The 57,671-nt window shown below is 72.4% G+C and carries 45 protein-coding genes, 2 tRNA genes, 1 pseudogene and 1 riboswitch (2 of these 49 cut by a window edge); of the genes and pseudogenes, 30 read left to right on the plus strand and 18 right to left on the minus strand.

What is annotated here, in order from left to right; translation table 11 throughout:
• Together glmU and I3F54_RS14080 are read right to left on the minus strand one after the other, a co-directional pair.
• On the minus strand, positions 1-1,229 hold the 5' portion of the coding sequence (gene glmU, locus I3F54_RS14075; RefSeq protein WP_240119072.1) for a bifunctional UDP-N-acetylglucosamine diphosphorylase/glucosamine-1-phosphate N-acetyltransferase GlmU. Its footprint begins 217 nt before the window's first position; only the first 1,229 of its 1,446 coding nucleotides appear in the window; it begins with the start codon at positions 1,227-1,229; the stop codon falls past the left edge of the window.
• A gap of 130 nt (positions 1,230-1,359) precedes the next feature.
• Positions 1,360-1,435, minus strand: a tRNA-Gln gene (locus I3F54_RS14080).
• A 248-nt stretch (positions 1,436-1,683) separates the two neighbouring features.
• Here I3F54_RS14080 and I3F54_RS14085 point away from each other — a divergent pair.
• Complete coding sequence (locus I3F54_RS14085; RefSeq protein ID WP_240119073.1) at positions 1,684-3,021, plus strand: sensor histidine kinase; 1,338 nt, start codon at positions 1,684-1,686, stop codon at positions 3,019-3,021.
• A gap of 218 nt (positions 3,022-3,239) precedes the next feature.
• On the opposite strand, the gene I3F54_RS14090 is transcribed toward I3F54_RS14085, so the two are convergent.
• Positions 3,240-3,734 carry an SUKH-3 domain-containing protein gene (locus I3F54_RS14090; RefSeq protein WP_240119074.1) on the minus strand — a complete coding sequence of 165 codons (495 nt, stop codon included), beginning with the start codon at positions 3,732-3,734 and terminating at the stop codon, positions 3,240-3,242.
• 413 nt (positions 3,735-4,147) lie between these two features.
• Positions 4,148-4,747, minus strand: a complete 600-nt coding sequence (locus tag I3F54_RS14095) for a YwqJ-related putative deaminase (RefSeq protein ID WP_374205924.1) — start codon at positions 4,745-4,747, stop codon at positions 4,148-4,150.
• A gap of 295 nt (positions 4,748-5,042) precedes the next feature.
• Between I3F54_RS14095 and I3F54_RS14100 the strand changes: the two genes are divergently transcribed.
• The 3 genes from I3F54_RS14100 (at position 5,043) to I3F54_RS14110 (ending at position 9,832) form a co-directional block, all read left to right on the plus strand.
• A complete protein-coding gene (locus tag I3F54_RS14100; RefSeq protein WP_240119076.1) occupies positions 5,043-6,071 on the plus strand; it encodes an SMI1/KNR4 family protein in 1,029 nt (342 codons plus the stop codon).
• A 7-nt stretch (positions 6,072-6,078) separates the two neighbouring features.
• The gene (locus I3F54_RS14105) at positions 6,079-8,757 is read left to right on the plus strand and encodes an SUKH-4 family immunity protein (RefSeq protein ID WP_240119077.1); all 2,679 of its coding nucleotides are present in this window, start codon (positions 6,079-6,081) and stop codon (positions 8,755-8,757) included.
• Positions 8,758-8,947: 190 nt separating this feature from the next.
• Positions 8,948-9,832 carry a cellulose-binding protein gene (locus I3F54_RS14110; RefSeq protein ID WP_240119078.1) on the plus strand — a complete coding sequence of 295 codons (885 nt, stop codon included), beginning with the start codon at positions 8,948-8,950 and terminating at the stop codon, positions 9,830-9,832.
• 131 nt (positions 9,833-9,963) lie between these two features.
• Here the strand turns inward: I3F54_RS14110 and I3F54_RS14115 are convergent, their stop codons facing one another.
• A complete protein-coding gene (locus tag I3F54_RS14115; RefSeq protein WP_240119079.1) occupies positions 9,964-11,460 on the minus strand; it encodes an MFS transporter in 1,497 nt (498 codons plus the stop codon).
• Positions 11,461-11,953: 493 nt separating this feature from the next.
• Between I3F54_RS14115 and I3F54_RS14120 the strand changes: the two genes are divergently transcribed.
• The 3 genes from I3F54_RS14120 (at position 11,954) to mfd (ending at position 19,182) form a co-directional block, all read left to right on the plus strand.
• A complete protein-coding gene (locus I3F54_RS14120; RefSeq protein WP_240119080.1) occupies positions 11,954-12,742 on the plus strand; it encodes an ABC transporter ATP-binding protein in 789 nt (262 codons plus the stop codon).
• Positions 12,739-15,318 (plus strand): ABC transporter permease, encoded by a 2,580-nt coding sequence (locus tag I3F54_RS14125; protein ID WP_240119081.1) that lies wholly within the window; start codon positions 12,739-12,741, stop codon positions 15,316-15,318. The genes I3F54_RS14120 and I3F54_RS14125 overlap by 4 nt, the downstream gene beginning before the upstream one ends.
• A 321-nt stretch (positions 15,319-15,639) precedes the next feature.
• On the plus strand, positions 15,640-19,182 hold the full coding sequence (gene mfd / locus I3F54_RS14130) for a transcription-repair coupling factor (RefSeq protein WP_240119082.1): 3,543 nt from the start codon (positions 15,640-15,642) through the stop codon (positions 19,180-19,182).
• Positions 19,183-19,410: 228 nt separating this feature from the next.
• Here the strand turns inward: mfd and I3F54_RS14135 are convergent, their stop codons facing one another.
• The gene (locus tag I3F54_RS14135; protein ID WP_240119083.1) at positions 19,411-19,590 is read right to left on the minus strand and encodes an antitoxin; all 180 of its coding nucleotides are present in this window, start codon (positions 19,588-19,590) and stop codon (positions 19,411-19,413) included.
• A gap of 176 nt (positions 19,591-19,766) precedes the next feature.
• On the opposite strand from I3F54_RS14135, the gene I3F54_RS14140 reads away from it, so the two are divergent.
• Positions 19,767-20,480 carry an HNH endonuclease family protein gene (locus tag I3F54_RS14140; protein ID WP_240119084.1) on the plus strand — a complete coding sequence of 238 codons (714 nt, stop codon included), beginning with the start codon at positions 19,767-19,769 and terminating at the stop codon, positions 20,478-20,480.
• 129 nt (positions 20,481-20,609) lie between these two features.
• On the opposite strand, the gene I3F54_RS14145 is transcribed toward I3F54_RS14140, so the two are convergent.
• Positions 20,610-21,290 carry a hypothetical protein gene (locus tag I3F54_RS14145; RefSeq protein WP_240119085.1) on the minus strand — a complete coding sequence of 227 codons (681 nt, stop codon included), beginning with the start codon at positions 21,288-21,290 and terminating at the stop codon, positions 20,610-20,612.
• A gap of 217 nt (positions 21,291-21,507) precedes the next feature.
• Between I3F54_RS14145 and I3F54_RS14150 the strand changes: the two genes are divergently transcribed.
• The 3 genes from I3F54_RS14150 (at position 21,508) to I3F54_RS14160 (ending at position 26,558) form a co-directional block, all read left to right on the plus strand.
• On the plus strand, positions 21,508-23,670 hold the full coding sequence (locus tag I3F54_RS14150) for an N-6 DNA methylase (RefSeq protein WP_240119086.1): 2,163 nt from the start codon (positions 21,508-21,510) through the stop codon (positions 23,668-23,670).
• 696 nt (positions 23,671-24,366) lie between these two features.
• Entirely contained in the window at positions 24,367-25,026 is a 660-nt protein-coding gene (locus I3F54_RS14155; RefSeq protein ID WP_240119087.1) for a hypothetical protein, read from the plus strand.
• The gene (locus I3F54_RS14160; RefSeq protein WP_275676139.1) at positions 25,023-26,558 is read left to right on the plus strand and encodes a serine/threonine-protein kinase; all 1,536 of its coding nucleotides are present in this window, start codon (positions 25,023-25,025) and stop codon (positions 26,556-26,558) included. The genes I3F54_RS14155 and I3F54_RS14160 overlap by 4 nt, the downstream gene beginning before the upstream one ends.
• Positions 26,559-26,569: 11 nt before the next feature.
• On the opposite strand, the gene I3F54_RS14165 is transcribed toward I3F54_RS14160, so the two are convergent.
• On the minus strand, positions 26,570-26,788 hold the full coding sequence (locus I3F54_RS14165; protein ID WP_240119088.1) for a hypothetical protein: 219 nt from the start codon (positions 26,786-26,788) through the stop codon (positions 26,570-26,572).
• 69 nt (positions 26,789-26,857) lie between these two features.
• On the opposite strand from I3F54_RS14165, the pseudogene I3F54_RS14170 reads away from it, so the two are divergent.
• The 13 genes and pseudogenes from I3F54_RS14170 (at position 26,858) to I3F54_RS14230 (ending at position 41,339) form a co-directional block, all read left to right on the plus strand.
• Positions 26,858-27,648, plus strand: a pseudogene (locus tag I3F54_RS14170) (helix-turn-helix domain-containing protein).
• Positions 27,649-27,656: 8 nt separating this feature from the next.
• Positions 27,657-27,860: a DUF397 domain-containing protein gene (locus I3F54_RS14175; protein WP_240119089.1), complete on the plus strand. Its 204-nt coding sequence runs from the start codon at positions 27,657-27,659 to the stop codon at positions 27,858-27,860.
• 293 nt (positions 27,861-28,153) lie between these two features.
• Positions 28,154-28,801: a SurA N-terminal domain-containing protein gene (locus tag I3F54_RS14180; RefSeq protein WP_240119090.1), complete on the plus strand. Its 648-nt coding sequence runs from the start codon at positions 28,154-28,156 to the stop codon at positions 28,799-28,801.
• A gap of 322 nt (positions 28,802-29,123) precedes the next feature.
• The gene (locus I3F54_RS14185) at positions 29,124-30,200 is read left to right on the plus strand and encodes a nucleoside triphosphate pyrophosphohydrolase (protein ID WP_240119091.1); all 1,077 of its coding nucleotides are present in this window, start codon (positions 29,124-29,126) and stop codon (positions 30,198-30,200) included.
• On the plus strand, positions 30,197-31,693 hold the full coding sequence (locus I3F54_RS14190) for a cytochrome P450 (protein ID WP_240119092.1): 1,497 nt from the start codon (positions 30,197-30,199) through the stop codon (positions 31,691-31,693). Before I3F54_RS14185 ends, I3F54_RS14190 begins: the two co-directional genes overlap by 4 nt.
• Positions 31,694-31,909: 216 nt before the next feature.
• Positions 31,910-33,061 (plus strand): transglycosylase family protein, encoded by a 1,152-nt coding sequence (locus tag I3F54_RS14195; RefSeq protein WP_240119093.1) that lies wholly within the window; start codon positions 31,910-31,912, stop codon positions 33,059-33,061.
• Positions 33,062-33,258: 197 nt separating this feature from the next.
• Positions 33,259-33,428: riboswitch (cyclic di-AMP (ydaO/yuaA leader) on the plus strand.
• Between the two features lie 4 nt (positions 33,429-33,432).
• Positions 33,433-34,140: a transglycosylase family protein gene (locus I3F54_RS14200; RefSeq protein ID WP_240119094.1), complete on the plus strand. Its 708-nt coding sequence runs from the start codon at positions 33,433-33,435 to the stop codon at positions 34,138-34,140.
• A gap of 371 nt (positions 34,141-34,511) precedes the next feature.
• Positions 34,512-35,798 (plus strand): phosphopyruvate hydratase, encoded by a 1,287-nt coding sequence (gene eno, locus I3F54_RS14205; protein WP_240119095.1) that lies wholly within the window; start codon positions 34,512-34,514, stop codon positions 35,796-35,798.
• Positions 35,799-35,896: 98 nt separating this feature from the next.
• Positions 35,897-36,373 (plus strand): septum formation initiator family protein, encoded by a 477-nt coding sequence (locus tag I3F54_RS14210; protein ID WP_240119096.1) that lies wholly within the window; start codon positions 35,897-35,899, stop codon positions 36,371-36,373.
• A 23-nt stretch (positions 36,374-36,396) separates the two neighbouring features.
• Positions 36,397-36,927 carry a DUF501 domain-containing protein gene (locus I3F54_RS14215; protein WP_240119097.1) on the plus strand — a complete coding sequence of 177 codons (531 nt, stop codon included), beginning with the start codon at positions 36,397-36,399 and terminating at the stop codon, positions 36,925-36,927.
• Positions 36,924-37,865 carry a Ppx/GppA phosphatase family protein gene (locus I3F54_RS14220; protein ID WP_240119098.1) on the plus strand — a complete coding sequence of 314 codons (942 nt, stop codon included), beginning with the start codon at positions 36,924-36,926 and terminating at the stop codon, positions 37,863-37,865. The genes I3F54_RS14215 and I3F54_RS14220 overlap by 4 nt, the downstream gene beginning before the upstream one ends.
• A 444-nt stretch (positions 37,866-38,309) precedes the next feature.
• Entirely contained in the window at positions 38,310-39,692 is a 1,383-nt protein-coding gene (locus tag I3F54_RS14225) for an NAD(P)/FAD-dependent oxidoreductase (RefSeq protein WP_240119099.1), read from the plus strand.
• Between the two features lie 354 nt (positions 39,693-40,046).
• Positions 40,047-41,339 (plus strand): cyclopropane-fatty-acyl-phospholipid synthase family protein, encoded by a 1,293-nt coding sequence (locus tag I3F54_RS14230; protein WP_240119100.1) that lies wholly within the window; start codon positions 40,047-40,049, stop codon positions 41,337-41,339.
• Positions 41,340-41,392: 53 nt separating this feature from the next.
• On the opposite strand, the gene I3F54_RS14235 is transcribed toward I3F54_RS14230, so the two are convergent.
• Together I3F54_RS14235 and I3F54_RS14240 are read right to left on the minus strand one after the other, a co-directional pair.
• Positions 41,393-43,924: an ABC transporter permease gene (locus I3F54_RS14235; protein ID WP_240119101.1), complete on the minus strand. Its 2,532-nt coding sequence runs from the start codon at positions 43,922-43,924 to the stop codon at positions 41,393-41,395.
• On the minus strand, positions 43,924-44,697 hold the full coding sequence (locus I3F54_RS14240; protein ID WP_240119102.1) for an ABC transporter ATP-binding protein: 774 nt from the start codon (positions 44,695-44,697) through the stop codon (positions 43,924-43,926). The genes I3F54_RS14235 and I3F54_RS14240 overlap by 1 nt, the downstream gene beginning before the upstream one ends.
• A 416-nt stretch (positions 44,698-45,113) precedes the next feature.
• Between I3F54_RS14240 and I3F54_RS14245 the strand changes: the two genes are divergently transcribed.
• Positions 45,114-45,197 (plus strand) — tRNA-Leu (locus I3F54_RS14245).
• A 476-nt stretch (positions 45,198-45,673) separates the two neighbouring features.
• Positions 45,674-46,585, plus strand: coding sequence for a Bax inhibitor-1/YccA family protein (locus I3F54_RS14250; protein WP_240119103.1), 912 nt, complete (start codon positions 45,674-45,676; stop codon positions 46,583-46,585).
• A gap of 251 nt (positions 46,586-46,836) precedes the next feature.
• Here the strand turns inward: I3F54_RS14250 and I3F54_RS14255 are convergent, their stop codons facing one another.
• Positions 46,837-47,061, minus strand: a complete 225-nt coding sequence (locus tag I3F54_RS14255; RefSeq protein WP_240119104.1) for a DUF4287 domain-containing protein — start codon at positions 47,059-47,061, stop codon at positions 46,837-46,839.
• Positions 47,062-47,172: 111 nt separating this feature from the next.
• On the opposite strand from I3F54_RS14255, the gene I3F54_RS14260 reads away from it, so the two are divergent.
• Entirely contained in the window at positions 47,173-47,484 is a 312-nt protein-coding gene (locus tag I3F54_RS14260; RefSeq protein WP_240119143.1) for a hypothetical protein, read from the plus strand.
• Positions 47,485-47,651: 167 nt separating this feature from the next.
• Here I3F54_RS14260 and I3F54_RS14265 read toward each other — a convergent pair whose 3' ends face one another.
• The 3 genes from I3F54_RS14265 to I3F54_RS14275 all read right to left on the minus strand — a co-directional run bounded on the left by I3F54_RS14265 (position 47,652) and on the right by I3F54_RS14275 (position 51,443).
• Positions 47,652-48,491, minus strand: a complete 840-nt coding sequence (locus tag I3F54_RS14265) for a hypothetical protein (protein WP_240119105.1) — start codon at positions 48,489-48,491, stop codon at positions 47,652-47,654.
• A 327-nt stretch (positions 48,492-48,818) separates the two neighbouring features.
• On the minus strand, positions 48,819-50,039 hold the full coding sequence (locus tag I3F54_RS14270; RefSeq protein ID WP_240119106.1) for an acetyl-CoA C-acetyltransferase: 1,221 nt from the start codon (positions 50,037-50,039) through the stop codon (positions 48,819-48,821).
• 378 nt (positions 50,040-50,417) lie between these two features.
• Positions 50,418-51,443: an SGNH/GDSL hydrolase family protein gene (locus I3F54_RS14275; RefSeq protein ID WP_240119107.1), complete on the minus strand. Its 1,026-nt coding sequence runs from the start codon at positions 51,441-51,443 to the stop codon at positions 50,418-50,420.
• A gap of 161 nt (positions 51,444-51,604) precedes the next feature.
• Between I3F54_RS14275 and I3F54_RS14280 the strand changes: the two genes are divergently transcribed.
• Positions 51,605-52,987 carry a cystathionine beta-synthase gene (locus tag I3F54_RS14280; RefSeq protein ID WP_240119108.1) on the plus strand — a complete coding sequence of 461 codons (1,383 nt, stop codon included), beginning with the start codon at positions 51,605-51,607 and terminating at the stop codon, positions 52,985-52,987.
• A gap of 599 nt (positions 52,988-53,586) precedes the next feature.
• On the opposite strand, the gene I3F54_RS14285 is transcribed toward I3F54_RS14280, so the two are convergent.
• Positions 53,587-54,027 (minus strand): hypothetical protein, encoded by a 441-nt coding sequence (locus I3F54_RS14285; RefSeq protein ID WP_240119144.1) that lies wholly within the window; start codon positions 54,025-54,027, stop codon positions 53,587-53,589.
• Between the two features lie 517 nt (positions 54,028-54,544).
• On the opposite strand from I3F54_RS14285, the gene I3F54_RS14290 reads away from it, so the two are divergent.
• Positions 54,545-55,387 (plus strand): MurR/RpiR family transcriptional regulator, encoded by an 843-nt coding sequence (locus I3F54_RS14290; RefSeq protein ID WP_240119109.1) that lies wholly within the window; start codon positions 54,545-54,547, stop codon positions 55,385-55,387.
• An 81-nt stretch (positions 55,388-55,468) separates the two neighbouring features.
• The gene (locus tag I3F54_RS14295) at positions 55,469-56,053 is read left to right on the plus strand and encodes a hypothetical protein (protein ID WP_240119110.1); all 585 of its coding nucleotides are present in this window, start codon (positions 55,469-55,471) and stop codon (positions 56,051-56,053) included.
• Positions 56,054-56,314: 261 nt separating this feature from the next.
• Here I3F54_RS14295 and I3F54_RS14300 read toward each other — a convergent pair whose 3' ends face one another.
• The 3 genes in view from I3F54_RS14300 to I3F54_RS14310 are tightly spaced (at most 46 nt apart) and all read right to left on the minus strand, a layout consistent with a single transcriptional unit that may run on beyond the window.
• Positions 56,315-56,689: a hypothetical protein gene (locus I3F54_RS14300; RefSeq protein WP_240119111.1), complete on the minus strand. Its 375-nt coding sequence runs from the start codon at positions 56,687-56,689 to the stop codon at positions 56,315-56,317.
• Positions 56,690-56,704: 15 nt separating this feature from the next.
• Positions 56,705-57,178: a roadblock/LC7 domain-containing protein gene (locus tag I3F54_RS14305; RefSeq protein WP_240119112.1), complete on the minus strand. Its 474-nt coding sequence runs from the start codon at positions 57,176-57,178 to the stop codon at positions 56,705-56,707.
• 46 nt (positions 57,179-57,224) lie between these two features.
• Positions 57,225-57,671, minus strand: the 3' portion of a protein-coding gene (locus tag I3F54_RS14310) for a transcriptional regulator (RefSeq protein WP_240119113.1). 414 nt of this gene lie beyond the right edge of the window; 447 of the gene's 861 nt are visible here — the last part of the coding sequence; its start codon lies beyond the right edge, outside the window; it ends in the stop codon at positions 57,225-57,227.

Below are 57,671 nucleotides of genomic sequence, written 5' to 3' on the forward strand. Positions count from 1 at the left end.
GTCTTGCAGTGCGACCCGACGGTCGTGTGGTGCTTCTTCTCACCGTCGTAGTTCACGAACACGCTCGCGGCCCCGATGTTCGAGTGGTCACCGATGGTCGCATCGCCCACGTAGGACAGGTGCGGCACCTTCGTCCCCTCACCGATCCGGGCGTTCTTGGTCTCGACGTAGGTACCGATCTTCGACTTCGTCGCCAGCCGCGTACCGGGCCGCAGGTACGCGTACGGCCCCACCGCGGCCCGCGGACCCACCTCGGCACCGTCCGCGACCGTGTTGTCGACCCGCGCCCCGGCCCCGACCCGCGTGTCCTTCAGGCGGGTGTTCGGACCCACTTCGGCGCCCTCCGCCAGATGCGTGGCACCGGCCAGCTGCGTACCCGGATGGATGACGGCGTCCTGCTCGAAGGTGACGGTCACATCGACCCACGTGGACGCCGGGTCCACCACCGTCACACCGGACAGCATGGCGGCCGCCAGCAGCCGCTCGTTGAGAACGCGGCGCGCGTCCGCGAGCTGCACCCGGTTGTTGATCCCGGCGATCTCCCGGTGGTCGCCGGCGACCGAGGCACCGACGCGGTGACCGGCCTCACGCAGGATCCCGAGGACGTCCGTGAGGTACTCCTCGCCCTGGCTGTTGTCCGTGCGCACCTGCTTCAGCGCGTCCGCCAGCAGCTGCCCGTCGAACGCGAACACCCCGGAGTTGATCTCCCGGATCTCCCGCTGGACCCCGGTCGCGTCCTTGTGCTCCACGATCCCGGTCACGGCGCCCGTGTCGTCGCGCACGATACGGCCGTAGCCGGTCGCGTCCGGCACCTCCGCCGTGAGTACGGTCACGGCGTTGCCGTCGCCGTGATGGGCGGCAGCGAGCCGGGCGAGGGTCGCACCGGTGAGCAGGGGCGTGTCACCGCAGACGACCACGACCGTCCCGTCGACACCCCCGCCGAGCTCCTCCAGCCCCATGCGGACGGCGTGCCCGGTGCCGTTCTGCTCCGCCTGCACGGCCGTCCTGACGCCGGGGGCGGTCTCCGCCAGATGGGCGGTGACCTTCTCGCGTGCGTGCCCGACCACGACGACCAGGTTCTCGGGGTCCAACTCACGGGCTGCGGCCAGCACGTGACCGACGAGACTGCGACCGCAGATCTCGTGCAGGACCTTCGGTGTGGCCGACTTCATACGGGTGCCCTCACCCGCTGCGAGTACGACGACGGCTGCCGGGCGAATGGCGCTCACAGGGTTGCCCTTCGGCTGTTGGTGGGGTGGGGAGGTGGACACCCGCAGGATACCGGGGCGTTTCTTGGGGGACATGGGAGCGGGCCCTGATCCGTCTGGGTCAGGGCCCGAACCGCGGTCTCGTGCGCTGTGGCTCCCCCGCAAGGATTCGAACCTTGTCCTGCTGGTACCAAAAACCAGTGTGCTGCCAGTTACACCACGGGGGACGGCGCCTCAGACCATACCGGAGACGCCCCCGCGCCCGGGCCACGATCGCGGTCCGTCAGCCTGCCCGACGGATGTGCCGGACACATGCGTCCGGGCGGACTGATCGATTCCGGGGGATGAACGGGCGGGGGGTCGGCAGTGCGAGGGATACCGGTGGGTTCCGGTCCCGTCCGGTCGCCGGGTGCGGTGTGCGCCGGTACCGGAAACTCGCCGGAAAAGCCGTGGCCGCCGCCCGTAGGCTGGAGGCATGACCACGACGGGGGAAGACCACGCGGCGGGCCGGACCGGGCCCGCCGGGCCGTGGTGGTGGCCGCGGCGGCGCAGTGCGGTGCTGGATGCCGGCCTGGCGCTGGTGTCGGCGGCGGAGTGCGCGGTGGAGGGGGTTCCGTTCGCACGGGACGCGGGGATTCCGGCCGCGGCGGGTGTCGTGTTCGGCGTGCTGGCCGGATCGGTGCTGCTGGTGCGCCGGCAGTGGCCGATCGCTGTGGTGCTGGTCTCGATCGCGATCACGCCGGCCCAGATGGGCTTCCTGATGGGCATCGTGGGCCTGTACACGCTGGCGGCGTCGGAGCTGCCGCGGCGGATCATCGGGGCACTCGCGGGGATGTCCCTGGTGGGGACGTTGATCGTGACGCTGGTGCGGGTGCGGCAGGACATGGCGCACGGGGACGTGGCGATCGGCGAGTGGTTCGTGCCGTTCGCCTCCATCACGAGGTCCCTGGGGGTGACGGCGCCTCCGGTGCTGCTGGGTCTGTACGTGGGGGCGCGGCGGCGGTTGATGGAGAGTCTGCGGGAGCGGGCGGACAGCCTGGAACGGGAGCTTCAGCTGCTCGCCGAGCGGGCGGAGGAGCGGGCCGAGTGGGCCCGCAACGAGGAGCGGACGAGGATCGCGCGGGAGATGCACGACGTCGTTGCGCATCGGGTGAGCCTGATGGTGGTGCATGCGGCGGCGTTGCAGGCGGTGGCGCGGAAGGACCCGGAGAAGGCCGTCAGGAACGCGGCGTTGGTCGGGGACATGGGGCGGCAGGCGCTGACCGAGCTGCGGGAGATGCTCGGCGTGCTGCGCAGCGGGGAGGCCGTGACCGGCCGGCGCACGGCGGTGCCGGTGCCGCTCGCCGCGGTGGGCGCGGCCGCGGCTGCGGCGGCCTCGCGGATGGCGGAGGAGTCCGCGGAGGGGCTCGCGGAGGGTCCTCGGCTGACGGAGCTGGAGGAACTGGTGGGGCAGTCGGCGGCCGCCGGGATGGTCGTGGACCTGTCCGTGGAGGGGGAGGCGCGGTCTTACGCGCCGGAGCTGGAGCAGACGGCGTACCGGGTCGTGCAGGAGGCGCTGACCAACGTCCACAAGCATGCGGCGGGGGCGAAGACGTACGTGCGGCTCGCGCATCGGGTGTCGGAGATCGCGATGCAGGTGGAGAACGAGCCGCCGCCGGAGGTGGGGTCGGCGTCGTCGGCTCGCCTGCCGTCGGGGGGCAACGGCCTGGTGGGGATGAAGGAGCGGGTGGTCGCTCTGGGCGGGGTGTTCCTGTCGGGGCCGACGGATGCCGGGGGGTTCCGGGTGTCGGCGGTGATTCCGGCGTCGGTCTAGCCGGACCCGTTGCGCATGGGGCGCCCGCCGGGCGAGGCAGGCACGCTCCCCCACCGCCCCAAGGGCGTGGGAGGTGCCCCTGCCGGACGGGCCGACGGGCGTATGGGCGCCGGGTGCCGCGCGCCTGCCGGTGTCCGGGGTGCGGGGGTGCCGGTGTCCGGGGGCGGGCCGGCCCGAGATGAGGTCGGCGGGTCGGTCTGCGGTGAGGCCCGGGCGGGTCAGTCCGTGGTGAGGCGTACCGGTTCCCGGCCTGAGACGAGGGCGGCGAGGGCCTGGTCGATGCCGGGGCCGAGGTACCAGTCGCCGGTGTGGTCGAGGACGTAGACGCGGCCTTCGCTGTCGATGGCGAGGAGGGCTTCGGTGCCGGTCTCGGTGCCGAGGGGGCAGACCTCGGTGCCGAGGGCGCGGCCGAGGTCTCCGAGGGTGCGGGCCATGTGGAGGCCGCGCAGCGGGTCGAGGTGGAGGGCGGCGGGGGCGATCTGGCGCCCGGGGCCGACGGGGGAGATGCTCAGGCCGCCGAATTCGGCCCAGGCCTCGACGGCGGCGGGGAAGACGGCGTGGCGGTGGCCCGCGGGCGAGGTGTGGTCGCGGAGGGTGTCGGCCCAGATCTCGGCCTGTTTGATGTCCCAGCGTCCGGGTTGCCAGCCGGCGGCGCGCAGGGCGGCGTCGACGGGGACGGAGAAGCGGGTGGTGGAGGTGCGGTCGGTGTGCATCTGCCCTGACTCGTCGGTTCTCTTGTTGTGGCGCGCCGCTGATGGCGCCTCGCCGATGGTGAGTTGATGTTCGTCCGTCGGTGGGGTCCCGGTGTTCGTGCGCCCGGTTCTCCGTGTCGCCGTTCGTGGCGGCGGTGCTCTGCCGCTGTCGATGTGTCGGTCGGTGCGTGCGTGGCCGCGCGTCGGTGAGTCCGTGCCGGTCGGTGTCGGTGAGTCGGTGTCAGCGGGTCTGCGTCGGTGAGTGCGTCTCGATGGCCGTGTGTCCGGGGTGGGTCGGTGTGTCGGCGGTCGGGTCGGATGGCGGGACCCGGTCGAGCGGCGGGCCGGATCGGTGGCGCGGGCCGCATCGGGTGAGAGCGGTCGGAGGGGGCGGGCCGCACCGGGTGGCGGCGGTCGGGTGAGGGGCTCTGCGGTCAGCCGCCGGGTGTCGCCGGGTCGACGATGCGGACGCCGAAGTGGGCGCTGAGGGCGGTGCAGGCACGGCAGGGGTGGGCGAAGCCGCCATGGAGGGGGTCGCCGTCCTCGCGGATGTGGCGGGCGGTGAGTTTGGCCTGTTTGAGGGCTCTGCGGGCCTCGCCGTTGGTCATGGGCTTGCGGGCGGCGCGTTTGCTGCGGGCCGTGTCGGCGGTGGCGATCTGCCGGGAGATGAGGACGGTCTCGGCGCAACGGCCGGTGAAACGGTCCCGTTGGCCGCTGGTGAGGGTGTCGAGGAAGTCCTGGACGAGGGGGTGCAGGGCGGGAGGTGTCTCGCCTCGGGCGGCGGTGGCGGTGAGGGTGGCGCCGCGCACCGAGAGCGCGGCGGCCACGGTGGGCAGGATTCCGTCGCGGCGGTGACGGAGCGTGGGGGCGTGGGGAGTCTCGGTGGAGCTCCAGCCGACACGGGGGTCACCGGAGGGGCCGGCGGTGCCGCCCGGCGCGGTGCGGGGGTCGCCGGAGGCGGCGCGGGGGCCGGCAGGCGTCCTGGAGTGCGGCGCTTCGTGTGTACTTGTTCGTGTGGCGTTCATGGTCGTCATCCCCTCCCGAGCATCCCCCCGGTCGACCCAGACTGCCAAATGGCGTGGTGTGTGCGGAAGCTGGGGCCGCGCGACACGCCCGTGGCAGGCCGGATTGTCACGGTGGGTGATGGCCGGTGACGAAACCGGAGGCCCGGTGACCGGGGTCGGCGCACCGCATAGGCTGTCGGCACCGCGATGGGCGCGGCCAACGCGTGGAGACCGTTGGAGACAGTCGGACACGGGGCGTGGCGAGCCGGAGCCGGAAGGTCAGGTCGCTGTCGGCTCGTACAGAGTGCCGCAGGGGGCAACCGCCATGACGACAGGTCGGCTCGGGCAGCGAGCCGCGCCGCCGAACGCGGCCTACGCCGGGCAGGTCGTGCACTTCCCGGATCCGGTCCGGGCCGCCCGGCACCCCAGAGGGGTGCGGGTGGACGGGAGTGGCTACCCCGACTTCTCGCCCTACGCGCGCGCGGCGGTGGAGATCGCGGAGCCTCCGGAGGGTTTCGGCGTCGACGAGTTGAGGCTGACGGACTACGTGTCGGCCAACGCGGCGCTGGCGGCGAGCGGCCACGCGTTGTGGGACACGGTGCCGAACGTGGCGACGCCGCACGGCTGGACGTGGCACCACGCGGTGCACTCGCGGCGGCTTGAGCTGGTTCCGGTCGAGGTGAAGGCCCTGCTGCGGCATCACGGTGGTGTGGCGACGGCGTCGGTGGACCAGGCCAAGCGGGGTACGCGGCACCTGCAGGAGGCGCGCCCGGCGCATGTCCGGCTGCCGAAGTCGGGTGTGGCGGTGACGGAGCAACAGGTGCTGGGGGTCGAGGAGGACCTGGGCTACCGGTTGCCGGGGGCGTACCGGTCGTTCCTGAAGGCGGCGGGTGGGTGCGCGCCGGTGGGGGCGGCGCTGGACGCCGAGTTGGGGCTGCTGGTCGACCAGCCGTTCTTCACGGTGCGGGACGAGGCCGCGGTCAACGACCTGGTGTACGTCAACAAGTGCCTGCGGGACCACCTGACCAAGGACTACCTGGGTGTCGGCTTCGTACAGGGCGGGTTGCTGGCCGTGAAGGTGAAGGGCGGCCGGGTCGGCTCGGTGTGGTTCTGCGCATACGACGACGCGCGGGACGTGGATCCGGCGTGGACGCCGGCGGAGCGTGCGGAGCGGCTGCTGCTGCCGTGCGGTGACGACTTCGACGCCTTCCTGTCCCGGCTGGCGGGGAATCCGCCGGAGTTGAAGACGGTGGCGGATCTGATGGTGGACGGCGGGTTCGCGCGTCCGGTGCCCGTTTCTTCCGCGGGGGGATCCGCTGGTTCCTCCGCGGGTTCTTCCGTGGTCGGGGAGTGAGCTGGCGATGGTGACGTTCGCGCAGGCGCAGGAGCGCGCGGAGGAGTGGGTCAACGGGGACGTTCCCGCGTACCAGCACCGTGAGGTGCGGGTGCGGGAGTTCGAGCTCGGGTTCGTGGTGTGGGCCGAGGACCGCGTGGACGGGCCGCGTTCGGACGGAGGCGCGCAGCGGCTGGTGATCGCCCGGGACAGCGGCGAGGCCACGCTGTGGCCGGCACTGCCGGTGGGGGAGGTGATCCGCCGGTACGAGGAGGAGTACGGGCGGGCCGACGAACCGCAGGACGCGGTACCGGCCCCCGCGGCACGGGTCGATCTGAACCAGACGTCGTTCCTGCTGAGTCCGCCGGTGTGGTTGCAGGAGGCGGCGGACAAACTGGGGATCCAGGACCGGCGGGGCGATGAGCGCGACGGTTCTGCTGCTGCTGCTGCTGCTGCCGCCGCCGCCGCCGGGCCGGCCGTGGGCGGCGGTGCTCCCGGTGCCGCCGGCGGGCGGTCCGTTGCCGCCGATCAGCCTGCGGGAGCGGGGGCGCTCGCCCCGACGCAGGCGGGTCCCGGCGTCCCGGTTCCGGGTGGGCCCGGTGCGGCGCCCGTGCCCGAAGGGGCCACGCCGTGGACGGGTACGGACACCAACGCCGACCCGGGCGAAGACCGTTCCGTTCCGCTTCCGGCGACCGTGTTCGCGCCCCAGCTGAGCGGGGACGCGGACGAGGACCTTCCTCCGTTGGCCGCACCGGAGGCCGAGACGGCACTGATCACGGGCGGGAGCCGGCTTCCGCGGACGGCGGTGGCACCGGCGCTCGACGCGTCGGGTGCGCCGGTGGTGCAGGGCATGGGCGGGGCGCACGGTGATGTCGGTGCGCCGGGGGGTGTGCAGGCGGCGCGGGCTGAGGGCGCGTCGGCGACGCCGGGCGCTCCCGCAGCGGCGCGCGCGCCGGGCAGCACGCCGCCTCCGCCTCCGGGCGCGCCCGGCGCAGGTGTCCCCGCTCCGGGCGCGCCGTCCTACGGCTACCCGGCGGGCGGCACGCCTCCGCCTCCGGGCGCTCCCAGTTACGGCTATCCGCAAGGGCCCGGCGCTCCCGCGGGCCCGGCGACTGCGCCGCCGGGCGGTCCCCAGGGCGCTCCGGTGCCCGGTGCGCCGCAGCCCCCGGGCGACCCGGGAGCACCGGGACGACCGCTCGCACCGAACGCCGGTGACATCGCCGACGCCGCGACCAGCAAGGCCGCGCCGCCACCACGCCGCGGCAGGGGTGCGCCGCCTCCGCCTCCGCCGGGTGCCCCGGGCATGCCGGGCGGCGGTGCGGTCGGGGATGCCGTGCCTCCGCCCCCACCGGGTGCGGCGGGTGGATACGTGCCGACGCAACTGGTGTCGGCGCTGGGGCCCGACGGACCAGAGGGCGCGCAGCAGGGGGCGAGCGCCCCGAACGCACCGAACGCACCGAACGCGCCGGGCGCACCGCAGTCTCCGGGCGCCCCGGGCATGCCGAATCCGCCGGCCGCGCCGGGTGGTTCCGCCGGGGGCGCGCATGGTGCCGTCCACCATGCGGAAACCGTGCTGGCCGCGCCCCCCGTGGCCGGACCCGGTGCGCCTCCAGCGCCTCCGGTCCCCGGTGCGCCGCAGTCGGTGGCGCCGGGGGCGATGCCCCCGCCTCCGGGCCGGCCGATTCCGGGCGGGCCGCCGGCGGCGTATGGCTACCCGCAGCAGCCGCCCGGGCGGCCGACCGTCGGTCCCGGCTACCAGGCGGTGCTGCGCTACCGCGCGCAGGACGGTTCGGAGCAGCAGCTGATCCGGCGTTCGGCGCCGGGTACGCCGCACCCGGAGTGGCAGATCTTCCACGAGCTGCGCGCCATGAACGTGCCGCCGGACCAGGTGCTGGAGCTGCACACCGAGCTGGAGTCGTGCGAGCTGCCGGGGGCCTACTGCGCGCGGATGATCCGGGAGCAGTGGCCGCAGGCGCGGATCACGAGCATCGCGCCGTACGGCACGGACCACGCGAGCCGGCAGCAGGGCATGCAGCGGCTCCTGGCGCACCAGGGCGAGTTGCACCAGGTGGCGGACGGTCCCGCGCGCATGGCGCCGGTGCGGGCGCCGTTGCCTCCGGTGCAGCCGTTGCCTCCGGTGCCGCCGGAGGGGATCGCGCAGGAGCTGGGCGCGGCCTTCGGGCCGGGCGTGTTCCACTTCGAGCAGGCGGCGGTGTCCCGCCAGGGCGTGCCGCCGATCGTGGCGCACACGCTGGTGGTGGCCGGACTGCCCGTGGACGTGGGCCCCTTCTTCTGGGCCCAGGCCCAGCCGGGGCGGCCGGTGCCGACGCTGGCGGAGCTGGCGGCCGAGCGCCGGCTGCAGCCTGCCGTGGACGCGGGCTCGTACCTCGTCATGGGCAGCGACTTCGGCAAGGCGCTCTGCGTGCAGTACGGCACGGCGAACATCGTCGCGGTGCCGGTGGAGGCGGGGCCGGGGGGTGTGCCGGTGCCGCCGCAGTTCGTGAACTCCGGGCTGCCCGAGTTCCAGCGCTGCCTGGCGCTGCTCGGCCGGATGTGGCGGCTGCGGTTCGGGCTCAACCAGGAGCAGGCCGGTCGCTGGACGGTCGACTTCCAGGCCCAGTTGGCCTCGCTGGATCCGGCGGCGCTCGGTTCGCCGGAGAACTGGTGGTCGGTGCTGCTGGAGCAGATGTGGGACGGGTTGCTGTGACGCGCCTCCCGCGCTGAGGCCGAGGCAGGAGGGCCGTTTCCCGGTCGCGGAACCGGGGCGGCCCTCTTCGTCTGTGCCGCAGGCCGTGACTTTTCGGCGGAGTGTCGCGTTATGAACACTTATGCCCGATCCATCAAGATGTGCGCGAAATCATAACGTTTGCGCCAGCTCGGTGGAGAGGGGTTCCAGGATGAGCGGTACACCGGTCTCACCCCATGGCTTCGCGGCCGTACGGGGGCGTGGCTATCGGCCCGGACGGGTCGACGCCTACGTCGACGCCCTCTGTCGGGACCGTGACGCCACCTGGGAGCGCGCCGCCTGTCTCACCGTGCTCGCCAGGGACATGGAGGCGCAGGCGGAGGGGTTGCGGGAGACGGTCGCGTCCCTCGTGCCACAGACGTACGAGGAGCTCGGGGAGCGCGCGCGGCGCGTGTTCGAGCTCGCGGAGGAGGAGGCGGCGGCTGTTCGGGAGCGGGCGCGGCGTGACGCGCGCGAGTGTGTTGCGCAGGCGGAGGCACACGCCCTCGGCGTGCGCAGGGCAGCGCGGGAGGAGGCGGACGCGCTCCGCGCGGATGCCGAGGAACACGCCGGTCGGCGCCTCCAGGAGACGCGCGCCGAAGCCGACGGCATCCGTGTCGCCGCCCGGCGCGAGGTGAAGGCCGGCCGCAGCGAATCGCTGACGGCGCTGCGCGGGACGCGGCAGCGCACCAGCGGCATGCTGGCCGACACGGAGAGGGAGCACGCCGCGCGGTGGGCCGACGCGGAGCGGGCGGACGCCGAGCGGGCAGCCGCACTTGACGCCCGCCACGCGCGGCGCGTGACGCACGCCGAGGAGGCGTTGTCCGAGGCGGAGGCTGCGCTCGCCGAGGCGAAGGAGTCCGCCCGCCGCCGCCAGGAGGAGGCGCGGGCGCACGCCGCGGAACTGCTGGCGCAAGCGCGCCTGCGGGAGGACCGCATCGTGCGCGAGACGGAGTGTCTGCTGCGCGAGCACGGGGAACTGTGGGACGACGTGCAGGCGCACATGGATCGCATGCGTTCCAGCCTGAGCGCGCTCACGGCGCGCGCAGCCGAGTAGTGCGCGCCCAGCGCGCGCTCCCTGCCGCCCGGTGATGTCCTTGGTCTGGCTCGCCCCACACCCGGCCTCGGCTGTCGCCGGGGCTGTCGACTCGCACCTCTGCGGACGGGTACGGCCCGCTGGAGCGGGACTCAGTCCTTCAGGATCGGGAAGCGTCGCGGCGCGACGAACAGCAGGGCCAGGAAGGCGAGTGCCGCGGCGCAAGAGGCGCCCAGGTACACGGCGTGCACCGCGTCGGCGATGGCGCGCCGCGCCGCCTCCGGGGCCGCACCGGACTCCCACGCACGCGTGACGGAGTCCAGATCGCCGGCACCGCCCAGGCGGGAGGCGAGCACCCCATTGGCGACGGCGCCGAAGACCGAGGCTCCGATCGTCTGACCGGTCTGGCGGCAGAACAGCACGGACGCGGTCGCCGTACCGCGCTCCGTCCACCCGACCGTCGACTGGACGCCGACGATGAGGGGGAGCTGGAACAGGCCGAGCGCCGCGCCGAGCAGCAGCATCAGCAGGGTCGGCTGCCACGCCGACCCCGGGTACGGCAGGAAGGGGAACGCGAACAGGATCAGCGCGGCCGCACCGATGCCGAGCATCGCCGTGTTCCGGAAGCCGATCCTGCGGTAGACGTGCTGGCTCAGCGCCGCCGACACCGGCCAGCTCACCGTCCACACGGTCAGCACGAACCCGGCGGCCACCGGAGCCAGGCCCAGCACCGACTGCGCGTAGGTGGGCAGGAAGACGGTGGGGGCGACCATCAGCAGGCCCAGCGCGGCCAGCGCCAGGTTGACCGCCGCGATCGTGCGGCGGCGCCACACCCACCCGGGGATGATCGGCTCGGCTGCCCGGCGTTCGACGGCGACCACCACCGCCACCAGCACGAGACCCGTACCGAACAGGGCGGCCGAGGGCCGCGACAGCCATGGCCAGGCCACCCCGCCCTGCACCAGCGCGGTCAGCAGCACGCCCCCGCAGACGAACACCGCGACGGCACCGGCCCAGTCGACACGGGCGCGTGGCGCCGCCTCCCGCTCCGGCTCGTGGAGATGACGCACGATCAGCCACAGGGCCACCGCGCCGATGGGCACGTTCACCAGGAAGATCCACCGCCAGTCCGCGTACGCCACGAGGACGCCGCCCAGTCCCGGCCCGCCGATGGCCGACACCGCCCAGACCGTGGACAGCTTCGCCTGGATCCGCGGACGCTCCTCCAGCGGGTACAGGTCGGCGGCGAGTGTCTGCACCGTGCCCTGGAGGGCGCCGCCGCCCAGCCCCTGCAGGATGCGGAAGGCGATGAGGGCGCCCATGTTCCAGGCGGCCGCGCACAGCAGCGAGCCGAGCAGGAACAGCGAGGCGCCGGCGACCAGGACCGGTTTGCGGCCGAAGGTGTCGGACAGCCTGCCGTACACGGGCAGGGTGACGGTCACGGCGAGCAGGTAGCCGGAGAACAGCCAGGAGAACACGGAGAAGCCGCCGAGGTCGCCGACGATCTGCGGGACGGCCGTGGAGACGATGATGGCGTCCAGGGCCGCCAGCGCCATCGTGAGCATCAGCGCGGCGACGACCGCCGCGCGCCGCCCGGTTCCGGCGTGCGGTGCGGCTCCGCCCCGTGTCGCAGGTGTCGTACTGCCCACCGGATCCCCTCCGTTCACCGTGCCGCGCGAGCCGGGGGCACGCCGTGCGTCCCGTGCCCCTTGCAGGCATCTGCCGTCGGACAGCTTCCCATCGGGGTCGGGGCGGCGGGAGGTGGAGTCCGGTTGCGCCGGAAGGCGGAGCCGGACCCCGAGACCGTCTCCACCCCGCGAGGGACGGCCCCTAGGGGTATCTCCGCACCAAGGGTCGGGGACGGGTCGTACCGGCGGAGGACGAGACGGGGCACAGCCTGTCCTTAACCTGGCTTTACGCCGCTGGGGGCGGTTCACCGGACCGGAGCGGTGGGGTTATCCCCCCGGGCGGGACGGGGCCGCGCCCCAGCGCGCCGGACCGTCCGGGACGGAAGACTCGTCGGTGTCGTGAACCGGATCGGCCTCTCGATCCGATCACAGGGCAAGGGCCGACGAACACGCACCACCGACAACGACCCGCCGCGCAGCACTCTCATCTGCTGACCGACATAGGAGACTTACCGTGACATCGGCTGTGACCATCCCCAGGCACGGGGGTACTGGAGGGCGTACGGCCGTTGCCGCGCGGGCGCGGCAGGTCGTCAAGGCGTTCGGGGCCGGGGAGACCCGCGTCGTCGCCCTCGACCACGTCGACGTGGACATCGCCCGCGGCCGTTTCACCGCGATCATGGGGCCCTCGGGGTCCGGCAAGTCCACGCTCATGCACTGCCTCGCCGGCCTCGACACCGTCACCAGTGGCGAGATCCACATCGACGAGACCGAGATCACCGGTCTGAAGGACAAGAAGCTCACGCAACTGCGGCGGGACCGGATCGGCTTCATCTTCCAGGCGTTCAACCTGCTGCCGACGCTGAACGCGCTGGAGAACATCACGCTGCCGATGGACATAGCCGGCCGCAAGCCGGACCGGGAGTGGCTGGAGCGGGTGGTCGAGACCGTCGGGCTGGCCGGCCGTCTCAAGCACCGGCCGGCGCAGTTGTCGGGCGGTCAGCAGCAGCGTGTGGCCGTCGCCCGCGCCCTCGCGGCCCGGCCGGAGATCATCTTCGGCGACGAGCCGACCGGCAACCTGGACTCCCGGGCGGGCGCGGAGGTACTCGGCTTCCTGCGCAGCTCCGTGGACGACCTCGGTCAGACGATCGTGATGGTCACGCACGACCCGGTGGCCGCCTCGTACGCCGACCGCGTGCTGTACCTCGCCGACGGCCGGATCGTCGACGAGATGCACCAGCCCACTGCCGACCAGGTCCTGGACCGCATGAAGGACTTCGACGCCCGGGGGCGCACGTCATGACCGTCCTGAAGACCTCGATGCGCAACTTCTTCGCGCACAAGGGGCGCATGGCCCTGTCGGCCGTGGCGGTTCTGCTGTCGGTGGCGTTCGTGTGCGGCACGCTCGTGTTCACCGACACGATGAACACCACCTTCGACAAACTCTTCGCGGCCACGACCTCCGATGTGACGGTGAGTGCCCAGGGTGCCTCGGACACCGGCGAGACGACGTCCGGCAACGGCAAGCCGCCGGTGATGCCGGCCTCCGTGCTCGGCGAGGTCCGCGGGGCCGAGGGCGTGCAGTCGGCGGAGGGCACGGTGTTCTCCACCTCGGTGACCGTCGTCGACGCCGACAAGGACAGCCTCTCGCCCTCGTCGGGCGCCCCGACCATCGTCGGCAGCTGGAACGGCAACGACGCCCGCACCATGAAGATCACCTCCGGTGCGGCGCCCGAGGGGCCGGACCAGGTCATGGTGGACGCGGACACCGCCGACAAGCACCACCTGAAGCTCGGTGACGAGATCGGCGTGATCAGCGCGGTCGGCACGCACACCGCGAGAATCTCCGGCATCGCCACCTTCCAGGTCACCAACCCCGGCGCGGCGATCTTCTACCTGGACACGAAGACCGCCCAGGAGGCGCTCGTCGGGCAGACCGGCGTCTACACCAACGTCAACGTCACCGCGGCGCAGGGTGTCACCGACGTGCAGCTGAAGAAGAACGTCGTCGCGAGGATCGGCGGCGACTACAAGGTGCAGACCGCCAAGGAGACCGCCGACGCCAACCGGGCGGACGTCAAGAGCCTCCTGGATGTCATGAAGTACGCGATGCTCGGTTTCGCCGGGATCGCCTTCCTCGTCGGCATCTTCCTGATCATCAACACCTTCTCGATGCTGGTCGCCCAGCGCACCCGAGAGATCGGCCTGATGCGGGCCATCGGCTCCTCCCGCCGGCAGGTCAACCGGTCGGTGCTCGCCGAGGCGCTCCTGCTCGGTGTGTTCGGTTCCGTCTTCGGCGTGGCCGCGGGCGTCGGGCTCGCCATCGGCCTGATGAAGCTCATGGGCCTGATGGGCATGCATCTGTCGACCGGCGACCTGACGGTGGCGTGGACGACGCCCGTCGTCGGCCTGCTGCTGGGCGTCGTCGTGACCGTCCTGGCCGCCTACCTGCCCGCCCGGCGTGCCGGCCGGGTCTCCCCGATGGCCGCGCTGCGCGACGCGAGTGCCCCGGCCGATGCCAGGGCGGGCCGGCTGCGGGGCGTGGTGGGCGTGGTCCTCACCGGCGCCGGCGCCTGCGGCCTGTACCTCGCGGCCACGGTGGACGACGCCAAGCAGGGTGCGCTGTGGCTGGGGCTGGGCGTGGTGCTGACCCTGATCGGTTTCGTCGTCGTCGGGCCGCTGCTGGCGGGCGGCGTGGTGCGGGTCCTGGGTGCCGTGCTGCTGCGCGCCTTCGGCCCGGTCGGCCGGATGGCCGAGCGCAACGCCCTGCGCAACCCGCGCCGCACCGGCGCCACGGGCGCCGCCCTGATGATCGGCCTCGCGCTGGTCGCCTGCCTGTCGGTGGTCGGCTCCTCCATGGTCGCCTCCGCCACCGACCAGCTCGACAAGACCGTCGGGACGGACTTCATCATCCAGAGCGACAGCGGGCAGTTGATCACACCGCAGGCGGTCGAGGCCGTGAAGGCGACACCGGGACTGGAGCGGGTCACCGAGTACAGGTGGACCGAGGCCGACTTCACCACACCGGACGGCAAGACCCTGAAGAACACGGCGATCACCGCGGCCGACCCGACGTACGCCACCGACCTGCGCACCGAGACGGTCGCCGGGAACCTCGCGGACGCCTACCGGCCGGAGTCGATGTCCGTCCACGAGCAGTTCGCCGAGGACCACGGCATTCACCTCGGCTCCAAGGTCTCGGTGGCCTTCCGGGACGGGGCCACGGCGGAGCTGACGGTTCGCGCGATCACCAGCAGTGACGTCGTCATCGACCAGGCCGCGATGTACACGTCGATCGACACGCTCGCCAGGTACGTTCCCGCCGACCGGATGCCGCTCGACCAGCTGGTCTTCGCCACCGCCGAGGACGGGCAGCAGGACGCCGCGTACACGGCGCTGAAGGCCGCGCTGCACGACTACCCGCAGTACACCGTCCGCGACCAGACCGACTACAAGCAGGAGCTGAAGGACCAGATAGGCCAGCTGCTGAACATGATCTACGGCCTGCTGGCACTGGCGATCATCGTCGCGATCCTGGGCGTGGTGAACACGCTGGCGCTGTCGGTGGTGGAGCGCACCCGTGAGATCGGGCTGATGCGGGCCATCGGCCTCTCGCGTCGCCAGCTGCGGCGCATGATCCGCATGGAGTCGGTGGTCATCGCCCTCTTCGGGGCCCTGCTCGGGCTCGGGCTGGGCATGGGCTGGGGCGCGACGGCACAACAGCTCCTCGCCCTGGAGGGGCTGACGGTCCTGGAGATCCCGTGGCCGACGATCATCGCCGTGTTCATCGGATCGGCCTTCGTCGGCCTGTTCGCGGCCCTGGTCCCGGCCTTCCGGGCGGGCCGGATGAACGTGCTGAACGCCATCGCCACCGAGTAGCGTCCGGCGCCCGAGCCGGAGAAGCGCCGCCACCGTGTACGGGGGTCACGGGGGACCGCCCGGCGCCGGGAGCCCGGAGGGGACTTCCCGGCGCCGGGCGGATGCGCGTTCCAGCCGGGGGTGTGCCTGCCTTCCGGGGGGTGCGCGTGTCTGCCGGCCGGGGTGCAGGCCGGGCGTCCGTCCCAACAATTCGTACGCCTGAACGAATCAAGGTTTTCCACAGGCGCGGCACGCTCCCGCGCACCGTCGTACTCTGGACACCCCCGGCCCGTGACTCGCGTCGGGCCTTTCGTGTTGCCCACCCCGGATGGAAGCCCTTCCATGAGCCTGCACGGTCTGCTCGACGCCGTCGTCAAGGACACCGCCCTAGCGGAAGCGATCACGGCGGCTGCAGACGGCAACCGCATGCACGTCGACATGGTCGGCCCGCCGGCCGCCCGGCCGTTCGCGATCGCCGCGCTGGCCCGCGAGACCGGCCGGACGGTCCTGGCGGTGACGGCCACCGGCCGCGAGGCGGAGGACCTCGCCGCGGCGCTGCGCTCCCTGCTGCCGCCGGAGGGCGTGGTGGAGTACCCGTCGTGGGAGACGCTGCCGCACGAGCGGCTGAGCCCCCGCAGCGACACCGTGGGCCGTCGCCTCGCCGTCCTGCGGCGCCTGGCCCACCCGCGCCCGGACGACCCCGGGACCGGACCGGTCTCCGTCGTCGTCGCCCCCGTCCGCTCCGTGCTCCAGCCGCAGGTCAAGGGCTTGGGCGAGCTGGAGCCGGTGTCGCTGAGGACGGGGCAGAGCGCCGACCTGAACGACATCGTGCAGGCCCTCGCCGCCGCGGCGTACGCACGCGTGGAGCTGGTGGAGAAGCGTGGCGAGTTCGCTGTGCGCGGCGGCATCCTCGATGTGTTCCCGCCCACCGAGGAACACCCCCTGCGTGTCGAGTTCTGGGGCGACGACGTCGAGGAGATCCGCTACTTCAAGGTCGCCGACCAGCGCTCCCTGGAGATCGCCGAGCACGGGCTGTGGGCCCCGCCGTGCCGTGAGCTGCTGCTCACGGACGACGTGCGCGCCCGTGCGCGGGCCCTGGCCGAGCAGCACCCCGAACTCGGCGAGCTGCTCGGCAAGATCGCCGAGGGGATCGCCGTGGAGGGCATGGAGTCCCTCGCCCCGGTCCTGGTCGACGACATGGAGCTGCTGCTCGACGTCCTGCCCGAGGGCGCCATGGCCCTCGTGTGCGATCCGGAGCGGGTCCGCACGCGGGCCGCGGACCTGGTGGCGACCTCGCAGGAGTTCCTGCAGGCCTCCTGGGCGGCCACCGCGGGCGGCGGCGAGGCGCCCATCGACGTCGGCGCCGCCTCCCTGTGGTCCATCGCCGACGTCCGCGACCGGGCACGCGAGCTGGGCATGATGTGGTGGTCGGTGTCGCCGTTCGCGGCCGACGTGCTGGAGGAGGCCGACACCCTCAAGCTCGGCATGCACGCCCCCGAGACCTACCGCGGCGACACCGCGCGGGCCCTGGCCGACACCAAGGGCTGGCTCGCCGAGGGCTGGCGCACCGTGTTCGTGACCGAGGGGCACGGCCCCGCCACCCGGACCGTCGAGGTGCTCGGCGGCGAGGGCATCGCGGCCCGCCTCGACGCCGACCTCGCCGACCTGTCGCCGTCGGTGGTGCACGTGGCGTGCGGATCGATCGACCACGGCTTCGTCGACCCGCAGCTGAAGGTCGCCGTCCTCACCGAGACCGACCTGTCCGGGCAGAAGGCGGCCGGCCGGGACGGCGCCCGCATGCCCGCGCGGCGCCGCAAGAGCATCGACCCGCTGACCCTGGAGGCGGGCGACCACATCGTCCACGAACAGCACGGTGTCGGCCGCTACATCGAGATGGTGCAGCGCACCGTCCAGGGCGCCACCCGCGAGTACCTGGTCGTGGAGTACGCGCCCGCCAAGCGGGGTCAGCCCGGCGACCGCCTCTACATCCCCACCGACCAGCTGGAGCAGATCACCAAGTACGTCGGCGGCGAGGCGCCCACGCTGCACCGGCTGGGCGGCGCGGACTGGACGAAGACCAAGGCGCGCGCGAAGAAGGCCGTCAAGGAGATCGCCGCCGACCTCATCAGGCTGTACAGCGCGCGCATGGCCGCGCCCGGACACTCCTTCGGCTCCGACACGCCGTGGCAGCGGGAACTGGAGGACGCCTTCCCGTACGCGGAGACGCCGGACCAGCTCACCACCATCGCCGAGGTCAAGGAGGACATGGAGAAGACGGTTCCCATGGACCGTCTGGTCTGCGGCGACGTCGGGTACGGCAAGACGGAGATCGCGGTGCGCGCCGCGTTCAAGGCCGTCCAGGACGGCAAGCAGGTCGCGGTGCTGGTGCCGACGACGCTGCTGGTGCAGCAGCACTTCGGGACGTTCGGCGAGCGGTACGCGCAGTTCCCGGTCACCGTCAAGGCGCTGTCCCGCTTCCAGACCGACACCGAGGCCAAGGCGGTCCTGGAGGGCCTGCGCGAGGGCACCGTCGACGTCGTCATCGGCACCCACCGGCTGTTCTCGTCGGAGACGAGGTTCAAGGACCTGGGCCTGGTCATCGTCGACGAGGAGCAGCGCTTCGGTGTCGAGCACAAGGAGCAGCTGAAGAAGCTGCGCGCCAACGTCGACGTCCTCACCATGTCGGCCACACCCATCCCGCGCACCCTGGAGATGGCCGTCACCGGCATCCGCGAGATGTCGACGATCACCACACCGCCGGAGGAGCGGCACCCCGTGCTGACCTTCGTCGGGGCCTACGAGGAGAAGCAGATCGGCGCCGCCATCCGCCGTGAACTGCTGCGCGAGGGCCAGGTCTTCTACATCCACAACCGGGTGGAGTCGATCGACCGCGCAGCCGCCCGCCTGCGGGCCGTCGTCCCCGAGGCGCGGATCGCCACCGCGCACGGGCAGATGTCGGAGTCGGCGCTGGAGCAGGTTGTCGTCGACTTCTGGGAGAAGAAGTTCGACGTGCTGGTGTCGACGACGATCGTCGAGTCCGGCATCGACATCTCCAACGCCAACACGCTGATCGTGGAACGCGGTGACACCTTCGGCCTGTCCCAGCTGCACCAGCTGCGTGGTCGCGTGGGCCGGGGCCGCGAGCGCGGGTACGCCTACTTCCTGTACCCGCCGGAGAAGCCGCTGACGGAGACCGCGCACGAGCGCCTGGCGACCATCGCCCAGCACACCGAGATGGGTGCCGGGATGTACGTCGCGATGAAGGACCTGGAGATCCGCGGCGCCGGCAACCTGCTCGGCGGCGAGCAGTCCGGCCACATCGCGGGCGTCGGCTTCGACCTGTACGTCCGCATGGTCGGCGAGGCCGTCGCGGACTACCGGCGCCAGCTGGAGGCGGGTGAGCCCGGCGCGGCAGCGGCGGAGGAACTGCTCGAGGTCAAGATCGAGCTGCCGGTCGACGCACACGTCCCGCACGACTACGCCCCGGGCGAGCGGCTGCGTCTGCAGGCCTACCGCGCCATCGCCTCCGCCACCACCGAGGAGGACGTCAAGGCCGTCCGTGAGGAACTCACCGACCGCTACGGCAAGTTGCCCGAGCCGGTGGAGAACCTGTTGCTGGTGGCGGGCCTGCGTATGCTCGCGCGGGCGTGCGGCGTCACCGAGGTCGTGCTGCAGGGCGCCAACATCCGCTTCGCGCCGGTGGAACTGCGCGAGTCGCAGGAGCTCCGGCTCAAGCGCCTCTACCCCGGCAGCGTCATCAAGCCGACCGCGCACCAGGTCCTGGTTCCCCGCCCGAAGACGGCCAAGGTGGGCGGCAAGCCGCTGGTCGGGCGGGAACTGCTCGGCTGGGTCGGGGAGTTCCTGGCGTCGGTGCTGGGGTCGTAGCCCGCAGCGGCGTGGGGCGGCCGGGTTCCCGGCCGCCGTGCCGGCAGCGGGCTGTGTGCGCGGGAAGCGGCGAGTGGAGTCCCAGGCGCGGCGATCACCGAGCCGCCTGGGACCCGCGGCACGGGGAGAGCCGCCCGCGACAGCCGTGCTGCTGCGGGCGGCTTCCGTGCCCAGGTGATACGTGGTCTCGTCGTTCTGTGCCCGGTGCTCCTCCGCGAGTTCGGGGTTCTATCGTTGCGCGGGCCGGTCGCGATCCGTGCCGAGTGCCGCCCCAGCGGTCTGCCGCGCGGCATCGGCCCGGTCCTCGTGCGTTCCGGCCGCCCTGTCGCCGACCTCCCTCTCCGCGGCGCCGGACATCCCTTGGCCCTTGCCCTGCGCCTGGTGCCTGAACCTGTCGAGGACGCCCATGCAGGACTCCTTCCGGAGGCGGCCCCCGTGCTCGACGATACGCCCGGCTTGTGGCGAATGCAGAGGTAGGCGGGCGATGGTCTGAACCTGTGTGCGGCTACGGTATGTACGGTCCGACGCGAGGGAAGACTCGCCCGAGCGGGGCGGAACCGGTCGAGCAAGGGGAGGGGCGCAGCGTGAAGCGTCTGAGGGGCGGGACTGCGGTAGCCGCCGTACTGATACTGGCCGCGGTCGGCTGCAAGCAGCAGACCACCGGATCGGCCGGTTCCGGGTCGACGGCCGGCGGGGGAGCGGCGCTCACCGCCGCCGACTCGCTGACCGTCAAGGGGCGCGCGCCGAAGACCGGATACGACCGGAGCAGGTTCGGAACCCCTTGGGCCGACACCGACTCCAACGGCTGCGACACCCGTGACGACATCCTCAAACGGGACCTGAAGGACGTGCGGTTCACCGGCGGCGACTGCAAGGTGTCCTACGGCGTCCTTGAACAGGACCCCTATTCCGGCAAGGAGATCACCTACCGGCGTGGCCGCAGCCAGGTCGACATCGATCACGTCGTCGCCCTGTCCGATGCCTGGCAGAAGGGCGCCAAGTACTGGGACGCCGCCAAGCGCATCGCCCTCGCCAACGACCCGCTCAACCTCCTCGCCGTCGACGCGAGCGCCAACCGCGGAAAGGGCGACGGCGACACGGCGACGTGGCTGCCGCCCAACAAGGCCTACCGGTGCACGTACGTGGCGGCGCAGGTCGCGGTGAAGAAGAAGTACGAACTGTGGGTCACGGCCGCCGAGCAGGCCGCGATGAAGAAGGTCCTGTCCGGCTGTCCGGACCAGGCGCTGCCCTCCGGCGGCAATCCGACCAGCGCGCCATCCCGGTTCCGCGCGAACTGATCGCATCGGCCTCGCCGTTCCCGCCGGGGACCGGAACCGCCCGGTCGCCGAGGGTGTTGCCCGGGGCCGGGCCGGGGTCGGGGCGGACGGCGGGGCGGGTGCTGTTCCCGCCCCATCGCGCGGCCGCTGTCAGCCGGCCTTCTTCCAGTCCTGGCAGCCGGACGTCTTGAAGTAGGCGTCCGAGGCGCTGATCTTGACGACGGCCGTGCCGGTCACGTTGTCGTTCGCGAGGATCGAGTCGAGCGCGTGCTCGGAGTCCTTGGCGCGCTCCCAGTAGCAGGAGTCGTCGGTGTTGCCCGTGGACCGGTAGGTGCCGGGGGCGATGTCGACGCCGACCTTGAACATGCCCCCGTCGCCGGCCATGGAGTCGGCCGGGGTGCCCTTGGCGGCGGCGTCCACGGCCTCCCAGTCGTGGCAGCCGTTGGACGTGAACACCTTGTCGCTCGCCTTGACGGTGACGTAGCTGGTGCCGGTGACGTTGTCGTTGGCCAGCGTCGAGTCGATCTCACCGGAGGCGTCCTTGGCGCGCTCCCAGTAGCACGCGTCGTCCGTGTTGCCGGTGGTGCGGTAGGTGCCGGGCTGGATGTCCGTGCCGACCTGGAAGTCGCCGTCTCCGGAGAAGGCGGCCTTCTTCCCGGTGGCGTCCTTGCCCGGGTCCTTCTTCGCCCCGGGCTTCTGCTCGGACGACGCGGAGGGGCCCTTGCCGCCGCCGCTCGTCTTGTCGTCGCCGCCGCCGGCGTTCGCCGAGACGACTCCGATGACGACGATCCCCGCCACAGCGCCCAGTGCCACCTTGCTCTTCGTGCCCATGACTGTCCCCCCTGGGATTCGGTGACCGCCCGCTCCGGGCGATCTCTCGCTCGCTTGGTCAATGAGAGCATGCCGTGTGAACCGAGTCAACATGCTCCCTGTTCTCCATTGGGTACACGTGCGTGAAGCGGTAGGACTTGCGCATCTCGGTATGCTCCTGCCACAGGGCCGCCAATGCCGCCAGGGGCGTTCACGGGGTATGAGGGGAGCGGGGCCGGTGCAGGACAACACGACAGAGGTGACCGCCGCCGGAATCGCACGGCTCGCAGGCGTCGGCCGCGCCGCGGTCAGCAACTGGCGCCGCCGCCACGCCGACTTCCCCAAGCCGGTCGGCGGCACCGAGACCAGCCCGTCCTTCGCCCTCGCCGAGGTCGAGGCCTGGCTGCGTGGCCAGGGCAAACTCGCCGAGGTGCCGTTGCGTGAGCGGGTCTGGCAGCAGCTTGCCGGTCATCCCGCCGGCCCGGTCGGCGCCCTCATCCACGCCGGCTGCGTGCTCCTGCTGATCCACGAGCGTCCCACCGTCTGGCTGGAGGTGAGTGCCGGCTCCGACGAGCGGCTTGCGGCGGCGCTGCCGGGTGCGCTGGAGGGGGTGCTCGCTCTGCGGTTCGACGCGGGGGGCGCTGACCGTTCCGGTGTTCACAGTGGCGGCAGTGTTCACGACGAGGTCGATGTTCACAGTGGACCAGGGCCCGGCACCGGGGTTGCTGTGAACACCCAGACTCCGCTGACCGGCACCTCTCCTGTTCACGCCCCGACCGGTCCCCAGCTGCTCCCCTCTGTCCCCCTCCTGCGCGGCACGGCGGAACTCGCCGCCGACCTGGGCGCACGCCAGACGTTCGAGTTCCTGCTCGGCCGGCATCTCGACGCCAACCCACGCCAGTACACGCTCACCCCCGCCGACCTCGCCGGCCTCATGGCCGATCTGGCCGGCCCCGCCCGCACCGTCCTGGACCCGGCCTGCGGCACCGGTGCCCTGCTGCGAGCCGTCGCTCCACAGCCCGGCCAGGAGCTGTACGCCCAGGACAGCGCGCCCGAACTCGCCGCCCTCACGGCACTCCGGCTGGCCCTGCACACGCGGGCCACCGTGCACGGCGCGGCCGGCGACACCCTGCGCGCCGACGCCCATCCCGGCCTGCGCGCCGACGCCGTCCTGTGCCACCCGCCCTTCAACGAGCGCAACTGGGGCCACGACGAGCTCGCCTACGACCCCCGCTGGGAGTACGGCTTCCCGGCCCGCGCCGAGTCCGAGCTGGCGTGGGTGCAGCACGCCCTCGCCCGGCTGAGGGACGGTGGCAGCGCCGTGCTGCTCATGCCGCCGGCCGTCGCGTCCCGCCGCTCCGGCCGCCGTATCCGCGCCGACCTGCTGCGTCGCGGCGCCCTGCGCGCCGTCGTCGCCCTTCCGGCCGGTGCGGCACCGCCGTACAGCATTCCGCTCCACCTGTGGCTGCTGCGGCGGCCAGATCAGCCGCCGGCGCAGCCGGAGGTGCTGCTGGCCGACGCCGGGCAGTTCACCGGCGAGGGGCGTGGGGGGCCCGACTGGCCGGCCGTGCGGGACGCCGTCCTCGACGCCTGGCGCGCCTTCGAGCGCGCGGGCGCGCTCGAGGAGCGGCCCGGGCTGGCGCGCAGCGTGCCGGTCATCGAACTGCTCGACGACGACGTCGACATCGCCCCCGCCCGCCACCTGCCTCCGCCCGCCGTCGTGGACGGCGCCGAGGCGCTCGTCGCCGTACGGGAACGGCTGGGGGAGACGCTGCGGCTGACCGCCGAGCTCACCCCGCCGCCCGCCGGACCCGCGGGCGCCGCCGGGGGCGGGCAGCCCGCGCGCTGGCCGCTCACCACGGTCGGTGAACTCGCGCGCGGCGGCGCCCTGGTGATGCGCACCGGCGGGAACGGCGGCCACGCGCGGGTGCCCGTCCTCACCGACCACGACGTGCTCGCCGGTACGGGTCCCTCGGGGACGCTGCCCGAGAGCGACGAGGAGGCCGTGCTGACCGAGCCGGGAGATGTGGTCGTGCCGGTGCTCGGCGGAGGCGCGGTGGCGCGTGTGGTCGACGACGCGACGGGGGGCGCCGCCCTGGGGCGCAACCTGGTGCTTCTGCGCCCCGATCGCACGGCGCTCGATCCCTGGTTCCTGGCCGGGTTCCTGCGTGGCACCGCCAACAACCGCCAGGCCAGCAGCTACGCCTCCACCGCCACCCGGCTCGACGTGCGCCGGCTGAACCTGCCCCGGCTGCCGTTGGAGGAGCAGCGGCGCTACGGCGCGCGTTTCCGCGCACTCGACGAGTTCGAGCGGGCGCTCCGGCTCACGGGCCGGCTCGGGGAGCAGCTCGTGCGCGGGATGTACGACGGGCTGACCGACGGGACAGTGGCCCCCGACTGACGGCTAGGGGGTGTTCCGAGAGTCCCGCACAGCACCCACGGCGCCCGGCACGCACTCTCGCCGCACCGGCCGTAGATCCGAGTACATCCGGTACGAGGTCTTTCGTCCGGCACGCCGAGAGCACGCACCGGACACCGCGGGCACCGCACCGGACTTTCGAAACACCCCCTGCCCGACCGGCCCCGACTGGCGGCGGGAGCCCGGATCAGGGCCGGCCGCCGTCACGGTGCCGGTGGGCGCCCGCCACCCGGCCACGGTGGAGAACGACCGCCCGGGTCGGCATACCACCGACCCGCGCCGACCGCGAAGCGGTCCCACACGCACGGCCGGGGCGGGCGCCGCACGGAACCCAGCGGGTCGCTCGGGCACGGTGCCGATCGGCGAAGGCGTTTGATCGGCGAGGGTGGTGCTGGGCTTTCGCGACTTCCTCGGCCGGGCGGGAGCGAGGCGGTCGTCCCGGGAGGGGAGGGCCGAGGCCGGCACGAGGGCTGCGACGTGCTCGGGCGGTGGGCCGGGCCGCGAACGGCGACGGGGCCGCAGAGGGAGCGACGTGCTGTAGTTGGCCAGGGACACGTGTGCGTGGGCGGCGAAGTGATCAGTGCGGCAACGGTTCGGTACAACCCGGGACCGGTTGTACGGGTCGGCCTATACGCTCGGAATCCTCGTCCCCATCGGCCAACCGGTCCAGGAGCAGCCATGTACGGCCACGGCACGGTGCCGCCCTCCCGCAGTGAGGGCACCGTCATCACCCTGCGCGTGCTGTTTGCCGCCATCGGACTTCTCTCGTGCGGTCTGCTCGCTTGCGTACCGCTGTTCCGGATCGCCGTCCAGCGTGGGCGGTGGTTCGACTGGACGGTGGCCTGGGTCAGCCTGCCGCTCTCCATCGCCGCGCTGGCCGTGGTCGGGTCCGTGCCGAAGAACGACACGCGCGGCGACGTCGCGACGGCCCTGGTGCTGGTCCTCGGTGCGGCCGCCGTGGCGTACTTCCTCACCGTCGACATCCAGATGCACCGCCAGTGGCGACTGTCCGGCGGACACGTGGCGCCCCACGCCCCCACGGTGCACGCGCCCTACGGCCACCCACAGCCCCCGCACCCGTCGCCGTACACCACCGCGCCGGTGCAGCAGCCGCCCCTGCCCCCGCACCATCACCACACGCCGGTACCGCAGCAGCCGCCGGCGCAGGGGGTCGTGCCCCCGGCTCCCGTGCCGCCCCCGCCCGCGCAGCCGCCCGCCCCCGCCCGCATCGACCAGGTGCGCGCCGAACTCGACGAGCTCAGCGCCTATCTGCGCCGCAACGAAGGCGATCCCGACGGCGGCCACGGGCACGGGCGCGGTCCCGGGGGCGCCAGATGACCATGACGACGGGACGCGTCGTCGCCGGACGCTACGAACTGGCCACCCTCATCGGCCAGGGCGGCATGGGCCAGGTCTGGACGGCCTACGACCGCCGGCTCGACCGGCGCGTGGCGGTGAAGCTGCTGCGCCCCGACAAGGTGGCCGGTCAGGAGGCGGACGAACTGCGCCGCCGGTTCCTGCGCGAGTGCCGGGTGACCGCCCAGGTGGACCACCCCGGCCTGGTGACCGTGCACGATGCGGGCAGCGAGGGCGAGGAGCTGTTCCTCGTCATGCAGTACGTCGACGGCGCGGACCTAGCCGACCACCTCGCCGAGCACGACCCGTACCCCTGGCAGTGGGCGGTTGCCGTCGCCGCGCAACTGTGCGCCGTGCTGAGCGCCGTGCACGCCGTACCGATCGTCCACCGCGACCTGAAGCCGCGCAACGTGATGGTGAAGCAGGACGGTACGGTCACCGTCCTCGACCTCGGGGTCGCGTCCGTCATGGACAGCGACACCACCCGCCTGACGCACACCGGTTCGCCCATCGGCTCGCCGGCCTACATGTCCCCCGAGCAGGCGATGGGTGGCGCCGTGGGCCCCTACACCGACCTGTACGCGCTCGGTGTGCTGCTCCACGAACTCCTCAGCGGCAACGTCCCGTTCGCCGGGTCGACGGCACTCGGGGTGCTCCACCGCCATCTGTACGAGCCGCCGCTGCCGGTGCGCCGGCTGCGCCCGGAGGTTCCCGAGGCGCTGGAGGGTCTGGTGCTGCGCCTGCTGGCCAAGGACCCGCAGCACCGGCCCGCCTCCGCGCAGGAGGTGTACGAGCACCTCGCGCCCTTGCTGCCTGCGCGCGGGACGCCCACAGGGGCGCCCCTGGATCCCACGCGCCCCTTCCTGCGTCCGCACGCCCCCTGGCCGGACCGTGCGCGGACGCCCGCGCCCCGGCCCGCGCCCACCGCGCCGCAGGTCGCCGAGCAGCCCGACGTCGACGTCGCCGCCGCCATCGACGAGGTCAAGCACCTCCTCGGCGCGGGGCGCATCACCCAGGCCGTCGACATCCTCGGCGCGATCCTGCCCGCCGCAGCGCAGCAGCACGGTGAGCACTCCCCGGTCGTGCGCACCCTGCGCAAGCAGTACGCCGCCACACTCATGGACGACGGCCAGTACCGGCGCGCGCTGCCCGAACTGCGCCGTCTCGCCGACGAACGCGCCACCGAGTACGGGCAGGCCGACCCGCAGTCCCTGCGGTACCGCTACGACGCCGCCCAGTGCCTGGAGCAGCTCGGCGAACCCGCGGCGGCACTCGCCGAGTACCGTGCGCTGCTGCCGTACTACGAGAACCAGTACGTGTCGGGCGACCCGGCGCTCGCGCACGACGTGCGCCGCCGCATCGGGCATCTGCTGCTCGCCCTCGGTGACCGTGCCGCCGCCCACGACATGCTGGGACGCCTGCTGCTCGACGTGGAGCGGCTGCACGGCCCCGGGCACCCGCTCGCCGCCGACGTCCGCCGCACGCTGCAATGGCTGGGGCAGATGCGCGGCTAGGACCTCCCGGCCTACGTCGTGGCCGGTTCACACCACACGTACTTGCCCCGGTTGCCGAACCTCGACAGGGGCTGCCGGCCCCACAGGTCGGAGCAGGACCGTACGACGACCAGCCCCCGTCCTTCCTCCGCGTCGGCCGGCTCGGCGAACTCCGCGGGGAAGTCCGGCGGTTCCGGGTCGGCGTCCCACGCGCCGACCCGCAGGGTCCCCTCGCGCCACCGCACCCGCAACCCGGCGGGCCCCTTCGTGTGCGTACGGCGTTGCCGATCAGCTCCGCACCGATCAGCTCGGCGAGGCGGATGAGGCCGTGGACGGGCTCACGGCCCCGTGAGGCGGCGGCCCTGCTCGGGGCAGGGCGAGTGCAGATGAGCCACATCGAGTCCGGGCTCACAGGCGTCAGCAAGGAGCGGTTGCTCCGCCTCGCGTCGCACTACGCCTGCACGGATGAGGAGTTCATCGACGCTCTCGTCGCCGTGGCCACCGACCGGACGCGCGGCTGGTGGGAGGAGTATCGGGGTTGCTGCCCACGTCGTTCCTCGATCTGTCCGAGCTGGATCACCATGCCCGGTACCGGCGTGACGTGGCCGTTCTGTTTGTGCCCGGACCCTTGCAGACCGAGGTGTACGCCCGGGCGCTTCTCGCCAACCGTGTTCCGGAACTCACCCGGGAAGAGCAGGAGTTGCGAGTCCGTCATCGGGTGGCGCGTCGGGTGATCATCGAAGGGCCTGCCCCGATCCCCTACGAGCTGGTGATCCACGACGCCGCTCTGCGGATCATGGTCGCTGATCGTGACGCCTCAAGGGCGCAGCTGTCGAGGATCCTTGACCCTTCGGAAGCCGATCACATCACGATTCGAGTCATTCCCTTCGAGCTCGAAGGCTCTACCAGGGCTGGTTACACCATGACGTACGTCGGCGGCCCGGTCCCCAAGCTCGACACGGTGGTGCGCGACGTGCCCCACGGCTCCGCCTTCATCGACTCCGAAGCCATGCTGGGCGTCTTTCGAACGCGCTTCCGTGAGATTGGGGAAGTCGCACGTGCCCCTGACCATTCGCGCGATTTCATCCACAAGTTGGCACAGGAACTGTGAGGCACCCGGTGACCTTCCCTCGCACGTGGCGCAAGTCGTCCTACTCCGATGCCGACGACGGCAACGACTGTGTGGAGGTCGCCCGCCACATCATCAGCGTCTCCGTCCGCGACTCCAAGGCCCCCGGGCGCGCCGTCCTCACGTTCCCGGCGGAAGCCTTCGCCTCGTTCGTCGAGGCGCTGAGGACGACCGAGTCCGAGGGGCCGGCGTGAGGCCGACGGCGGTGTTCCGTCCGTGACGACCCGCTGATCCACGGGGACCTTCCCCACCGCTGTGGCGATCGAGGCCGGGCGGGCCCCTGGGCTGCGCACCCTCCGCATCGACAGGGTGCGGGCCACGCCCCGGGACGGGTCGTGGGCGCCGTCGTGGTGGGGTGCGCGGCGCGGCGGTGCCGGAAGTGGCGGTGAATCGTTGGTCGAATGGGTTGGCCTGAGCCTGCCCACTGCCTACCATCGATCACCGCAAGACCTTGTGCACCGCCGCACAATCTCCTCGGGAGGTTTCCTTGCACCGCCGCCGTCGCACCGCGCTCCTGCTCACCGCCGTGATCGCTGCCGCGGCGCCCCTCCTGACCGCCTGCGGAAACGACGGGCATGCAGGCGCGGCGGCCGTCGTCGGCGATCAGCGGATCACCGTCTCGGAGCTGGAGAGCCGGGTGAACGAGGTGCGTACGGCGCAGCGCGAGGCGGTGCCGGACGAGGCCCAGTACGCGCGCGTGGTCTCCGGCACCGGCGGGATCGCCCGCGACACGCTGCACGGCATGGTCCTGGACCGGGTGCTGCACCGCGCGGCCGAGGACGCGGGTGTCACCGTCAGCCGCAGGGACGTGCAGCAACTGCGGGACGAGCTGGAACGCCAGACCGGCGGGGCCAAGGCGCTGGAGACCACGTGGCTCCAGCAGTACGGCGTGCCGCCGCAGCGGCTCGACGACAACCTGCGGCTCCAGGTCGAGGCGCAGAAGCTGGCCTCCGCACTCGGTACCCAGACCAACCAGCCCGCCTTCTGGGCGGCGCTGTCGAAGGCGTCCAAGGAACTCGACGTAGACATGAACCCGCGCTACGGGAGCTGGGACGTGGAGAAGGTCGGGCGCGTGGACGCGAAGACCCCGTGGGTGCGCGAGGTGACCGCGAGCCGGCAGCAGGGCACGGCCTGACGCGGTAGCGCGACGGCACCGCCCCACGGGGCGCACCGGCCGACGGCCGTCCGACGACCGGGCCGTCCCGACCGCGCCGGACGACGGCCGCAGGGGGCTTTGGGCGTGACGTCGGCCGTGACGGGAGAATACGGACGCGTCCCGGCGCGCGGGATCTCCCGGGCGGTAGGCCTGCTGTCCCGCGGCCGGCCCGTCCCGCAGGCCCCCCGACCGGCAGGTTCCGGCCGCTCGCGCGGCGAGCCGGGCATCCCGTGCCTGTGGACAACGAGCATCCCTGTGGACAACCGGGGGGCCTGTCGTCCTCGTGCGTTACGTTCGGAGCGTGAACCCGAACATCCCCGCAGCCGCTGAGCCCGGCCCCACACGGCCCGGCCGCGTCGTCCTGCTCACCACCAGCCACCGCGTCGCCCCCGGCCTGCTGTCCTGGCCGGCCTGGCAGGCGCTGCGCGCGGCCGACCGCGTGGTGTGCGCGGACGGCACCCACCCCCAGGTGCCGTACCTGAAGGAGGCGGGGATACGGGTGGAGGAGGCCTCCCCGACAGCGGAGGAACTGGCCGGGTACTGCGCCGGGGGCCGCACGGTCGTGGTCGTGGCCTCCGGCGAGGGGGAGCCGGCGCTCACCGACGGGCTCGCCCGGCTCGCCGGGTCCGGACGGGTGGCCATGCCCGAGCTGGAGCTCCTGCCCGGGGCCTACGACCTGCCCGGTGCCCGGCTGCTCGACCTCGTGCAGGTCATGGACCGGATCCGTGCCGAGTGCCCCTGGTCGTCGCAGCAGACCCACGAGGGACTGGCGAAGTACGCCGTCGAGGAGGCGTACGAGCTGGTCGAGGCGATCGAGGACGGCGACCGGGACGAGCTGCGCGAGGAACTGGGGGACGTCCTGCTCCAGGTCGTCTTCCACGCCCGGATCGCCGAGGAGGACCCGGAGGAGCCCTTCTCCGTCGACGACGTGGCCGGAGGGATCGTCGCCAAGCTCATCCACCGCCACCCCCATGTCTTCGGGGAGGAGACGGCCACCACCCCCGAGGAGGTCAAGGCGCACTGGCTGCGCACCAAGGCGGCGGAGAAGCAGCGCACCTCGGTCACCGAGGGCATCCCCCTGCAGCAGCCGGGCCTGGCCCTCGCCGCGAAGCTCGCGGCACGTGCGCGGACGGCGGGACTGGACGTGCCGTTGCCGAAGGGGGAGGGCCTCGGCTACGAGCTGCTGGCGCTGGCGGCGCATGCCGGCACCGAGGGCACCGACCCGGAGACCGCCCTGCGCGCGGCGGCCCGCGCCTACCGCGACGCCATCAGGGCGGAGGAGAACCGCGTGGCGCAGGAGGGGGCGGCCGGCGCGGGGCCCCGCCCCGGCCACCGGGACCCCGAGGCCCACCTGCATGCGGATACCGTCGACGAGTGACCGACCAACCCCAGCCCCACCATCCCGCGCCCGGCGGCATGCCCGGAGCGTCCCCGTCACACGACGCCGCACCGTCACCGGGCCCCGGATCCGGTGCCACGCCCGACCCCGCTCCGACGCCCGACCCCGCACCCGCCCCCGCACCCGGCGCCACGCCCGCGCCGGGCCCCGGATCCGAGGCCGACCCCGCCCCCGCGACGGGCGCCCCCACCGCCCACCTGTCCACCCCGGCACCCGTGCCCGAACTCTTCTCCTGGGAGTTCGCCGCCGACCCCTACCCCGCCTACGCCTGGTTGCGCGAGCATGCGCCCGTGCACCGGACGCGGCTGCCCAGTGGGGTGGAAGCCTGGCTGGTCACCCGGTACGCGGACGCCCGGCAGGCCCTTGCCGACCAGCGGCTCAGCAAGAACCCGGCGCACCACGACGAGCCGGCGCACGCGAGGGGCAAGACCGGCATCCCCGGCGAGCGCAAGGCCGAGCTGATGACCCATCTGCTCAACATCGACCCGCCGGACCACACCCGGCTGCGCAGGCTGGTCAGCAAGGCGTTCACGCCGCGCCGGGTGGCCGAGTTCGCGCCGCGCGTGCAGGAGCTGACCGACCGGCTCATCGACGGGTTCGCGGCGCGCGGTTCCGCCGACCTCATCCACGAGTTCGCCTTCCCGCTGCCCATCTACGCCATCTGCGACATGCTCGGCGTCCCGCGCGAGGACCAGGACGACTTCCGGGACTGGGCGGGCATGATGATCCGCCACGGAGGTGGTCCGCGCGGCGGGGTGGCGCGCTCCGTGAAGAAGATGCGCGGCTACCTCGCCGACCTCATCCACCGCAAGCGTGCCGCCCTGCCCGCCGAAGCGGCCCCGGGCGAGGACCTCATCTCCGGCCTCATCCGCGCCTCCGACCACGGCGAGCACCTCACCGAGAACGAGGCGGCGGCGATGGCGTTCATCCTTCTGTTCGCCGGGTTCGAGACGACCGTCAACCTCATCGGCAACGGCACCTACGCCCTGCTGACCCACCCCGCGCAGCGCGCCCGCCTCCAGGAATCCCTCGGGGGGAGCGGGGGCCTGCTGGAGACGGCGGTCGAGGAACTCCTGCGCTTCGACGGCCCCGTGGAACTGGCCACCTGGCGGTTCGCCACGCAGCCCCTGACCCTCGGTGGGCAGGACATCGCCGCGGGCGACCCGGTCCTCGTCGTCCTCGCCGCGGCGGACCGCGACCCTGCCCGCTTCGCCGATCCCGACACCCTCGACCTGTCCCGGCGCGACAACCAGCACCTCGGTTACGGCCACGGCATCCACTACTGCCTCGGCGCGCCGCTCGCCCGCCTGGAGGGCCAGACCGCGCTGGCCACCCTGCTGACGCGGCTGCCGGACCTGCGGCTGGCGGCGGATCCGGCCGATCTGAGGTGGCGTGGGGGACTCATCATGCGCGGACTGCGCACCCTGCCGGTGGAGTTCACGCCCACCGGGGAGCCCGCGGCGCGACGCTGACACCCGGGCCGGGCTCCGGCACCCGAGCCGACGGCGGAACAAGGGGCCCACCGCCGGGCTCACATGACACCCACTCATCAATTCTGTGATCTTCACGTGATCTGCGCGGCATTAACTTGTGACAAGTGATCGACTGCCGATACGTTCACTCGACAGCACGGCACTCGGCCGCAGTGCCTGCCGTGCCGTCACTGCTGCCTCGGGAAAGGTCCCCGCATGCTCTCCGGGAACGGTCGCCACCGTCGCCCCCGCCAGGCTCCCGCCCTCCTCGTCGCGGCCGGCGTGACCGGTTCCGCCATCGCCATCCCGCTCCTCGGCGCCACCGGCGCGAGCGCCGCGGACGGCGGCACCTGGAACAAGGTGGCGGATTGCGAGTCCGGTGGTTCCTGGAGCCTGAACGACGGCAACGGCTTCTACGGCGGGCTGCGTCTGACGCTGGACGACTGGGACAAGTACGGCGGCCTGGAGTACGCGGAGCGGCCCGACCTGGCCAGCCGGTCCCAGCAGATAGCCGTCGCCGAGAGGGTCCTCGCGGACCAGGGCGTCGGCGCCTGGCCCGCCTGCGGCGCGCCGTCCGGACTCACGCTGGACTCCGGGGCGGCGCAGGTGGACACGGGCGTGGCGGGCGACGCGCCGGGTTCTTCCGGCTCCTCCGGTTCTTCCGGTTCTTCCGGCTCCTCCGGCTCCTCCGGCTCATCCGGTTCCTCCGCTCCCTCGGGCTCCTCGGACCCGGGCAAGCCGTCCGGCTCCACGGGCTCCGCCGGGCCCTCCGATTCATCCGGTACGTCCGGTTCAGGTGGCTCATCCGACTCCGGTGATTCCCCCGGTGTCTCCGGTTCCTCCGCTTCGCCCGAAACGACGGAGTCGCCCAACTCCTCCCACCCCGGTGGATCCTCGACGTCCGACACCGGTGCCGCCGGTGCGGACTCCGGCACCGGTGCGACCTCCGCTCCGGGCGACCCGGCCGGTGAGCCCTCGCAGGGAACCGGCCGTGCCACCACGGTCGGCCCGAACCATGACGACTCGGACAACTTGCCCCGACCCGCAGGTGCTTCGAGCCTGGTCGACACGGGTGCCCTCGATGCCGGAGGCCGGGGCGCCGGCCGTCACCGGGGCGCCGGCGCCGACGAGGAGGCCGCCGGCGGGGGTCCCGCCGTCGCGTCCACCGGCCGGCACGCCGTGCCCGCCGACGGCGGAGATGCGGCCGGCGGTTCGTACACCGTGCGGGCCGGTGACAGCCTCTGCTCCATCGCCGACTCCCTTGGCGTCGACGGCGGATGGCGCCGCCTGTACGCCGAGAACCAGGGCGCGATCGGTGCCGACCCCGGCCACATCGTCCCCGGTCAGACCCTGCGCGTCGGTGCCTAAAGGGGCGAAAAGCGGCGGGAGTTGACATCCTGTTTCGCGCTTAATGTCCGGTTTGGCGAAAGTGTGGGATGAGTCTCAGAAGCCCTGATCGTCTTTGAAATTCGACGAAGCGCATGTCTACGGTCAGGACCGCTCGTCACCGCGAGCCCCGGTCGCCGCAACGCCGAGTCCTGCCAGCGGCTGCACGGGAACAGTCGTCGCGTCTAGCGCCGTAGGCAGGAGCGGGGGACCCAAGGTAAGTGCCGTGCCGGGCAGTTGATCCGGAGCGGCTTGGGGTGAAGCCGTGCTTCCCGACGGGAGGTGCGGCCGGGCAACTCAACCGGCCCGAACCCGACAGCTCACCTCGCAGGCGTCGGTGAGGGGATCGATCCATGCTGTTCTCCGGCAAGGGCAAGCACCGTCGTCCGTCCAAGGCCACCCGCGTCATCGCCATCGCCGGCGTCACCGGCGCCGCCGTCGCCGCCCCGCTGCTTGCGGTCGGCAACGCCTCCGCAGCCACGGCCTCCGAGTGGGACGCGGTCGCCCAGTGCGAGTCCGGCGGGAACTGGTCCATCAACACCGGCAACGGCTACTACGGCGGCCTGCAGTTCTCCGCCTCCACCTGGGCCGCGTACGGCGGCACCCAGTACGCCGCCCGTGCCGACCTCGCCACCAAGTCGCAGCAGATCGCGATCGCCGAGAAGGTTCTCGCGGGCCAGGGCAAGGGTGCCTGGCCGGTCTGCGGTACGGGCCTGTCCAGCACGCCCTACTCCGGCTCCGTGAGCGGTTCGTCCAGCAGCTCCCAGAGCAGCTCCCAGGGCACCGCGACCCAGCGTTCCACCGGCGGGACCGCCTCCCGCTCCACCGAGCGCCCGGCGCAGCAGGCCGCCCCCAAGGCCCACAAGACCGTCACCACCCCGACCGGCAAGAAGGTCAGGAAGGGCGACGGCGAGTACAAGGTCGTCAAGGGCGACTCCCTCAGCTCGATCGCCGAGAGGCACAAGGTCAAGGGTGGCTGGAAGAAGCTGTTCGACCTGAACAAGGACATCATCGAGGACGCCGACCTCATCTACCCGGGCCAGCAGCTGCACCTGAAGTAGGCGCACCGGCCCCCGCAGGGCCCTGCCCGCCCGCGCCCGGGGCCTGCCATCGGCCCGCGGGTCCCAGGGCCCCCACAGCTCCCCGCCCCGGCGCGTCTTCCCCCGTACGCGCCGGGGCGGGGTGTCGTCGTCTCCTTCTGTCCGTCCGCCTGTGCCGCCTTCCCGGCCCGCCCCCGCGCTTCACCCGTTGTTCACCCCGAACCGGCACCCCCTTTTGTTCCGAAGGGAAACAATGGGTACGGTCACTGTGTCCAAGGGCCGGTCGGTCGGCTGGCCGATGGCCCCGGGGCGGTTAGGCTCTAGTCGCGAGGCTCTGCACGGGCCGACGGTCCACGTGCCCCGCACAACCAGCGTCACATCCCAAGAAGGAGATGCTCGTGCCGTCCATCGACGTCGTCGTAGCCCGGGAAATCCTGGACTCCCGAGGCAACCCCACGGTCGAGGTCGAGGTCGGCCTCGACGACGGCAGCACGGGTCGTGCCGCCGTCCCGTCCGGCGCCTCCACCGGCGCCTTCGAGGCCGTCGAACTCCGCGACGGCGACTCGAACCGCTACCTCGGCAAGGGTGTGGAGAAGGCCGTCCTCGCGGTCATCGAGCAGATCGGCCCGGAGCTGGTCGGCTACGACGCCACCGAGCAGCGCCTGATCGACCAGGCGATGTTCGACCTGGACGCCACCGACAACAAGGGCTCCCTCGGCGCCAACGCCATCCTCGGCGTCTCGCTCGCCGTCGCGCACGCCGCGGCCGAGGCCAGCGACCTTCCCCTGTTCCGCTACCTGGGCGGCCCGAACGCGCACCTGCTGCCGGTGCCGATGATGAACATCCTGAACGGCGGCTCGCACGCCGACTCCAACGTGGACATCCAGGAGTTCATGATCGCCCCGATCGGCGCGGAGTCCTTCTCCGAGGCCCTGCGCTGGGGCGCCGAGGTCTACCACACGCTGAAGAAGGTCCTGAAGACCAAGGGCCTGTCCACCGGCCTCGGCGACGAGGGCGGCTTCGCCCCGAACCTCGGCTCCAACCGCGAGGCCCTCGACCTCATCCTCGAGGCCATCAAGGAAGCCGGCTACACCCCCGGCGAGCAGATCGCGCTGGCCGTCGACGTCGCTGCGTCCGAGTTCTACAAGGACGGCACGTACCTCTTCGAGGGCAAGGAGCGCTCCGCCGCCGAGATGACGGAGTACTACGAGGAGCTCGTCGCGGCCTACCCGCTCGTCTCCCTCGAGGACCCGCTGTTCGAGGACGACTGGGCCGGCTGGAAGGTCCTCACCGACCGGCTCGGCGACAAGATCCAGATCGTCGGTGACGACCTGTTCGTCACCAACCCCGAGCGCCTGGCCCGGGGCATCGAGGAGGGCAGCGCCAACGCCCTGCTCGTCAAGGTCAACCAGATCGGCTCGCTGACCGAGACCTTCGACGCCGTCGAGCTGGCCCAGCGCAACGGATTCAAGTGCATGATGTCGCACCGCTCGGGCGAGACCGAGGACGTCACCATCGCCGACCTGGCCGTCGCCACCAACTGCGGCCAGATCAAGACCGGCGCCCCGGCCCGCTCCGAGCGCGTCGCCAAGTACAACCAGCTGCTGCGCATCGAGGAGATCCTCGACGACGCCGCGGTGTACGCCGGCCGCAGCGCCTTCCCGCGCTTCAAGGGCTGAGCCGCAAAGGCTAAGGGCTCGCCCGTCGCACGTACGTCCCCGTACCCGGTCCCGTACCGTGTGCGGGGACGTACGCGCGTGTGAACGGGAGGCTGGACATGGCGGTGAAGGACCGGGACCGTTTCTCCACCGCGACCAGGATCCGGTTGCTGGGCGAGCAGACGGCGGCCCGGGTCTACCGTTCGCAGACCCGCCGCCAGGCGCGCCGTTCCCGTCTCACCGGCCGCGCGGCGCTGCTCGCCCTCGTCCTGTGCTCCCTGATCGTGGCACTCGCCTACCCGATAAGGCAGTACGTCTCCCAGCGCGCCGAAGTCGCCGACCTGCAGCGCGAGAAGCAGCAGGCTCAGGAGCGCGTCGAACAGCTGCGCGACCTCAAGGCGCGCTGGCAGGACGACGCCTTCGCCGAACAGCAGATCCGGCAGCGACTGCACTACGTGATGCCGGGGGAGACGGGATACGTCGTGATCGACCCGAGCACGGTGAAGCAGTCCCGCGCCGACCGCGGGGCGGCCGACCGCCCCTGGTACTCCAACGTCTGGGAGGGCGTCGACAAGTCCGACGCCCTCGACCAGTGAACTGATCCGATAGAAAGACAGGCATGGAAACGCCCCCGCCGACCACCCCGCGCACCGAGCCCACCGCCGCGGACGTCGAGGCCTTCAAGCAGCAGCTCGGGCGTCCGCCGCGCGGCCTGCGCGCGATCGCCCACCGGTGCCCCTGCGGCCGGCCCGACGTCGTCGAGACGGCGCCCCGGCTTCCGGACGGCACGCCCTTCCCGACGCTCTACTACCTCACGTGCCCGCGGGCGAACTCCGCGATCGGCACGCTGGAGGCCGGGGGCGTGATGAAGGAGATGACCGAGCGGCTCCGCACCGACCCGGAGCTGGCGGCCGCGTACCGCGCGGCGCACGAGGACTACATCCGGCGCCGCGACGAGATCGAGGAACTCACGGACTTCCCGAGCGCGGGCGGCATGCCGGACCGGGTGAAGTGCCTGCACGTCCTGGTGGCCCACTCGCTGGCCGCCGGACCGGGCGTGAACCCGCTGGGCGACGAGGCGATCGCCCTGCTGCCCGAGTGGTGGCGCAAGGGTCCCTGCGTGGTGCCGGACGCGGAGGGGACCGAGTGACCAGGGTCGCCGCCGTCGACTGCGGCACGAATTCCATCCGCCTGCTGGTCGCGGACGCGGACCCGGCCACCGGTGAACTCGTCGACCTGGACCGCCGCATGACGATCGTGCGGCTCGGCCAGGGCGTCGACCGGACCGGGCGGCTGGCCCCCGAGGCGCTGGAGCGGACGTTCGCCGCGTGCCGGGAGTACGCACACGTCGTCAAGGAGCACGGCGCCGAACGACTGCGGTTCGTCGCCACCTCCGCCTCCCGGGACGCGGAGAACCGCGACGACTTCGTCCGCGGCGTCATGGACATCCTGGGCGTCGAACCCGAGGTCATCAGCGGCGACCAGGAGGCCGAGTTCTCCTTCACCGGCGCGACCAGGGAACTGGCCGGCGCCGCACACGTGGCCAAGCCCTACCTGGTGGTGGACATCGGCGGCGGCTCCACGGAGTTCGTGGTCGGCGAGGAGCACGTGCGCGCGGCCCGCTCCGTCGACGTCGGCTGCGTGCGCATGACCGAACGGCACCTGGTGCGCGAGGGCACGGTCACCGACCCGCCCACCGCCGCGCAGATCACCGCCATGCGCGCCGACATCGAGGCCGCCCTGGACCTCGCCGAGCAGTCGGTGCCGCTGCGCGAGGCGCGCACCCTGGTGGGGCTGGCGGGCTCGGTGACGACGGTCTCGGCGATCGCGCAGGAGCTGCCCGCGTACGACTCCGCGCGGATCCACCACTCCCGGATCTCCCGCGACACGGTCCACGGCATCACCGAGTGGCTGCTGCACTCCACGCACGCCGAGCGCGCGGCCGTGCCGTCGATGCACCCGGGCCGGGTCGACGTGATCGGGGCGGGCGCCCTGGTGCTCCTGTCGATCATGGAGCGCACCGGTGCGGAGGAGGTCGTCGTGAGCGAGCACGACATCCTCGACGGCATCGCGTGGTCGGTGGCGTAGCTCTCTTCTCTTACTCGCGGGTAGCCTCCGGTTGAGCAGCCCGGATACCGTATGAGCGGCCCGCAGGGGCCCTTCGGGGCCCCGCGGTGACGCGCCGCCGGGAAAGTTCGTGAAGTTCTTCACAAGGATTTCGGCCCTGTCGGTGCGCGAAAGAGGGCCTGTTGGCCCTTTCGGGGGACGAAGAGAGCTTTGAACATGTTCAGAAGGGCTCGGTACGAGCCCTTCTGGTCACGTCTCCGGGAGGGTGTTCCAGCAGACTCACAGCCACCCGTGTCGCCTAGAGAGGCAGCTCACGCGGCGTTGACAACGGTCATCGGGGTGCGGCGGTTCCCGTCGCGCACCATGATCTATGTCACGCGGGCCGCGGAGTGTAGCACAGGGCCTACGCATGCTTGTGAAGGGGCGCACGAGCCACCCCCTCGGAGCGGGTGGATACTCGATGGCATGAGCACCACGGAGCGTCCCAGGATCCTCGTAGTAGGCGGTGGGTACGTAGGCCTGTACGCAGCTCGGCGCATCCTCAAGAAGATGCGCTACGGCGAGGCGACCGTCACGGTCGTCGACCCCCGGTCGTACATGACCTACCAGCCCTTCCTGCCCGAAACCGCCGCCGGCAACATCTCCCCGCGCCACGTCGTCGTCCCCCTGCGACGCGTGGTCCCCAGGGCGGAGGTCCTCACCGGCCGCGTCACCACCATCGACCAGGACCGCAAGGTCGCCACCGTCGCCCCGCTCGTCGGCGAGGCGTACGAGCTGCCCTTCGACTACCTGGTCATCGCCCTCGGCGCCGTCTCCCGCACCTTCCCCATCCCCGGTCTCGCCGAGCAGGGCATCGGCATGAAGGGCGTCGAGGAGGCCATCGGCCTGCGCAACCACGTGCTGGAGCAGCTCGACAAGGCCGAGTCCACGACCGACGAGGACATCCGCCGCAAGGCCCTCACCTTCGTCTTCGTCGGCGGCGGCTTCGCCGGTGCGGAGACCATCGGCGAGGTCGAGGACATGGCCCGGGACGCGGCCAAGTACTACAAGAACGTGTCCCGCGAGGACATGCGCTTCATCCTCGTGGACGCCGCCGACAAGATCCTCCCCGAGGTCGGCCCCAAGCTCGGCCAGTACGGCAAGGAGCACCTGGAGAGCCGCGGCGTCGAGGTCTACCTGTCCACCTCCATGGACTCCTGCGTCGACGGCCACGTGGTGCTGAAGAACGGCCTGGAGGTCGACGCCAACACCATCGTGTGGACCGCCGGCGTCAAGCCGAACCCGGCCCTCGCCCGCTTCGGCCTGCCCCTCGGCCCGCGCGGCCACGTCGACTGCGAGCCCACGCTCCAGGTCAAGGGCACGGACTACATCTGGGCCGCCGGCGACAACGCCCAGGTGCCCGACCTCGTCGGCCGCAAGGCCGGCAACGAGAACGCCTGGTGCCCGCCGAACGCCCAGCACGCGCTGCGCCAGGCCAAGCTGCTCGGCGACAACGTCCTGTCCGGCCTGCGGGGCTTCCCGCAGCAGGACTACAGCCACGCCAACAAGGGCGCGGTCGCGGGCCTCGGCCTGCACAAGGGCGTCGCGATGATCGTCATGGGCAAGATGAAGATCAAGCTCAAGGGACGTCTCGCCTGGTACATGCACCGCGGCTACCACGGTATGGCGATGCCGACCTGGAACCGCAAGATCCGCATCTTCGCCGACTGGACGCTCGGGATGTTCCTCCGGCGCGAGGTCGTCGCCCTGGGCGCTCTGGAATCCCCGCGCGAGGAGTTCTACGAGGCCGCCAAGCCGGCCCCGGCGGTCCCCGCCGCCAAGACCGGGGAGAAGGCCAAGGCCTCCTGACCTCCGGTCACCCCTGAACAGCCCGAAGGGGCCGCCCGCCATCCGTGGTGCGGGCGGCCCCTTCGGTGTGCGCGGCACCCTGCGCCGCCCCCTGCCGGCCACCGGCCACCGGCCGCCGACCCGGCGCGAGCTGTCGTATCCAGCCGTCACCCCGCCCCGGCGCAGCGCACCGGGGCGGGCGCCTGGGCGCGCACCCGGGCCGGTCCCGGCCATCCGGGGGGCATCCGCCGTCGACCCGTGGATTTCGTCCGCATTTCGCTCGCATGCAACGCCGTGGCGGGACTGCCATCCGGGCATCCTGGTGTTTACGTGGTGACTGGACATCCGGGATCGCTCCTCACGGAGGTGTGCGCCATGGCTGACGCGGCGTCGAGACTGAAAGGCCTGATCGAACAGATGCTGGGAGCCCCGCTCCCGCTCCGCATCCGTGCATGGGACGGCTCGCAGTCGGGCCCGCCGGAGGCACCCGTGCTCGTCGTGCGGAACCGCCGGGCCCTGCGACGCCTGCTGTTCAAGCCGGGCGAGCTGGGGCTGGCACGGGCATGGGTGGCCGGTGACCTGGACGTCGAGGGCGACCTGTACGACGCGCTCGACCGAATGGCCGGGCTGGTCTGGGAACGCGGAGAGGACGCCCGCACCCTGCGCCAGGCGCTGCGGGACCCCGAGGTACGGGCCGCCGTCCGCGGGCTCGTCCGGCTCGCCGGGCTTCCCCTGCCGCCCGCGCCGCCCGCCGAGGAGGTGCGCCGAGGGCGGGGCCACCTGCACACCCGGCGCACCGACAAGCGCGCCATCAGCCACCACTACGACGTGGGCAACGACTTCTACGAGATCGTCCTCGGGCCGTCCATGGTGTACTCCTGCGCCTACTGGCCCGACCCCGCCGGCACACTGGAGAACGCCCAGCGCGACAAGCTGGAACTCGTCTGCCGCAAACTGGACCTGAAGCCCGGTCAGCGGCTGCTGGACGTGGGCTGCGGCTGGGGCTCCATGGCCCTGCACGCCGCCCGCGAGCACGGGGTGAGCGTCGTCGGCATCACGCTCTCCCAGGAACAGGCCGCCTACGCCCGCAAGCGCGCCGCCGGCGAGGGGCTGACCGACCGGGTGGAGATCCGGGTGCAGGACTACCGGGACGTGCGCGACGGACCCTACGACGCCATCTCCTCGATCGGCATGGCCGAGCACGTCGGCGCGGAGCGGTACCTGGAGTACGCGCGGGGCCTGCACGGCCTGCTGGCCCCCGGGGGACGGCTCCTGAACCACCAGATCGCCCGCCGTCCCCAGCACGACGAAACGGCCTACGACGTGGACGCCTTCATCGACGCCTACGTCTTCCCCGACGGTGAGCTCCAACCCCTCGGCACGACCGTCACCCAGCTGGAGCGCGCCGGGTTCGAGGTGCGCGACGTGGAGGCGGTCCGCGAGCACTACGCCCTCACCCTGCGCCGCTGGGTGGCCAACCTGGAGTCCGCCTGGGAGCCGGCCGCGCGGTCGGCCGGCGCCGGACGGGCCCGGGTGTGGCGCCTGTACATGGCGGCCTCCGCGCTGGCCTTCGAACACAACCGCATCGGCGTCAACCAGGTCCTCGCCGTGCGGACCCCGGAGCCGGGTGCCTCCGGGATGCCGCTGCGGGCCCGTACCTGGGCCTGACCGCGCCGGGGCTCCGTCCGCTCGCGGAACGGAGCCCCGCCGGGCGGGTGCGGTCACTCCGCGTTGATCGCCCGGAGCATGTTCAGGCGCGCCGCGCGCCGGGCGGGCCACAGGGCCGCCAGGACCCCGACCACCCCCGCCAGCAGCAGGAAGAGGGCCATCCGGCCCCAGGGCAGGACCAGCTCGTACGTCGGCATCTTCGCGCCGAGCAGTTCACCGGCCGCCCAGCCGAAGAACACGCCCAGGCCGATGCCGAGCACCCCGCCGAACAGGGAGATCACCAGCGACTCCAGGCGCACCATCCGCTTGATGCCCCGGCGGTCCAGACCGATCGCCCGCAGCATGCCGATCTCCTGGGAGCGTTCGAAGACCGACATCGCCAGCGTGTTGATCACGCCGAGGACCGCGACGATCACCGCCATCGCGAGCAGGCCGTAGAGCATGTTCAGCATCAGGGTGAACATCTGGGCGATGTCGTCGGAGACGTCCTTCCTGTCCTGGATCAGGATCGCCGGATTGGTGCCGAGGGCCTTCGCCAGCCGGTCCTTCGTCGCGTCCGAGGCGCCGCTCGCCGTCTTCACCATCACCCGCATGTCGCCGGCCGCCTGCTCCTGGTGCGGGGCGAGCGTGGCGGTGTCGAGCAGGATGCCGTGGATCATCTCGTTGCCGCGGTACACACCGGCCACCGTCAGCCGCTGTGCCGCACCGTCGGCGTAGTGGAGCGTGAAGGCCGAACCGGCCCGCCAGCCGTGCTGCTCGGCGGTGCCGTCGTCGACCACGACGCGCGTGCCGCCGATCGTGAAGGAGCCGTCGTCCACCGGCAGGTCGGTGAGCGTGCCGAAGGCGGCACCGTCGACGCCGGTCAGGAACTCGGTCCCGCCGTCGATCCGGGAGAGCGCGTTGCGCATCGGGCTGGTGGCGGTGACGCCCTCGGCCGTGCTCAGCGTCCTGCCGACCTCCTGCGACAGGCCGTTGCCGTTGGCCATGGAGACGACGTAGTCCGCGCGGATCGCCTCGGAGGCCATCCTGTCGACGGACGTCTGGAGGCTGCCCGCCATCACCGTCATCCCGGTGATCAGGGTCAGACCGATCATCAGCGCGGAGGCGGTGGCGGCCGTGCGGCGCGGGTTGCGCACCGAGTTCTGCCGGGCGAGCCGCCCGGACACGCCGAACACACGCAGCACCGGCGCGGCAGCCGCGATCAGCGGACGGGACAGCAGCGGCGTCAGCACGAAGACGCCGATGATCAGCAGGACGGCGCCGACCGCCATGGGAGCCTGGCCGCTGTCGCCGCCCATGCCGGTCGCGGCCAGCACGACGGCCACGCCCGCGGCGGAGAACAGGGCGCCGACGCTGTTGCGCAGCACCAGCGACCTGGTGGTCGCCGCGGCGTGGAGGCTGCTCATCGCGGCGACCGGGGGGATCTTCGCGGCACGGCGACCGGGCAGCCAGGCGGCCAGCACGGTGACGCCGACGCCGACGATCAGGGCCGCGGCGACGGTACCGGGCGTGACCACGAGGGGGCCCGCCGGGAGGTTCGCGCCGAGGGCGTCCATGAGCACCTTCAGCAGGACGCCGATGCCGATGCCGGCGGCCAGACCGGTCACGCCGGCCACGGCGCCGACCACGAACGCCTCGACCAGCACCGACCGCGTCACCTGGCGCCGCGAGGCACCGACCGCGCGCAGCAGTGCCAGCTCCCTGGTGCGCTGGGCGACCAGCATGGTGAAGGTGTTGGCGATGATGAACGTGCCGACGAACAGGGCGATGCCGGCGAAGACCAGCAGACCGCGCTTGAGTCCGCTCATCGACGAGGCGATGATCTCGGCCTGGTCGTCGGCGAGCCGGCGGCCGGTGGTCGTCTCGACGGCGTCCTTCGGCAGCGCCCGGTCCAGGGCCGACTTCAGCGCGTCCTGGGAGGTGCCGGAGGCGGCCCTGACGTCGATCTCGTCGTAGGTGCCCGTCTTGCCGAACAGTTGCTGCGCGGTGGCCGTGTCGAACAGGACGAGGCTGCCGCCGGCGGCCACGTTGCCGTCGTCGGTGGTGAAGACACCGGCGACGGTGGGGGTCAGGACCGGCCCGTCGACGGAGACGCGCACGGTGTCGCCGACCTCGTACCCGGCGCGCCGGGCGGTCTCGGAGTCGATGAGCACCTCGCCCTTGCCGGACGGGGCGTGGCCGCCGACGAGTGGGTACCGCGGGTCTTCGGTGCCCCAGTAGTTGCCGCCCTGGGACTGGAAGCCGCCACCGATCAGCCGGCCGTCCTTGTCGGCGATCGCGGTGAAGCCGTTGACGACGCCGATCGCGGAGGCCGCGCCGTGAACCGCGGCGCTCCGGTCGAGCAGCGCCTGGGTCAGCTCGGGCGCCCTGCCGACGGTGTCGCCCTCGGACGCCCGGGCCCGCGCCCGTACGGCGACGTCGACCTGGTCGAAGCCCTTGGCGGAGCTGTTCTGCAGGGCGCGGGAGAGGGTGTTGGTGAAGACCAGCGTCCCCGAGACGAACGCGACGCCGAGCATGACGGCGAGCACGGTCATCAGCAGGCGGGCCTTGTGCGCGAGGACGTTGCGCAGTGCGGTGCGGAACATCAGCTGGTGCGGCCCTTCGCGTCGAACTGCTTCATGAAGTCCAGGACGGTGTCCGCGGTGGGCCGGATCATCTCGTCGACGATGCGGCCGTCGGCGAGGAAGACGACCCGGTCGGCGTAGGCCGCTGCCACCGGGTCGTGGGTCACCATGACCACCGTCTGGTCCAGTTCGCGTACGGAGTTGCGCAGGAAGCCGAGAACCTCGGCGCCGGAGCGGGAGTCGAGGTTTCCGGTCGGCTCGTCACCGAAGATGATGTCCGGCTTGGCGGCGAGGGCGCGGGCGACGGCGACGCGCTGCTGCTGGCCGCCGGAGAGCTGGGAGGGCCGGTGGCTCAGGCGCCCGGACAGGCCGACCATCCCGATCACCGTCTCCAGCCACTGCTGGTCCGGCCTGCGGCCGGCGATGTCCATGGGCAGGGTGATGTTCTCCAACGCGGTCAGCGTCGGCAGCAGGTTGAACGCCTGGAAGATGAAGCCGATCTTGTCGCGGCGCAACTTGGTGAGCTGCCGGTCCTTCAGCGAGCCCAGCTCGGTGTCGCCGATGCGCACCGAACCGGAGGAGAAGCTGTCCAGCCCGGCCACGCAGTGCATGAGCGTGGACTTGCCGGAGCCGGACGGGCCCATGATGGCGGTGAACTCGGCTTGCCGGAACTCGACGGAGACCCGGTCGAGGGCGACCACCTGGGTCTCGCCCTGGCCGTAGATCTTGGACAGGTCCGTGGCTCGGGCGGCCACGGTGGCCGCGGTCCGGCCGGCGACGGGTGTGGTGGTCACGGGAAGGCGCTCCTAGCGGTACGACGGTCGGGTGAAGGGGACGCGATCCATCGTTCCGGCCGTGCGCCGCCGTGGAGTCAGCCGCTGTTCCGGTTCCCGGGGCAGACTCCGGTCGGACCCCGCTGGGCCGTGTCATACCTGGGGATGACGCCCGCCCCCGAGGACCGTCGGCCGGACGGCCGACGCGCGTGGTGTGTCGATAACAGGGGGAGCAACCTTGTTCGGACGGTGAAATTCCGTCATTCCGTACGTGCGGTGGTCCGTCACGCGCAAGGCTGCTGGCAAGTGCGGACGGCCTGTTCCACTGGCTGATGCACCCTCAGACGCCAATAAAATAAGACAACATCGGGTCGCCCATCCGCTGTTCGGGGGACGTCTCCCGATAGGCTCGAATCTCGACGCGGAGCCCACGGCCTGCCCGGATGGTGGAATGCAGACACGGCGAGCTTAAACCTCGCTGCCCCTTCGCGGGCGTGCCGGTTCAAGTCCGGCTCCGGGCACATCCCCTGTCGGCCGTCACCCGGGGCGCCCCCCTTTTCTCCGCCTTTCCCGCTCTGCGAGCGCGCGTACGCCCGTGTCCTTCGTCACTCACCCATGGCGCCATTCGGGCCTCTCGTTCCTTTTGCTGTGATATGCGCAACTTCACCCCTTTCCTTCCCTGTCGGCTGCCACGTGTCCCGTATCCCTTGCATGCCTCATGCCCCTTACCCGCGTCGCATGACTCTCGTGTCGCGCCGTCAAGTCCCCGTCGGTGTCCCTGCCTCGGGCGGTCGCCCCGCCGGGTGATCTCCGACCGGTTCCGGGCAGGTCGCAGGTTGGTCATGAAAGGCGGCGTCGATGGCCGGGAATCACCCGCGCGCGTAGCGTGTTGCCGAGCACGGCGAGGGAAAGATCCTCCCCAGGTAGTAGGGTCAGTCCTTTGCCTTTCCATTACCCTTGGGCCCAAGGCCACGCACGGTGGCCATGGAGGAGTGAGATGAGGAGCAGAAACCCGGTCTTCTCGCGACGGGGGTTCAGCCGCGACAACGGCTACGCGGGCTTCAACGCCGCGCCGCAGGCCGGGGGTCCCGCTGTCGGCACCCAGGGCAACCCGTACGCGCAGGGCACCCCGTACGCCCAGCCGGCCGGCAACCCCTACGCGCAGAACCCTTACGCCCAGCAGGGCGTGCAGCCCGGCGCCCCCCAGGCACCGGTCACCACCGCGGGCCGTATGACGATGGACGACGTCGTCATGCGCACCGCGTCCACGCTCGGCGTGCTCATCCTCACGGCGGCGCTCTCCTGGGCGCTGCTGCCGGTCGACGAGGCCAACATCGGCCGCTCGTACGGCATCGGGATCGGCGCCGCGCTGATCGGCATGGTCCTGGCGTTCGTCCAGTCCTTCAAGCGCACCGCGTCGCCCGCGCTGATCCTGACGTACGCCGCCTTCGAGGGTGTCTTCCTCGGCGTCATCTCCAACATCGTCGACACCCACATCGCGAGCGGCGCGGCCATGCAGGCCGTGATCGGCACGATGGCCGTGTTCGCCGCCGTCCTGGTCGCCTACAAGGCGGGCTGGATCCGCGTCAACCGCCGCTTCTACGGCTTCGTGATGGCCGCCGCCCTCGGCTTCGTCCTGCTGATGACGGTCAACATGCTGTTCGCCGTCTTCGGCGGCGGCGACGGCCTCGGCTTCCGCAGCGGCGCGCTCGGCGTGGTCTTCGGCATCATCGGCATCATCCTCGGCGCCTGCTTCCTGGCCCTGGACTTCAAGCAGGTCGAGGACGGCATCGCCTACGGCGCGCCGCGCGAGGAGGCCTGGCTGGCCGCCTTCGGCCTGACGGTGACGCTGGTGTGGATCTACATGGAGTTCCTGAGGATCATCGCGATCCTCAACCAGAGCGACTAGCCGCACGGCGGTCGACGGGCGAAGGGCCCCGGGTCTCGTACCCGGGGCCCTCGTCGTGTGCCTCGTTCCGTCGCCGGCGGTCACGCCGTCGCGACGGTCTCGCCCCGGTGCCCGGGCGGGAAGCCGCCCGGGGTCGCGGCGGGCGACGTTCGCGCGTCAGGTCGGCGCGGGTGGGGGCACCTCCCACGCCCTTGGGGCGGTGGGGGAGCGTGCCGGGCGTCGCGACGGGGCGAACGTTTCCTGTCGCGGCACTACAGCCTGCGCGCGGCCCTCCTCAGGTCGTACTCGTGGATGATCGCCTTGGCGTGGCCGTACGCGAGGTTGTGCTCGTGCCGGAGCCAGCTGACCTTCTCCTCGAAGCGGAGGGCGGGGCCTTCTTCGACGGTGCGCAGCCAGTCGGAGATCTCACGACCGGTGCAGTGGGGGATGCGGGCCAGGATATTGCGGTGGGTCTCCTCGGAGAGGACGTGGGACATCGGCGCCTCCGGACGCATGGGATGTAAGCCGGTCCTTCAGGTCACCGTGCCCGAGTGTTCCCGTATTGGCAACAGTCCCGATGCGACGCGTAGGCTCGCGCCGTGGTTGACGTGGTTGATACGACGCCCCTGACCCGTGCGGTGGAGCTCTTCGCCGACCGGCTGAGAGCCGCACCGCAGAGCCGTCTGCAGCGGGGTGCCGCGGCGGAGGCCCTGGAGCTGGCCCGGGAACTGGCCCGGTGGTCCCAGCGTGCCGAGTCTCCCGGGGCGGAGCCCCGGGAGATGCCGGACGCGGGGATGTTCGCGGCGGCCGACCAAGTGACCGTCGCCGGGCAGGACCTGGCGGTGGTGCTGGCGAGTGGGGCCGAGGTCGCCGAAGCCGTGCGGCTGGTCGAGGAGGCCCAGGTGCGGGCCGGTATCTGAGGCCGCCCGGCTCGGCGGGGGCCCCTCCACCCGCCGCCCCGGGATCCGTGACACGGCTCCCGGCGCCTGCTGAGGGCCCGTCAGCGGGACGGGGGCGGGAGCGGCTCCCGGGCACGGGCTGTGTCTCCCGTCCCGGCGCAGGGCGCCGCAGACCGGCCGGGGCGGCCCTAAAGGCTCGCGATCACCCGGTCGGCCAGGATGTAGACGTTCTCCTCCCCGCACGCGAACGTCAGCGTGTAGGCGCCGGAGATCCCCGAACCGCCCAGGAGGTACGGCGCCTCGCCCGCGGTGAGCGCGGTCGACAGGCGTTCGGCGGTCTCCCGGTGCCCCGGGGTCATGCAGAGGGTGGTGCCGTCGGCGAAGACGTAGACGTCGAGGGTGCCGAGCGGGCCGGGGCGGACGTCGGTCAGCTCGACACGGCCGGCGGCGAGGTCCTCAAGCGTGGTGACGGTGCGATCGTGGTCGTTGACGACCGGTGACTGCACCGGGACGAAGTCCGGGTGAGAGGGGTGGCGACGGCGTGCCGCGGCCAGTTCGGGGGACTCCGTGGGAGTGCCTCCCTGGGCGTAGTCACGCGCGGAGAACTCCTCGGCCTCCGTGCCCGGCTCGGCGACCGGCTCCAGACCCGTGAGATCCGCCTGCCGCGGCAGGAACAGCTCGCTGTCGGCCAGGCCCAGCAGGGACGGCGCGTCGGACGCGTCACGGGCCTCCTGGGCGGCCCAGAAGGCGCGCGCCTCGGCCAGCTCGCGCTCCCGCTCCTCGGCGAGCGCCTCGGCCACGGCCATGCGTATCTCGTCGGCGTCGGCCGTGGTGCGTGCGGCGGGCACGCGGCCCTGGGCCGCGGTGGCGTCGCTCCCGGCGTTCAGGCCGGTCTGCGCGTTCCCGGCGATCTGGACGTGCAGGGCGGCGACCTGCCGGCGCAGCAGTATGAGGGTGCGCAGGACGGCGACGCCCACGGCGCCGGTGGCGGCCGTGGTGACCAGCAAGGCGATCGGCATGGCGCTCACTGACGTACTCCCGGTTCAAAGTCGACCCCCGACTTCCTACATCAGCTTGAAGGGCGGACTATCCAGCTGTCAGTGCGTAACGTCACGAAACGGGCGGGACTTCGGTCCTGGGGGTCGGTGGTACACATAGCTGACCTGCAAGTATCCCCCTGGAGGGGGATATAGGTCACATCCTGGGGGAGATTGGATCACAGATCGGCCCGGCGTCCAGGTGTTTCCCGGACTCCGGGCCGATCGGTCACGCCAGGTGCTATTGAGGTGACCGAGGGTTGGCCGGCCGAGGGGTCGGCCGACCGGGAAGACGGGGGGCGGCCGACCGCGAGGTGGTCAGCTGAGACGCTCGACGACCATCGCCATGCCCTGGCCGCCGCCGACGCACATCGTCTCCAGGCCGAACTGCTTGTCGTGGAACCGGAGGGAGTTGATGAGCGTGCCGGTGATGCGGGCGCCGGTCATGCCGAAGGGGTGCCCGACGGCGATGGCGCCGCCGTTGACGTTCAGCTTGTCCAGGTCGATGCCGAGGTCGCGGTAGGAGGGGATCACCTGCGCGGCGAACGCCTCGTTGATCTCCACCAGGTCGATGTCGCCGATGGTCAGGCCGGCGCGGCTCAGCGCCTGCCGGGATGCCTCCACCGGGCCGAGGCCCATGATCTCCGGGGAGAGGCCGGAGACGCCGGTCGACACGATCCGCGCGAGCGGGGTCAGGCCGAGCTCGCGGGCCTTGGTGTCGGACATGATGACCAGCGCGGCGGCGCCGTCGTTGAGCGGGCAGCAGTTGCCGGCGGTGACCAGGCCGTCGGGGCGGAAGACCGGCTTGAGGCCGGCGACGCCCTCCATGGTGACGCCGGGGCGCGGGCCGTCGTCCTTGCCGACCACCGTGCCGTCGGGGAGGGTCACCGGGGTGATCTCGCGCTCCCAGAAGCCGTTCTTGATGGCCTGCTCGGCGAGGTTCTGCGAGCGGACGCCGAACTCGTCCATGTCCTCGCGGGTGATGCCCTTGGCGCGGGCCAGGTTCTCCGCGGTCTGCCCCATCGCGATGTACGGGTCGGGGAGCAGGCCGTCCTCGCGCGGGTCGTGCCAGGTCGAACCCTCGGCCTCGGCGACGGCCGCGGTGCGGGCCTCGGCCTCGGCGAACAGCGGGTTGTGCGTGTCCGGCAGGTTGTCGGAGTTGCCCTTGGTGAAGCGGGAGACCATCTCGACGCCCGCCGAGATGAAGACGTCGCCCTCGCCTGCCTTGATGGCGTGCAGGGCCATGCGGCTCGTCTGGAGCGACGAGGAGCAGTAGCGGGTGATGGTGCAGCCCGGCAGGTGGTCCATGCCCATCTGCACGGCGACGATACGGCCCAGGTTGTTGCCCTGCTCGCCGCCGGGCAGGCCGCAGCCGAGCATCAGGTCGTCGATGTCCCTGGGGTCCAGCTCGGGAACCTTGGCCAGCGCGGCCTGGATGATCGTGGCGGTCAGGTCGTCGGGGCGCAGGTCCTTCAGGGAGCCCTTGAAGGCGCGGCCGATGGGGGAGCGGGCGGTCGAGACGATGACGGCTTCGGGCATCACGGCTCCATTGGCGTACGTACGGTTACGTGGTGTGGGCACGGCTGGCTTGGAAGTTACCCGTACGTATGGCCCAGGTCACGCGAGTCGGGGTGTGACCCTGGCCGCATCTTTCTAAGCGCTTGCTTTGCCGCGGGTGCGGGTTCCGCCGGTACGGGTTCCGTCACCGCCGCGGTGCCCGGGGCCGACCGACGTTCCGTCCGTCCCGGTAGACCACCGATGACGTGGGGACGAACCCGGGCACCACGGGCCGCGGCGGCGTCACCCCGCAGCCTCCCGCGGGCGGGACCGCGGCCGCCGTCCCGCCCGCGCGTCCCGGGGCCCGGCCGGGGGCGGCCCGGCCCGGCTGTGCCAGGCTGTCCGCCGGCCGGGGGTCGGTCAGGTCACCGGGCTGCCGTCCGGCTCCGGAACCCTCCGCCTCCGCCGCCGCTTCAGCAGCGCCCACGGTCCCCGCGGTCCGGTCGGCATCGCCGCCGTCACCTCCGTGCCCGGCTCCGCCGCGGCCTCCGCCGCTGCCCGCGCCACCGGCAGGAAGCCCTCGTGCCGCGCCGCCTCCGGCCGTTCCTCCTCCGCGGGCCACAGTCCCAGCGCCGCGCACATCGTCGGCAGCACCGCCATCGCCGCCGTCGCGTACCCCTCCGCCGACGGGTGGTAGTGGTCCGGTCCGAACAGCTCCCGCGGGTTCGCCTCGAACTCCGGGCCCAGCATGTCCCCCAGCGACACCGTCCGGCCGCCCTGCTCCACCACTCCGATCGTCTGCGCCGCCGCCAGCTGCCGCGAGGCCCGCCGGGCCAGCCACCGCAGCGGCTGCTGCACCGGCTGGATCGTGCCCAGGTCGGGGCAGGTGCCGACGACCACCTCCGCGCCGGCGGTGCGCAGCCGCCGGACCGCCGAGGACAGGTGGCGCACCGAGCGCGTCGGCGGCATCCGGCGCGTCACGTCGTTCGCACCGATCATGATCACGCAGACGTCGGGCATCCGGTCGCACTCCCCGAGGACCAGTCCGACCTGGCGGTCCAGATCGTCCGACTGCGCACCCGGCAGCGCCACGTTCCGCAGTTCCACCGGCCGCTCCGCCACCGCCGCCAGCCCCGACGCCAGCAGCGCACCCGGCGTCTGCCCCGCCCGGTGCACTCCCTGCCCCGCCGCCGTCGAATCGCCCAGCAGCACCAGCAGCAGCGGTTCCGCCCCGGGTCCTGCCGCGGCGTACGCGCGGCCGTACAGTCCCTCCGCGTGCGGCACGTGCGGGAGCGTCCCCGTGCCGTTCACATGGCGGCGCGCCCACTGCGCCTCGGCCAGCAGCAGGCCCATCGCCGCCGCGCCCGCCAGTCCGATGCCGCCACCGCCGTACGCGGCGCCCGCCGCGATGCGCCGGGCCACTCGCGCCCTCGACATGCTGGTCATGCGTCGCCGCCACCTCCTCGTAGCCGTACAACCACTCCTTGCCCCGTACGGACCGTCGCCCAATCTCCACAGGGAGTGAACGCCCGTCACGGATTCGTCGCAGGCCATAGGCTGGCGGAACAGTTAACGACCACATCCTTTTGCAGCATCCGGAGACAACGGTGCAATTCCACGACTCGATGATCAGCCTCGTCGGCAACACCCCGCTGGTGAGGCTCAACAGCGTGACCAAGGGCATCAAGGCGACCGTCCTGGCCAAGGTGGAGTACTTCAACCCGGGCGGCTCCGTGAAGGACCGCATCGCCGTGCGCATGATCGAGGCGGCCGAGCAGAGCGGGGAGCTGAGGCCGGGGGGCACGATCGTCGAGCCGACCAGCGGCAACACCGGCGTCGGTCTGGCCATCGTGGCCCAGCAGAGGGGTTACAAGTGCATCTTCGTGTGCCCGGACAAGGTGAGCACCGACAAGATCAATGTGCTGCGTGCCTACGGCGCCGAAGTGGTCGTGTGCCCCACGGCCGTCGCACCGGAGCACCCGGACTCCTACTACAACGTCTCCGACCGGCTGGTCCGTGAGACGCCCGGTGCCTGGAAGCCTGACCAGTACTCCAACCCCAACAACGCCCTCTCCCACTACTACTCCACCGGCCCGGAGCTGTGGGAGCAGACGGAGGGCAAGCTGACCCACTTCGTGGCGGGCGTCGGCACCGGCGGCACCATCTCCGGCACCGGCCGCTACCTGAAGGAGATCAGCGGCGGCACGGTGAAGGTCATCGGTGCCGACCCCGAGGGCTCGGTGTACTCCGGGGGCTCCGGGCGGCCCTACCTGATCGAGGGCGTGGGCGAGGACTTCTGGCCCGCCGCCTACGACGGCAAGGTCGCGGACGAGATCGTCGCCGTCTCCGACAAGGACGCCTTCCAGATGACCCGCAGGCTGGCCAGGGAGGAGGGCCTGCTCGTCGGCGGCTCCTGCGGCATGGCCGTCGTCGCCGCGCTGCGGGTGGCCGAGCGGCTGACCGAGGACGACGTGGTCGTGGTCCTGCTGCCGGACAGCGGGCGCGGCTACCTCAGCAAGATCTTCAACGACGAGTGGATGGCCGACTACGGGTTCCTGGAGGACGAGGGGCCCAGCGCACGCGTCAGCGACGTCCTCAACGACAAGGAGCACGGCGCCATCCCGTCCCTCGTCCACATGCACCCGGAGGAGACCGTCGGCCAGGCCATCGAGGTGCTGCGGGAGTACGGCGTCTCCCAGATGCCGGTCGTCAAGCCGGGTGCCGGGCACCCGGACGTGATGGCGGCCGAGATCGTCGGCTCGGTGGTCGAGCGCGAGCTGCTGGACGCCCTGTTCAGCAAGCGGGCCTCGCTCGAGGACCCGCTGGAGAAGCACATGTCGGAGCCCCTTCCGCAGGTCGGATCCGGCGAGCCCGTCGGCGACCTGATGAACGTGCTCGGCCGGGCCGACGCGGCGATCGTCCTGGTCGAGGGCAAGCCGACCGGCGTCGTCAGCCGGCAGGACCTGCTCGCCTTCCTCGCCAAGGCCTGAACGGGCCGAACGGGGAGGGGCAGGGCCACGACGGGCCGTCCGTCCGCGGCGCCGTCATGGCCGGTCGCGCGTTCCCGGCGCCCCTTCCAGGGCGCCGGTGCCGCCACCGGCGCCGATCCGGGACGGGCGCCCCGGCCGGGACCCGGGGTGCGCCGCGTGCACCGCAAAGGTGCTGTCCCGGACGGGAACCGGCGGCGCATGTCCGGTGAACTGCCCGTGTCCGCGGCGCACTTGCGCCCGTCGCCGAGGCGATCGGACTTCGCGGAAGTGGTACGAGCGCGTCACGTCCGCGCAGCACCCGCTTAACACGCGTCCGGCACATTGGTGGATGTCGGCAGGGCGATGGGGGTACCTCCCAGGCGTTGAGCACTGGGGGAGGCTCCCCGCCCCGGCCGACGCCGAACGGCGTCACGGACCTCCGGAGCGGCTCCCGGACCTCCACGGACGCCACGGACGCGCAGCCCGGCCCTGACCCGGCCCGCGTCCCTCGCGGGGACCGCCGTCGTCCCGCCCCCCAGTGATGGGGGTGCGGCGGTCCCCGCGCACGGCCTTTCCCGTGCCGACCGGCCCGCGGTTCCGGCCGCGGCCCTCCGGCGGGCTCAGTCCTTCCAGCGGCCGTCGCCGCCGTCCGCCGCGCCGTCGGTGCCGCGCCGGCGGCGGAACAGGTCGGGGCTGGTGCGCGCGGCCTGGACGACGTTGACGCCGACGATGCCCGCCCAGGTGACCAGCAGACCGGGCAGGTGGGCCACACCGGCGCCGATGGCGGAGAGCGGGATCGCCAGGACCATCGTGACGATGCCGAAACCGAACCGCTCGCCGAAGGAGTCGGTGGGCCTCGGCGACCGGGCGTCGCGGGCGACCGTCATCCGCTGTTCGGCGAGTTGCCGCCGGACCCGGCGCTCCACCGCGTCGTCGATGCGCCGGTCGACCTTCTCCAGGAAGGAGTCGACGAGTGCCGGCTCGTACTCCTCACCCAGCTCCCTGCGGGCGTACAGGGTCGCGTCGAGTTCCTTCTTCAGGTCGCTGTCGCGGGCGTCCATCGCCGTCTCCCATCCGGTCATGACAGTCCACGGTAAGGAGCGGGGGCGCCCACCGCACTGGGGACAGCCCCCCTGTCGGGGCGGGGGCAACCGGGCCGGGCGCCTCGATGAACTGCCTGCCGTGACATCGTCCCCCGCGGGATCCGGGGAGGTGCCGACCGTCACCTCCGCGGGCGGGCGGCGGGCCGGTCGCGCTGTCCGGCCCACCCACGACCCGGGGCGTCCCCCCGTCCGTGGACGCCGTGACCGGTGCCCGTCGTCGCAGCGGCACTCGTCCACCCTCCCCGAAAAGTGATCCGCGCCGCTCTCTCCTGCGGGGGACGCGCTGCCGGGCGCACCGCCACGTCGGGGGTGTGCCCTCGTCCACCCTCCCCCTTCTCGGGACGATCGGGGCCGGCGTACGGGCATCGGTCTGCCTGTATAAGCGTATGCAGTATTTATGTATGCTGAATAACTGTCCATGTCCGGTCCCTGTACGCTCGCGGAACGTCGAGGACACCTGGAGGGGGAGTAGGTCATGAGCGTGACTGACAGCCCTGCGAGCCGGTTGCAGGCGCTCTTCGAAGGCCACCGGCTCACCCCGACCCAGCGCCGCATCGCGCACAGCATGGTCCGTCGCGCGGTCGACGTGCCGTTCCTGTCCAGTGTCGAACTCGCCGAGCTCGCCGGGGTCAGCCAGCCGTCGGTGACCCGCTTCGCCGTCGCCCTCGGCTTCGACGGCTACCCCGCCCTGCGCCGCCATCTGCGCGAGGTCGCCCCCGCCGAACAGGCCGGCGCCGCGGGCGCGCACAACGAGTACCAGCAGGCCGTCGAGGCCGAGATCGAGAACCTGCGGCACCTGGCGGACCTGCTGGCCGACCCGCGGCCGGTGCAGCGGGCCGGCCGGGCCCTGGCGACCTCCCGTCCCCTGCCCGTGCTCGGGCTGCGCGCCGCCGCCTCCCAGGCCTACGGGTTCGCCTACTTCGCCGCCAAGGTGCACCCGGACGTCCGGCTGCTCAACGAGGGCGGCACGATGATCCACGACCGCCTCGACGCGGCCGTGCGGGCCGGAGCCACGGCCCTGCTCTGCTTCGCGCTGCCGCGGCACCCGCGCGAGGTGCTGGACACCCTCCGGTACGCCAAGGGCTCGGGACTGACCGTGGTCACGGTCGCCGACTCCGCGTTCGCGCCCGTCGCCCGCGCCTCGGACCTGCTGCTGCCCGCCGCCGTCGGCACCGGACTCGCCTTCGACACCGCCTGCGCGCCGATGCTGCTCGGGCGGGTGCTGCTGGAGGCGATGTGCGACGACCTGCCGGACGCCCAGGCCCGCCTGGAGGAGTTCGACGCCAAGGCGGCGGTGCGGGGGCTGTTCGTCGAATGACACCCGCGCGCTCTCAGACTCGTCTCACGTTCCACCGCTAACGTGCCCGTGGACGGACAGGACGTGACACGGGAGGCTGACGTGGCGCGCGGAGGACAGGGGCTGGCCAGGGTGGCCGTCGTCGTGCGGGCGGGGGCCGCCCCGCTGTGGTGGCTCGGCGTGGCCGCCGCCGGGGCCGGCGCGGTGCCGGAAGGGCTGACCGGACGCCGGATCGGCGTCCTGGCCGGCGCCGCCCTCTTCGTCGTCGCCGTGGCGGCGACCGCCCTGCCGCGGCGCAAGCGGTACACCGCCCTCGCCCGCGGGGCAGCCCGCGCGGGCAAGCACGACATCCTCCAGGACCGTGCGGTGACCGTGCGCGCCTGGCGCCGCGGCCACCGGTGGTGGCTGCTGCTCGCCTTCGCCGCCGCCCTCGGTTCGGCGTTCGCCCTGCCGGCGGCCGGCGGTCTGCTGCTCTCCGGGTTCGGCGCCGGGCTGTGGCTGAAGGCCGCCCGGCTCGGCCGGTGCGAGCGGGCCGGGGACGCGCTGCTGTGGGTGCGCGTCGACTGGCTGGACGGGCGCGGCGGACGCCCGGCCGGCCGGCCCGTGAAGGCCTTCCGCAGCACAGGCGTCGCCGCGGGCGACGCGGCGCCGGGCGGGGCCCGTCGCCGCACTGCGGCGCTGGTCTAGGAGAGCCGCGAGAGACGGTTTCGCCTGTTCCCCGACGCCCGTCTGGCGCTCACCACCCCCGTTCGAGCGGGGGACGCCCCGTGCCCTCTGCCCGGGTCGCCCCGTCCTCCCGGTGCGAGGACGGCTCTCCGCCGTACGAGCGCACACACCGGAGGCCGTGGGGCCGCCCTGCGGCCGGCCGGTGCCCCTTTCGCCACACGCCCCCGGGGCTGCGCCGGGCCCGCTCGCCGCTCCGGCCCCGGCGGGGGCGGAGCCGGGGGCTCACACCTCCAGTTCCTCCTCGATCCTCCTCAGCTGGTGGCGGGCCATCGCCAGGTTGGCCCGCCTGGCGTCGAGCACGAGGTAGAGGAAGAGCCCGTTGCCGCTCCGGCCGCTCAGCAGGCGGATGAGGTGGTACTGGTCGCTGAGCGTGATCAGGATGTCCTCGATCTCTGCCTTGAGACCGAGGTGCTCCATGGTGCGCATCTTGGCGCGGATCACGTCCGTGTTACCGGCGGCGGCGACGTTGAGGTCGAAGCTCTTGGTGCTGCCCATCGTGCCCAGCGCCATTCCGCTGGTGTAGTCGACGAGCGCGACTCCGGTCGCGCCCTCGATGGAGGAGAGGGCTTCCTTCAGCGCGGTCTCGGTGTTGGCCATGACGGTTCTTGCCTCTCAACTATCTGTCGTGGTCCGTGCGTTGACTGCCCTGGTGGGAAGCGTGCGCGCGGACTCCTTCGGTACGGCGGCGGGCCGGGCGGTTTCCCGGGCCGCCGCTTCGTGGGCGTCGACCAGATCCCCGATGCGGGCGCCGGCGCGGCGGCCCTCCAGGTGCAGCCGGCCGACGTTGACGCGGTCCTGGGTGAGCAGGGTCAGGACGGCATGACGGCCCGCCGCGTAGGTCGCGACGTAGCCCTGGGTGCCCCTGATCAGCAGTTCGCGGAACTCCCCCCGGTCGGTCGCGTCGGTCATGCCGATCGCGACGGCGAGCGTGGTGGCCGTGAGCGCGGACAGTCCGTCCGCTTCGACGCCGGGAGCGTCATGGGCGAGGACCAGGCCGTCGCGCCCGGCGGCGACGGCCCCGGTCAGCTGGGGGAGGCGGGCGCGCAGGCGGCGGAGCTCGTCGAGGATCTCGGCCTGCGCCGCCATCGGTGGTCTCCTCTCGGCACGGGGCTCGACTCGGGGTTGTGGCCGGTCAAAGGGCCTCCAGCGCATCCCTGACCCTCTTCAGCAAGGCGATGTGGGGATCGAAATCGGCGGGCGGGGCAACCGGCGCGGCCATCGGCGGGCCCGGCGGTCCCCCCGCGGGCGGTGGCGGTGGCGGTGGCGGTGGCGTGGTGAGCAGGCCCGCCGCGACCAGGCGCCGCACCTCCACCAGCGTGGGGAAGGCACGCCCGCCCCTCACGAGTGCGATGTCCGGCGCGGTGCGGACCCCGTCGACCAGGGCGAGCACGGCGGCCTGCCGGGGGGTGAGCGCGGGGGCGGCGATCGGGTCGGTGCGCACCAGCGGCTCGCTGTCGGCGAGCGCGTCGGGCCACAGCTTGTGCAGCAGCGAGCGCCGGCGCACCACCTCGCGCTCCACGTCCGCGACCGGCACCGCCGGCAGTGGGCCGCCCGGTTCCGCCTCGGCGCCGGGGTACAC

Origin of the sequence: Streptomyces sp. MUM 2J (assembly GCF_022414535.1) — a bacterium.
In the GTDB taxonomy this organism is placed as follows: domain Bacteria; phylum Actinomycetota; class Actinomycetes; order Streptomycetales; family Streptomycetaceae; genus Streptomyces.

Bases quoted from the DNA above. Each gene is read 5' to 3' on its own strand.
- mfd (WP_240119082.1), top strand. From the start codon at position 15,640: ATGAGCCTGCACGGTCTGCTCGACGCCGTCGTCAAGGACACCGCCCTA.
- I3F54_RS14285 (WP_240119144.1), bottom strand. From the start codon at position 54,027: ATGGACGCCCGCGACAGCGACCTGAAGAAGGAACTCGACGCGACCCTG.
- I3F54_RS14125 (WP_240119081.1), top strand. From the start codon at position 12,739: ATGACCGTCCTGAAGACCTCGATGCGCAACTTCTTCGCGCACAAGGGG.
- I3F54_RS14290 (WP_240119109.1), top strand. From the start codon at position 54,545: ATGAGCGTGACTGACAGCCCTGCGAGCCGGTTGCAGGCGCTCTTCGAA.
- I3F54_RS14305 (WP_240119112.1), bottom strand. From the start codon at position 57,178: ATGGCGGCGCAGGCCGAGATCCTCGACGAGCTCCGCCGCCTGCGCGCC.
- I3F54_RS14215 (WP_240119097.1), top strand. From the start codon at position 36,397: ATGGAAACGCCCCCGCCGACCACCCCGCGCACCGAGCCCACCGCCGCG.
- I3F54_RS14300 (WP_240119111.1), bottom strand. From the start codon at position 56,689: ATGGCCAACACCGAGACCGCGCTGAAGGAAGCCCTCTCCTCCATCGAG.
- I3F54_RS14200 (WP_240119094.1), top strand. From the start codon at position 33,433: ATGCTGTTCTCCGGCAAGGGCAAGCACCGTCGTCCGTCCAAGGCCACC.
- I3F54_RS14225 (WP_240119099.1), top strand. From the start codon at position 38,310: ATGAGCACCACGGAGCGTCCCAGGATCCTCGTAGTAGGCGGTGGGTAC.
- I3F54_RS14160 (WP_275676139.1), top strand. From the start codon at position 25,023: ATGACCATGACGACGGGACGCGTCGTCGCCGGACGCTACGAACTGGCC.
- I3F54_RS14210 (WP_240119096.1), top strand. From the start codon at position 35,897: ATGGCGGTGAAGGACCGGGACCGTTTCTCCACCGCGACCAGGATCCGG.
- I3F54_RS14110 (WP_240119078.1), top strand. From the start codon at position 8,948: ATGAGCGGTACACCGGTCTCACCCCATGGCTTCGCGGCCGTACGGGGG.
- I3F54_RS14195 (WP_240119093.1), top strand. From the start codon at position 31,910: ATGCTCTCCGGGAACGGTCGCCACCGTCGCCCCCGCCAGGCTCCCGCC.
- eno (WP_240119095.1), top strand. From the start codon at position 34,512: ATGCTCGTGCCGTCCATCGACGTCGTCGTAGCCCGGGAAATCCTGGAC.
- I3F54_RS14155 (WP_240119087.1), top strand. From the start codon at position 24,367: ATGTACGGCCACGGCACGGTGCCGCCCTCCCGCAGTGAGGGCACCGTC.
- I3F54_RS14270 (WP_240119106.1), bottom strand. From the start codon at position 50,039: ATGCCCGAAGCCGTCATCGTCTCGACCGCCCGCTCCCCCATCGGCCGC.
- I3F54_RS14275 (WP_240119107.1), bottom strand. From the start codon at position 51,443: ATGACCAGCATGTCGAGGGCGCGAGTGGCCCGGCGCATCGCGGCGGGC.
- I3F54_RS14135 (WP_240119083.1), bottom strand. From the start codon at position 19,590: ATGGGCGTCCTCGACAGGTTCAGGCACCAGGCGCAGGGCAAGGGCCAA.
- I3F54_RS14255 (WP_240119104.1), bottom strand. From the start codon at position 47,061: ATGTCCCACGTCCTCTCCGAGGAGACCCACCGCAATATCCTGGCCCGC.
- I3F54_RS14085 (WP_240119073.1), top strand. From the start codon at position 1,684: ATGACCACGACGGGGGAAGACCACGCGGCGGGCCGGACCGGGCCCGCC.
- I3F54_RS14250 (WP_240119103.1), top strand. From the start codon at position 45,674: ATGAGGAGCAGAAACCCGGTCTTCTCGCGACGGGGGTTCAGCCGCGAC.
- I3F54_RS14145 (WP_240119085.1), bottom strand. From the start codon at position 21,290: ATGGGCACGAAGAGCAAGGTGGCACTGGGCGCTGTGGCGGGGATCGTC.
- I3F54_RS14230 (WP_240119100.1), top strand. From the start codon at position 40,047: ATGGCTGACGCGGCGTCGAGACTGAAAGGCCTGATCGAACAGATGCTG.
- I3F54_RS14105 (WP_240119077.1), top strand. From the start codon at position 6,079: ATGGTGACGTTCGCGCAGGCGCAGGAGCGCGCGGAGGAGTGGGTCAAC.
- I3F54_RS14235 (WP_240119101.1), bottom strand. From the start codon at position 43,924: ATGTTCCGCACCGCACTGCGCAACGTCCTCGCGCACAAGGCCCGCCTG.
- I3F54_RS14090 (WP_240119074.1), bottom strand. From the start codon at position 3,734: ATGCACACCGACCGCACCTCCACCACCCGCTTCTCCGTCCCCGTCGAC.
- I3F54_RS14095 (WP_374205924.1), bottom strand. From the start codon at position 4,747: ATGACGACCATGAACGCCACACGAACAAGTACACACGAAGCGCCGCAC.
- I3F54_RS14100 (WP_240119076.1), top strand. From the start codon at position 5,043: ATGACGACAGGTCGGCTCGGGCAGCGAGCCGCGCCGCCGAACGCGGCC.